The organism is Streptomyces sp. NPDC026515 (assembly GCF_055567595.1).
In genome coordinates this window covers 1-57671 of the sequence record NZ_JBVHQD010000029.1, presented here as the reverse complement: position 1 = coordinate 57671, position 57671 = coordinate 1, and the positions used below count along the sequence as shown (strand labels likewise).

Genomic DNA, 57671 nt, shown 5'->3' with positions numbered 1-57671 from the left:
TGATCAGGCCCTCGGAATAGCGGCGCAGCCGGGTGGCCAGCTGGTCGAGGCGGTAGAGGCCGCTGAGGACCTCGGGATCGGTCTCACGCTTCTCCATGGCGTCCAGCACACCGAGTTGGCGGTGGACCAGGCCCTGGCTGCGCCGGGCCAGGTTGAGGAAGACGTCCTTGATGCCCTGGTAGAGGCGGATGTCCTCATGGGCGAGTTCGACGGCTGTGAGCTGCAGCGCGTGGAAGGCGTCGCCCAGGCGGGCCATTTCGGGGTTGACGAACTCGGGGCGCGTCATGTCCGCGGCCACGTCCACGCTCTCACCGCGGCGCAGCCGGCCGACGACGTCGCGCAGGTGGTCCTCGGTCAGGTTGCGGGCGGATTCACGCAGCCGGCCGAGGTCCATCACCAGTGAACGTGCGATCTTGACGGACATGGCGACCGACGCGATCAGTGCGATGAGTCCGAGCAGGCCGGCGGTGAGCAGCTCGACGAGAGCATGACGGGCCGGAGGGTCGGTGAGAGTGAAGACGACGTCGATGTCGCCCAGGGCCAGCTTGTTGCTGGTCGTCCAGGACTGGTCGTACGCGGCGCGCCACTGCTTGATGGAGAAGGGCAGTTGTCGTGCGTCGGGGCCGGCCGCGATGACGCGTTGCTCCAGGGCCATGACCTGCAGAAGTGGGCCGCCGTTCCCGGCGAGCTTCTCGAACGGGGCGCGCTGGGCCGGCGGCAGGCCGGGCATGGCCAGGGCGTTGAGGTAGCGCTCGGTGCCGGCGTCCTGAACGAAGGCGCTGTACGCCTCCGGGTCCAGTCGGTGCCGGGGGCCGGCGGCAGCAGCCGAGATCAGTGCGTCTTCCTGTGACAGGGAGTCGCCCGAGAGGACCAGGGTGAACAGCGCCAGTCCGAGGTCCTGGGCGTCGGCGGCCGGCAGGATCGTCATGCTGCGGAAGGCGTCGGAGATCGCCGCGTTCATGGCGGTGTACGAGGCGAGCACCTTGCTGCTGGAGGCTTTCCCGGTGTCGACGCCGTGCCGCAGTCGGGCGAGGGAACCGAGTGTCCGCTCCGCGGTGTCGACGCTCTTTCGCACCCGTGCGGTCTCGTCGTCACGCACGCTGTCGTTGTGCGCCTCTGCCATGAACTCATTGATCGCCCTGTCGGTGGCGACGCGGCTCTGCCGGAGGCCGTCCACGTCCGCCGCTGCCGGTGCCTTCCCGATGGACGCGTTGTCCGCAGAGGTCTTTCCCGCGGCGAGCCGGATCAGCGACTCCCGCCGTTCGGTCTGGAGGGATATGACCACGTGGCCAAGAGGGTGGGCCAGGTGGGTGCCGATCGTGTTGACGTGCGCAAGCGTCAGGGCGTTGCCCAGCGAGAGGTATGCGGCGTAGGCCCACACTGCGGCCAGTGACATCAGGGGGAGCAGCAGCAGCGCTGTCAGCTTCCTGCGAATTGTCGATCCACGCGTTTTCATGAGGGGTCGCAAGCTCCATAGAAAAGGCGGTGCCCACCCTCCGGGCGGTGGCCACACGGCCGGCGTCCGTCAGGAATTTGGTTTTCGTTCATCTCTCCGCGAAGCCGGCTGTCTTCGTCGAGGAGGGCGGATGCGTAATCCATGCGGCGCGAGGCCGGGAGAGCGGCGCGGGGTGCCGTTCCGGCTCGGCAAAGGAAGACGTATACGCTACTTCTCGGTCGAGATCTACGTTTCGCATTACCGGATACTTGCGCGCAGAAACCTCGCCTCAAGACCCGCCGGAAGCGTACCTGAATCAGCCAGGAAGGGAATATCCCTGCGGCCGGAGCGCAGGGGGTCTTTGTTCAGCATTGCTGTTCACGGGAGGCTTCTTCCCCGTGGGGTCCATCGCTGAAGGCCCGGCTGTTCAGTCGGTTTGCCAGCCAATGACGGATTTGGCGTACTCGAACGCGCTGTTATGTCATGCACGCAACACTTCAGTTCTCGAACGCCTATTGTGCTTTCGGGAAAAAGCTCTGCCCTTTGGGTCACGCTTTTCCGTAGGGCTGAACGGCCGATGGGCGGCATCAGGACGACCCGCGCGTGCGACGGATGGGGGCGGCTTTGTGTGCCGGCTGACGTGTGCGCATCGCGCGCACCCTTCGGCTCCGGGTCATGGCCGTCCGGGGTGTGCTGCGCCAGGCCGAGGTTTTGGCTCGAAAAGGTGGCTACAGGGCACCGAACGAGCCCCTCAAGTCGTCCGCGCCGACGGCTGGTTGTCCGCGCTGGTCAACGGAAAAGTCACCCATAACCCCACCAACTATGCCTCGTCTCCCTGATATTGCTGTGGCTGAAAATTAGCGCTCCGCGAGGAAATTCCTCTGTTGCCGGACGGTAAATCGGCACATGAACGCCCCTCCACCTCGGGCGATGGTCGCCGTCAGGGTCACCGATTTTCGGACAATGATCTCCGCAGTGGTGACAGTGGGCGGACGCGCTGAAACGATCCGACCCGGCGGCGGATATCAGCCGCACGCCGTTTCCCGGAGCCCACGAAGGCCTCCGACATCCTCCGTCCCAGCGGCCGTTCCCGGCCGGGCACAAGGAGCTGCACGAGTGAACCGCCACCCGTCATCCGCGGGCGCCACGTCATCCCCGATCCCCCCTCCCGCCCGCGGCGGACACGCCGCACGGGGTCGCCGCCTCGCGGCCGCCGCCGTGACGGTGGCCGCACTGCTGACCCCGTTCCTCCCCGCCACCGGCGCCGCGGCCGCCGCGTCCGCCGACGGCGACACGGGGCCGGGCAGGATCGTCGCCAAGGCCAGGCCCGGCGCGCACCCCGACACCCTCTCCGCCGCGCAGCGCAAGCAGTTGCTCAAGGCGGCCACCGACCGGCGCACCACGACCGCCCGCGCCCTGCACCTGGGCGCGAAGGAGCAGTTGATACCCAAGGACGTCATCAAGGACGCCGACGGCACGGTGCACACCCGCTACGAGCGCACCTACGCGGGCCTTCCCGTCATCGGCGGCGACCTGGTCGTCCACGAACGGGCCGGTGGCCGCACCGTCACCAAGGCGTCGTCGGCGCCGGTCACCGTCCCGACGACGAAGGCGGACCTCAGCGCTGCGGAGGCGAAGAGGGCCGCCCTCTCCACGGCCGAGAGGGAACGCACCGCAGACCCGTCCGCGACCGAGGCGCCCCGGCTCGTCGTCTTCATGGACGCCACCGAGCCCACCCTCGCCTGGCAGTCCTATGTCACCGGCACCCAGGCCGACGGCACACCGAGCCGGCTCGACGTCGTCACCGACGCCACGACCGGCAAGCGGCTCCAGAGCACCGAACAGATCAACTCCGGCACGGGTAACAGTCGTTACAGCGGCAAGGTCGAGATAGGCACCGTCGACGACAACGGTGTCTACGAACTGACCGACCCCGACCGGGGCGGCCACAAGACCTACGACCTGACCGGCGGCGGCAACGGCACCCTCGTCACCGACGACGACGACATCTGGGGTGACGGAACCACCGCCGACCGCCAGACCGCCGCCGTCGACGCCGCCTACGGCCAGCGCGAGACCTGGGACTTCTACAAGGACCGCTTCGGCCGCAACGGCATCGCCGACAACGGCGTCGGAGCCTCCTCCCGCGTCCACTACGGCGACGGCTACGCCAACGCCTACTGGGACGACCTCTGCTTCTGCATGACCTACGGCGACGGCCTGCGCAACGCCAACCCGCTCACCGAACTCGACATCGCCGCACACGAGATGACCCACGGCGTCACCTACGCCACGGCCGGCCTCGCCTACACCGGTGAATCCGGCGGACTCAACGAGGCGACCAGCGACATCATGGGCACCGCCGTGGAGTTCTTCGCGAACAGCCCCGCCGACGTCCCCGACTACACCATCGGCGAACTCGCCGACGTCCGCGGCACCGGCAAGCCCCTGCGCTACATGGACCAGCCCTCCAAGGACGCCGACGCCGTCAAGGGCACGTCCGCGGACTACTGGAGCCCGGACCTCAAGAAGCAGGACGTCCACCACAGTTCCGGGCCGGCCAACCACTTCTTCTACCTGCTGTCCGAGGGCAGCGGGAAGAAGACCGTCAACGGCGTCGCCTACGACAGCCCCACCTACGACGGTCTGCCGGTCGCCGGCATCGGTCTGAACAACGCCACGGACATCTGGTACCGGGCCCTGACCACCTACATGACCAGCACCACCGACTACGCCGCCGCCCGCACCGCCACCCTCCAGGCGGCCGCCGACCTGTTCGGACAGGGCAGTGCCACCTACGAGGCCGTCGGCAACGCCTGGGCGGCCGTCGACGTCGGATCCCGCTTCGTCCACCACATCGCCGTCACGGCGCCCTCCACCCGGCCCGTCGCCGTCGGCCAGCCCACCACCCGCCAGATCCAGGCCGCCGGCTCCGCTCCCGGACGGCTCTCCTACGCGGCGCACGGCCTGCCCAAGGGCCTGTCCATCGACGCGCGTACCGGCCTGATCAGCGGCACGCCCAAGAAGGCCGGCACCTTCAAGGCGGCCGTCACGGTCCGGAACACCGCCCAGCGCAAGGCCAGGCTGACGGTGCGGTTCGACTGGCCCGTGCTCGCCTCCGGCGGGCGCTACTTCGTCAATCCCGCCCGCTTCGACATCCCCAACTGGCAGACGATCGAGTCCCCGCTGGTCGTGACCGGCCGCAAGGGCAACGCGCCCAAGGACCTCAAGGTGACCATCGACCTCGTCCACCAGTGGGTCGGCGGGCAGGTGGTCACGCTGGTCAGCCAGAACGGCACGGAGATCCCGGTGAAGCCCTGGTACTGGGACACCGGCGAGGGCCAGATCCACGCCACCTACACCGTCGACGCCTCCGCGGTGCCCGCCGACGGCACCTGGAAGCTGCGGGTCACGGACGCCACCCCCGGCATCTACACCGTCGAGCCCGGCCATCTCGACCGCTGGAGCCTGACCTTCTGATCCGCCGGGCACGGCCGGTGTCCCTGACATGGGCCGTGCCCGTCCGCGGCCGTCCGGCGGCTGAGGCGAAGTACCCCCGGGTCCATGTGTCCATCCCCGCGGCGCCGTTGTGCACGATGGGGAACGAAGGCTGCTTCCGAGTCCGCAGGCCGCCCCCGTACGCGGGAGGCGGCCGCGTTCTCTGCTGAAATGGAGGGCGCCAGGCAGCGGCCGCGGGAAAACGTCCTGGCCGGATGCGACGGCCGCGCCTGGCACTCACTCGCGGACGTGCCGGGACACGCCGCCGTCCGCCGTACGGACATCGCCGACTGCCGCCCGCCCGCCCGCGCCGCGTCGGCGACGCGACGACGAATCGGCCGCGCTTCCCGCCGGCCGGCGACACGGTCCGCCGCTCGATCGAGGCCGAACCGTCGAGGAGCCCGCATGCCGCCCGTATCCCAGCGGCTGTCCGCCTACCGAGAGCCGACCACGGTCCGCATGGTCGTGCAGTGCCCGGCCCACGCGACGACGCTCCGGGAAGGTCCGGCGCTGTACGACAGCGGCAGTGCGGGCTGGCTCGCGTTCTTGTGCGGCGCGCACGCGGACGAGTTGCCGGAGTCGGGCCGGAGTGGCGAACCACGCCGATCGGGGCTCGACGCCGCGGGGATAGATCCTGGGCTTCCGGCCGACCGAACAGGCGCTGCGATCGCACGCCGATCCTGGGGGCTGTCCCGTAATCCCCGGTGGATCAGCGCGCGGCGTCAGATGCGGTGCATCGCAAGGCGGAGGATCGTCCTCATACCGGCCGTACTCGGGTGATCCGACAACGCGGCGAGGTGCCGTAGCTGTCGTCGCGCGCCCGCTGGGGATTACGGGACAGCCCTTAGCTGACGTCTCTGACCGGAGTGTCCGCGGACAGGGGAGACGGCGTGTGGACCGATGTCCTGGCCGACGCGGAGCGCGTGCTGCGCATGCGCCTGCCCCGGGCGGGTGCCGAGGACGACCCGCTGCAGGGCATCGCGACGATGACCGGCTTGGCCCGCCGCTCCGCAGAACCGGGCGGCCTCGGCCAGATGGCGACGAGCCTCGGCTACTGCGAGATGCCGGCCATGAGCCTGAGGCCATGGCACCAGCACGGCCGCACCTTCCGTGGGCGGCCCGGCTCGGATGCGGGCAGCCGGCGGATTGTCGGCGTCTTCCCGCAGGACTGAACGTGCTGTGCCACCACAGGCTCGGTTGCGGTGGGGGAGCAGGAGCGGTGCCGCCCGGTCGTGGTCGCGCTGCCGCGTCTCGGCCACACTGCAAGCCTTTCCCGGTTGGCCGACGCGGCCTTCGGCAGCGGCTCGCCGGGACCGTGTCGGGATTCCTCAGCCTCGTCCAGGCGGACGTGCGCTGGGTGTGCCTGGAGCGCCGGTGATACGAGTTTCCCCGCGACCGTAGCGAAGTGGCCGTCACACGGCGGGTGGAGCAACGACGTTCGTGGAGCCGGACGACCGCCTCGGTCCGTGACCGTGTTTGCGTCCTCGGCGGGAACAATCTCGTGTGCGGTGAGCGCTCCTCCTTCACACGCGGCCCGACAGGTGTGGCCGGTATACGGCTGCCGCCGGGGATGACCTGGCTAGGCGACGAAGGAGTGTGGGACCGATGGCGACGGTGGAGGACGAGTCGCTCCGCGAAGGTGCACAGGGCTGGGCCGACGACGCTCACCTCGTCACCGGGTGCGGGCGCCGGATCGAGGTGCGGCATCTGCGGATCGGCCGCCCGGACCGGCCCGCTCACCGGATCGCGCTGGACGTCGGGGAGGCCCGTGGCGGCGTGCCCGGCACCTGGGCGTCGCTCAGCCCGGACGAGGCCCGCGCGCTGGGCCGTCTCCTGCTCCAGAGGGCGGGCGCCACAGCGTCCTCGGCGGAGGACTGAACCCATTGGAGCCTCGGCGGGGACGCTCGTGATCGAGCAGCCCCCGCCGCCCCGCACGGCCGGGTGAGGATCGTCAGTCGGGCTCGTGCAGCGACGCGAGCAACAGGGGGATCCGGCGAATGTCGTCGAGGGTGACCGCGAGACCTGCCAGAGCGCAGGCGGCACGCATGCCGATGAGACTGTCGACCTCTCCGGGTTCGAGGTCCTCCCAGTCGGCGACTCCGGCGGCCTCGAACGCCGCGGCGAGTTCGGCCGGCATGCCGGAGAGGTCCTCCTCCAGGGAGAGGTCGTCGGGATTGATGTTCGCGACCTCCTCGCCGTCGACGGCATACATGAGATAGGCGTCCCCGTTGATGGTGTACACCGTAGTGACAGCTGTCCGCCCGTCACGGGAGAGGGCCTCCGCGGTGCCGTCGAAGGTGTAGCCCGAGTCGTCGTAGACGAAGGTCCACTCGCCGATCCGTCCCGCCAGGAGCGCCGCGGGCGTCATCGGTTGGGCGCCCAGCGCGGCGAAGGGCAGGGAGAAGCGGTCGTCCGGGTTGCTGTCCGGCAGCGTGCAGGGCCTGATCGACTCCTCCGCGGCGCCCAGGGCCCCGAGTGCCTGCGCCGGTTCCAGGCCGCGCACCACGTGGAGGCTGTGGTTCGGATCGCGGGACGCCAGGTTACTGATCCAGGCCGGCAGTCCTTCGGAGTCGAGTGTGGCCGACGGGAAACCTGGGGTGGGCATGGTGGACCTCTTTCGCTGGTGGTGCCGGTGGGCGTCGTGGGCTCAGCGCGCGGTCAGCAGCTGCCGGACCACGTATCCGGCCGAGTCCACGCCTGAGGTGCCGCCTTCGACGAGAGCGGCGACGGCGATGTGCGAGTTGTACGCGGTGAGCCATCCGTTGGTGTGGTCGCCCTCCTCTGCCGTGCCGGTCTTGGCGCCGACGCCGGGCAGGTCGTGGAGACGGGGTGCGGCGGTGCCGCCGGTGGCCACGCTGCGCATCATCGCCTGCAGGTATCCCGCGGTACGTGCGGACATCCGCTTCGGCGCGCTGCTCTGGTGCTGGCCGGGGAGGATGATCGGCTGCTCGAAGCCGACGTTGCGCACGGTGGCGGCGACGGACGCCATGAACAGGGGAGTGGCGGTGACCTTGCCCTGGCCGATGAACTGGGCCGCCTGGTCGCCGCCCTGGACGTCGGCGGGGATGCTCGGGTCGGTGGTGGCGACGCCGCCGCCGATGGACCAGCTTCCCATGCCGAAGACGTCGGTGGCTTCCTTGTGGAGCGCGGAGGCGTCACCGTCGTGCACGAGGTAGTGGAAGCCGTCCTTGATGAAGGAGGTGTTGCAGGAGACGGTGAACGCCTGCGTGATGGTGGCGCCCGGAGCGGGCTCGACACCTTCGTCGTTGTGGAAGGTCTGGCTGTTGGCGACCAGCGAATCGGCGCAGGGCGCGGGGCTGTCGGCGGTGAGCCCGGCCTGGTCGAAGAGCGCGGCCGACGTGATGATCTTCATGGTGGAGCCGGGTGACTTGATGCCGTCGATGGCGATGTCGCCGTCGTCACCGGTGTGGGCGAGGGCGAGGATGTGCCCGGTCCTCCAGTCGAGGGTCACGGTGCCGGCGGGCTTGTGCTGCAGGTGCGCGTCCATGACCGCGCGCTCGGCGGCCTCCTGCAGATGTGCGTCGATGGTGGTCCTGATGGCCGGGGTCTTGCCCTTGTGGAACACCTCGGCCGTCGCGACACCCGTACCGTCGCTGTCGACCACGGCGACCCCGGTGCCGGGGGTGCCGCCCTTGGCGGGGGCGTACTTGCGGATGCCGGCGACGATGTCCCTGAGGGAAGGGTAGGCGGACAGATCGGTCTTGCCGTCGTTCGCGACGACGGTCGCGTCACTGGCTCCGGGGGGAAGCTGCCCTGCCGTGAGCGACTGGTCGATCTGAAGGCCTGGATAGAGCACGGAGTCGTTCCAGTGGACGGCGGCCGCGCCGTTGCTGCTCTGCCGTACCGCGACCGCGCTCGCGTACTTCCACATACCGCCGTTGACCTGGGCCCTGACGTCGAAGTCGACCTTGGTGGCGCCCTTGGTGACGGCCGAGGCGCCGCTGGAACGGATGTGAGTGAAGGAGAGCTTCGTCAGGTGCAGTCCGCTTGCGTAGTCCTTCAACGCCTGGACGGCCGAGGTGGGTTCGTCGGTGTCGCCGGCGGCGGCTTCGAGATGCTGCTGGGACCAGTTGCCGAGAAAGGTCTTCGCCAGTTCTTCGGCCTTGTCACCGGACGGGGGAGTCGTCGAGACCGCCGCCGGGTCGAATGCCGGCCCTGTGCTGTCCTCGCCGACCGTGGTCAGTTCGTGCAGGAGGTTGTAGGCGCCGACCCCGCCCGCGACGAGCAGCACCGTGACGGCGCCGGTCACGACGGTCTTCGCAGCTCTGGTCATGCGATCGAGCCTCTTTATGTTCCGCATGTGAACAAAGAGCCTTTCGGGCAGATGCGACGGCTGGTCAGGTCAGCGTTTGCGGTGAGCGGCGGGGCGAGTGCCACGGCGGGGCCGGCCCGCCCGGTCATGTGAGCCGGATGCCGCGACGGCGTTCGCCACGCTGGGGGACCGACAGGGGCCGCGGTACCCCTCGCGCCGGCGGCGGAGGGGTACCTGATCCCGATGCCGGGCATCGGGGATTCGATTCAGAACGACCAGAGATAGGGAGCGCTGCCGCTTCCGCCGGTGGCGAGGCCGGCGCCCTGGGCGATGTCGACGTCGGCGCCGGCGATGTAGCCTCCGTTGTTCACGTAGGCATCGACGTGGACCGTGTAGCTGGTGGCGCTGGTGCGCTGCCAATAGGCGGTCTTGCACTGCCCGGCAGGGACGCCCATGAAGCCGCCGTTGCTCCAGTAGACATTGGTCTGGTAGTTCCCCCAGGAGCAGACTTGCAGCTGCCAGGCGGGGACCGAGGACGCGGATGCCGAGCCTGCGAGGCCGACGGTGAGCGCGCCCGCGAGCGCTCCGACGGTCGCGGCCGCACGGGCTCGCGTCTTGAATATCGACTTCATTTTTTCTGGATCCTTACCGATGTGCGACGCCAGTGGTTGGCCGGCGCGCGCCGAGTCTCGGAGGTGTCCGAGTTCTCGGCGCGGAGGCCAGTTTTCTGTGCGGTGCGGGTGCGGGCCTGCCGAAGTGGGAGGTGTGAGTATGTCGGGCAGATCTTCTGCCCGAGGGTGATTCGGCGGTGTGGGGGGTCATGCGCGGCGTCGGACAGGCGTGAGGCCGCCGCGTCGCACGGGTGGCCCCGAGCGGGTTCCGCTGCCGTCCGCTCCAGGCGCTCGGTGGACTCAGTCCGGCATCCGTCGGCCCTCCGAGTCGGCGCGGTTTCCCTTCGCGCCGGGAAAAACCAATTCCTCCAGCCGGGGCCATCGAACTGAACTTGAATTCTGGCGAGCGTTATATCGCCGCATACTCCGATCGGTCCTCTTCGCGCCGATGCCGTGGAATATGTGCTTGGGAAGTGTCCCTCTCCGAAGGCGTGGCCGTGCCGTCGCCCGGTCTCCGGCGGGCGACGGTCCCGATATGCGTCATGAATGCACGGCCGTGCGGTACGCTCGAGGGAATCGGTGGAGCCTACCCCCCTCTTTTTCTTTCTCCGAGTCTCCGATATTTCTGGCCGACTCTTGATAAGAAGGTGCAGGCTGGTAGCATCCGGTCATGGTTCAGAGAATTGTGACACTGTACACGGATGACTTGACCGGTGTGGAATCGCGCGAGGTTCAGACCCACACGTTCTCGCTCGATGGGGTCAATTACGAGATCGACCTGGTCTCGGAGAACTACGACAAGCTCTTCGAGGCGCTGGAACCGTTCATCGCCAGTGGTCGCAAAGTAGGCCGAACCAAACGTACGGGTCGTTCGCTGAAGCAGGCGTCGGAGGGGCCGAGTTCCGAAGAGCTGCGGACCTGGGCGCGGGAGAACGACCTTCAGGTCAACGAGCGAGGCCGCGTTCCCGCCAGCATCCGTGAGGCATACGCCAAGGCCCACTGAGGAAGTGCGGCGCATCAAAGGACCGCGTGCACTTCCGACGGCGGACAGGCCCGCTTCCCCTCGGGGTGCCCGGGGCGCGGACCTGTAGACACCTGCTCCGTGTGGCGCCGTCGCGACGGGAGGTCACCCCTGCCGCCCGGGAGGGCCGACCCCACGCCACGACCACCGTGAACGCTTTCGTCCCGTGAGCGCATGCGGAGGCGGACCGCGCGCCGGCGCATCACAACCCGGCGAACTCCTCCGTCATCGCCAGCCGAGCGCCGGAGCGACATGGGTCAGGATGCTCTCGATCACATGGGCGTTGTAGTCGACCCCGAGCTGGTTGGGCACGGTGAGCAGCAGGGTGTCGGCGGCGGCCACGGCCTCGTCCTCGGCGAGCTGCTTGACCAGCACGTCGGGTTCGGCGGCGTAGGAGCGTCCGAAGATGCTGCGCGTGTGGGCGTCGATGTAGCCGATCTGGTCCTTGGAATCGCGTTCCGTGCCGAAGTACGCGCGGTCCCGGTCGTCGGTGAGCGCGAAGACGCTGCGGCTGACCGACACCCTCGGCTCACGGGTGTGTCCCCCGGCCCGCCACGCCTCGCGATAGGCCTCGATCTGCTTGCGCTGCTGGACGTGGAGCGGCTCGCCGCTCTCGTCGTCCTTGAGGGTGGAGCTCTGCAGGTTCATCCCGAGCCGGGCCGCCCAGACCGCGGTGGCGTTCGAGCCCGACCCCCACCAGATACGCTCCCGCAGCCCCTCGGAGTGCGGCTCGATGCGCAGCAGACCCGGAGGGTTGGCGAACATCGGGTGGGGGTCGGGCTGAGCGAAACCCTCGCCAGTGAGCACCTTGAGCAACCGCTCGGTGTGCGAGCGCGCCATGTCGGCGTCGGACCGGCCCTCCTCGGGCAGGTGGCCGAAGTGCCGCCAGCCGTCGACGACCTGCTCCGGGGATCCCCGGCTGAGGCCGAGCTGAAGCCGTCCGCCGGAGATCAGGTCCGCCGCGCCCGCGTCCTCGGCCATGTACAGGGGGTTCTCGTAGCGCATGTCGATCACGCCGGTGCCGATCTCGATCCGGCTGGTACGCGCGCCGATGGCCGCGAGCAGCGGGAACGGTGACGCGTACTGCCGGGCGAAGTGGTGGACCCTGAAGTAGGCGCCGTCCGCTCCCAGTTCTTCTGCGGCCACCGCGAGATCGATCCCCTGGAGCAGGGAGTCCGCCGCGGAGCGCGTCCGTGAGTGCGGCGACGATGCCCAGTGACCGAAGGACAGGAACCCGATCTTTTTCATGCGACTTTCAACAACCGAGGACCGGTTTCATTCCCGGCGGCACGACCTGGGTGTGCCTTCCGGCCCTCCCGCCGCCTTCACATGTGATCAGTCGCTCAGGCCGCGGCTGAGTTCCCACAGCTGGAGCACCGAGGAGGAGTTGATGGCGTAGGCGATGCCCGTGATGTTGTCCCGGGCCGCCACGTACTGCTTGCCCTGCCACAGAGGCAGTACGGGTACGTCCTCGGCGACGGTGTCCTCGATCTTCGTCATGGTGTTCGCCGCGTCGATTCGGTTCCCCTCGCGCCTGGTCTCGGGAATCAGCGACTGCTGGATGGTCTTGTTCGAGTAGGGCGAGTTGAGGAAGTTGTCCTTGTCGAGGAACGGCGCGACGAAGTTGTCCGCGTCAGGGAAGTCGGGGAACCATCCCATGCCGTAGACGCTGTACGTGCCCTTCCGCTCGGCGGGGCTGAAAGCCGCCCACGGTGTGCCTTGGATCGCGACGTCGAAGAGGCCGCTGGCATTGAGCTGCTTGCGCAGGATCTCGAACTCCTGCTTGGAGGTCGATCCGTAGTGGTCGGTGGTGTAGTGCATCGTCAGCTTCACCGGAGTGGCGACACCGGCGCCCGCGAGCAGTTGCCTCGCCTTGGCGGTACTGGGGTTGCCGTACTTGTTGAAGAACGAGTTGGAGTGCCCGGTGAGGCCGGCGGGAACCAGCGAGTACAGGGGTTCGGCCTGCGTGCCGTAGACCTCGGCGACCAGTGCGCCGCGGTCGATGATCTGAGCCATGGCCTGCCGTACGGCCTTGGTCTTGACGGCCGGCGCGTCGGTGTTGAAGCCCAGGTAGCGAATCTCCAGGCCCAGCATCTCGACGAGCTCGACGTTCGGGTCGGTACCCGCGCCGAGCTCGTTGATCTGTGCCGGTGACATGGAGCGGATCATGACATCGATATCGCCCTTGTCGATGGCGGCACCCATGGACTTGCTGTCGTCGTAGACGCGCATCACGACCTGGTCGTTGTTCACCTTCAAACTGCCCTTGTAGTGGGGGTTCTTGGTGAACGTGGCGGTCGTGAGGGTGTCGCCCTTCACGTCGGCCTTGAAGGTGTACGGGCCCGAGCCGTCGATGGAGAAGCCGTTGCGCAGCTTGTTCCCTGCGTAGTCCTTGGGGTTGACGATGCCCGCGACCGGTGTCGTCAGCTTGTAGGGGAAAGTGGCGTCGGCCGTCTTGAGGTGGAAGACGATCTCGCGGTCGCCCTGGGTCTCGATGGTGTCGATCGTGTTCAGCAGGGCGGCGACACCGGTGTCGGCGTTGATGTGCAGGGACCGCTCGATGGAACTCTTCACGACGGCGGCGGTTATTCGGTCGCCGTCCGCGAACTGCAGGCCCTTGCGGAGCGTGCAGGCGTAGCGCTCGTCACCCTGGTCGGTGAAACCGCAGCTCTCGGCCGCCTCGGGCACCGGGGAACCCTCGCCCTTCGGCTGGATCAGCAGTGTCTGAACCGCCTGACGCAGCATGTTCCATGAGTTGGTGTCATACGTGTAGGCCGGGTCGAAGGGGGCCGGGGCCTCCTTCGTCGCGGTGAACCTGTCGGTGGTGCCGACGACGATCGTCGCACCTCCGCTGCCGCTGTCGGATCCGCCGCACGCGGTGACAGCCGGCGCGAGCAGCCCGACCACTGCTGACAACACCAAGGTCTTGCGGTTCATGCACTGTTCTCCAAAGGGCGTTCCGTTCCGCCTCGTCCGCGCGTTCGGATCAGGCGGTGGAGGGCCGGGCTGCGGCTGCTGGCTTGCGCGTCACTCGTGTGCTGATGCAAGAAATCCCGCCCGAGGGGCGAGATCAGGTGTTCAGCTCACGGTGCGAGTTCACGTGCGTACCGACACCCGGCGACAAGTGATTTATCTTTCAACATTATGAATGGTCGTATCGCCTGTCAATGCGCGTAGAGATGCCGTGGACCCACTCGGATGTTACTGATCGGCAGGCCGTGCCCCCGCGGGACCGTAGGGGTTCTGTCCGATCGGGTACATCGCCTGCCTCTGCGGACAGAACCCGCCGCTGATCACCGGGACCGGCATTGCCGTGTCGGTTCTCACGACGAAGCGGCCCCCGGGGCGGGTGCCCCGGGGGCCGCGCCGCCCCGTCTCAGGGGTGGACGCCGAAGGGGCCGAGGATGCCGGAGTCGATGCGGAGGGATTCGAGGAGGGTCCAGGCGTTGTCCTTGGTGAAGACGTCGGCGGCGGCGAGGATGCCGGCGTACTTCGCGGCGACGGGGGTGGCGGCGGTGTCGGCGACCGCGTCCAGGAAGGTCTTGAAGATGGCCCAGGAGTTGCCCTGTGCTCCGTACTTGGCGAAGTAGGGCGCCGGGTCGACGGAGGCGATCGCGGACCGGGTGCTGGTGTCGAGGTCCTTCATGTACTGGATCTGCAGGGTGCCGTCGGCGCGCGTGCCCAGGCGTCCGAGGTGGCCGCCGACGAAGGTCTGCCAGGGGTGGTCCATGGCGATGTGCTGCGCCTTGATCCAGTCGGGGATGTCCTGGGAGACGGCGAGGCTCTTGAAGGGGACCCAGCCGGGGTACAGGACGTCGACCAGCATCAACGTGTCGTATTCGGGGGCGTGGATGAAGATGTTGTCGGGCGCGTGGTTCGGCCCGTGGTAGGCGAGGTCGAGGCTCTCTCCGCCGACCCTGAGCCGGTGCTTGTCGCGGAAGGTGACCGTCGGCAGCGGGCGGTTGGGATCGCCCGCGCGGGCGAGGAGCCGGGCTGTCTCGGCATGGGCGACGCGGACGGTGTCGCGTCCGAAGATGCCGGCGGCGCCGATGTGGTCGGCGTGGGAGTGGGAGTAGACGAGGTGGGTGACCTTGCTGGGGCGGCCGTTCGCGCGGGTGACGTCGTCGATGGCGCGCTGGAGGTTGTGGCCGATGGTGGGTGGGGCGTCGACGAGGACGACGCCGCGGGTGGTGGTCAGGAACATGGCCTGGTAGTAGGAGTCGGTGACCCAGTAGAGGTGTCCGCCGATCCGGCCGACGTGATAGCCGTCGGCGTTGGGGGCGGGCCCGGCGGAGGCGGCGGGGACCGGGTCGAAGTCCGGCAGGTCCCCGTCGGCGGCGCTGGCGGGCTGGGCCAGGGCGCCGAGGAGGCCGGCGGCGGCGGGGACGGCCAGGGCACCGGCCGCGCCCTTGAGGAATCGGCGGCGGCCGGTCGGGGAGGTGAGTTCGTGGGACATGAGGATCCGTGTGCCTTTCGATGATTGGGACGAGACGACGGAAGTGGTCAGTTGTGGCAGGGGCCGAAGGGGTCGGCCTGCCGGGAGTCGCGGGTGGCCCGGCCGGTCCGCTGCCGCCACAGGAGGTGTTCGGCGGACTCGGCCGCGGCCTCCCTGACACCCTCGGCCTGGCGCAGCCCGGAGAGGCCGGGACCGTGCGCTGCCTGATAGCCGCCGAAGTGCGCGACCGGACTCCACTCCGGCCGGACGGGCGGTACCGGCGGGGCCAGGCCCTCGAAGAATCCGGCCGCGTGGACGACCCGGCCGCCCACCACCGTGAGCAGTGCCTCGATCTCGGGGATCCGCTCATGGGGGATCTCGAAGTAGTCGTCGGTCAGTACGGCGAAGTCGGCGTAGTAACCAGGTCGGAGGACGCCCTTGACGTCCTGCTCGCCGGTGAGCCGGGCACCACCGACGGTGTACGCGGCCAGGGCCTCGGCCCGGTTCATGCGGTTGCTCCCCGACCGCAGTGGCACGCCGGCGACATTGCACCCGGACACCAGCCAGTACAGGGCGACCCACGGGTTGTACGTGGACACCCGGGTGGCGTCGGATCCAGCGGCGATGTGCAGACCGCGGCTGCGCATCGCGCCCAGCGGAGGCGCCGCCTCCGCGGCCAGGGAGCCGTAGCGGTCACGGAAGGTGGTGCCCTGGTACGCCAGGCGGTGCTGCACGCCGATCGCCCCGCCGAGCGCCGCGATCCGGTCCAGGCTGTTCTCCGAGACCAGCTCGACGTGGTCGAACAGCCAGCGGTTCCCGGCGGGGAAGAGCCCGTCGGACGCCAGCTTCTCGAAGACGGCGAGGTCACGGCGGACGGTCTCGTCGTAGGTGGCGTGCAGCCGAAAGCCCCAGCCGTTCTCCATCAGGAGGCGGACCGCCTTCTCGAACTCGACCTCGTAAGGGCCCAGTTCAGGGCGGGGCTGGGCGAAGTTCTCGAAGTCGCCCGCGGCCCATGTCAGGTTCTCCCCGGCGCCGTTGAGCCGGAGCCACTCGTCGCCGTCGTCAGGGCGCACCATGGCGATCCAGCGGCGCAGGTCGTCGATCTCCTGACCGACGGTCTGCGGGAACAGGTGGTAGGCGATCCTCACGGTCAGCTCGCCCGCCGCGTGGAGTTCGGTGACCGCGCGGTAGCCGGACGGGAAGTCCTGGAATCCGCCGGCCGCGTCGATCATCGACGTCAGCCCGAACCGGTTCAGTTCCAGGAGGAACTGCCGGGTGGAGCTCTCCTGGTCTCCGGGGTCCAGGACCGGAGCCTTGGCCAGGGTCGAGTAGAGCAGCAGTGCGCCCGGCGCGGCGAGGAGTACCCCGGTGGGTTCGCCGTCGTGGCCGCGTACGATCTGGCCGCCCATGGGGTCGGGAGAGTCACGGGTGATCCCCGCGGCCCGCAGCGCGGCACGGTTGAGGATCGCGGCCTGGTAGAGGTGGGTGACGACGACCGGGGTGTCCGGTGCGACGGCGTTCAGTTCCGCCGGCGTCGGCATGCGGTGCTCCGCAAGCGACTCGACGCTCCAGCCGCCCGCCACCCGCAGCCACTGACCGGGCGGGGTCCGTGCCGCCTGTTCCCGCACCATCGCCAGACCCTGCCGCAGGGTGCGCACGCCGTCCCACCGGAGTTCGAGGACGAAGTGCAGGCCGCCGCGGATGACGTGGTTGTGCGAGTCGTTCAGGCCCGGGACGACCCGCCGTCCCAGCGCGTCGATCACCCGGGTCCGCGGCCCGACCAGCGGAGCGACCTCCCGGTCCCCGGCGACTGCGGTCAGCGAACCGTTACGGACGGCGAGCGCGGTGGCGGACGGGTGGTCCGGATCGCCGGTGAAGATCTTCGCGTTGCGCAGGACGAGATCCGCGGGCTGTTCCGGAGAGCCGGCTCGGATGCCGGCGACTGGCATGGACGTCATGGTTTCCCCACCTCTGGACAGCCCTCGGCGGGCCGCGCACGCGATCACGTGGGCCGTGATCGCCGACGACGTCAGGACAGCACCGGACGAGTGGCGTTCGAATCGGGGCTTCACCCCAGGCGGTACGTCCGTCGGCGGCCGTCAGGCACTGGGGTGGCCCGAGAGACCTTGAGGAGGTGACGTCGCGCGAAGGCGCGGCGGTGGTGCTACGCGGGGCAGCGAGGCGCTGTGTCCGGCGAGGCGCGTCACCTCCAGCCGGGCGCCGCGGGGTGGTCCGTGCGGGAGGGGGCTGGTTTCAAGCCACCGGCTCACGGTCGGTGGCGGTGGAGTGCGTACCCGCCTCACGGCTCGCCGCGGCCTGCTCCTGGCATCGGAATCGTGGCTTCGAACGCAAAGTCACTCACGATCCCGCCGTACCCGGCATCGCTCGTATGTCGTGACGTGTCGCGGGAGACGACGACGGATCGTCGAGTCCCGGGCGGTGGCGGCGAGTCCCGGACCGCTCCGCCGACTCGGAAGGCTTGCCCAGAAGGGCGCTCTTCACCATTGCTAAGGGCAGGACTCGGAGAGCGTTTCATTTGAAACCGGCAGCAAAGCCGCATTGACGGCGTCCGGACGAAGGCCGACGGGGTTGGGTGTGCAGTCGGACGCTGACCCGAATCGGCCTGTCGGCGGCGTGAGCGGATGTCCGAGCAGGCTCGGATCGGGAAGCGGTGGGTGGTTGTGGGCGAGTCGGTGTTCGAGTGCGGCTGCCAGGAGGGCGCGGCCGGGGTGGAGAAGTGCAGGCGGCTGATCCCGGAGGCTCGCGAGGCGCGGGCAGCGGTCTGCCGCGAAGCGGGTGAAGCCGGCGGTGTGTCCGCTTCGACGGCGAGCCTGCCTGGCGTCGTGGGGTCAGCGCGCCGCGGCACAGGCCAGGGCGAGCAGGACGCCGTCCGTGGCAGCGCCGCCGGCCGGCCGGCGCGTCGGCGCACACCCGTGTCGGCACCGGTCGCGCTGCCTGCCCGACGCCCCGCGGGGGAGGCGCGTGGACCTGCGTTCTCCGGAGCCCGTACATCTGTGTCCGCCGAGAGGCCCCGGAGCGCACGGATCGACGAACGCCTGCTCGTGGCGATCCGTGACGCACCCCCGGACGCGACCGCCTCCGCCATCGCCCGGGCCATGGGGCTGTCTCCCAGCCGGCTCTCCAAACTGCTGGTGACGCGCGGAGCGCGGCTGGGTCTGCGGAACGGAACTCCGCGGCAGATCCTTCAGCACATCCGAGCGAACCTGGACGCCGTAGCCCTCGGATTCACCGGCAGGGACGCCGCGGCACTCGATCCCGGCGAAGGTTCCGTCCCGCTGCTCAACGAACGGGATGAACAGCTGATCGGCAGCATCCTCACCCACCCGCGGGCCGACCTCACCGCTCTCGCCCGGTTCTACGGGCATCCCGCGGTCTCCCTGAGGCACTGGGTGAACAGTCTGGGCGTCAAGCTCGGTGCGGCCGGGGCCGCGGCCGAGGTCGTCGTCCATGTCCGCGAGAACAGCGACAGCATCCTCAGGCGTGCCCGCCTCGACGCCGACATGCTGCCCGAGCTGCCCCTCGGCGCCACGGCCGAACTCACCGAGCGTGACAAGCAGCTCATCGGCAGCATCCTCGGCAACCCGGGGATGACTCTCCACGCCCTTGCCCGGCATCACGGGCACCCGGGGAGCACGATGGTGCACCGGGCAGAGGGTCTGGCACGCCGGCTGGGTCTGAAGGCCAGGGCGGCCGTACTCGTCGAGCATGTCCACCGGAACGGCGACGCCCTTCTCGAACGGGCCGGACTCGACCCCGAGAACCTGCCTCGACTGCCGTGACGTCGACCCCGCCGCCGGCGCGGCGGGAGGGGGAGCGGGCCACCTGAAGACGTGCACGCGGCGTCACGCGCACCGAGCACGGTGCACGCGACCGGAGGCGGCCCGGTGGCCGCTACGTCTTCGGTCCCGTAAGACCGGATGAGGATGAAATGTCATGGTAATTCTGAATTAAACTCGTAGGCCGAGGAGGTGCCGACATGCCTGCAGTGACTGTCGAGAACCTGCTGGACCTGCCCCGCGTGACCGTGCCGGCCGAAGCCACGGAGCGCGCGGTGCGCGCGGTGACGACCGCACCCAGCGGCTTCGAGGGTGAGGGATTCCCGGTGCGGCGGGCGTTCCTGGGAATCGACCACCAGCACCTGGACCCGTTCATCCTGATGGATCAGATGGGCGAGGTGGAGTACGCGCCGGGGGAGGCGAAAGGCACCCCGTGGCATCCGCACCGTGGTTTCGAGACGGTGACCTACATCATCGACGGGATCTTCGACCACCGGGACACCCACGGGGGCGGCGGCAGGATCACCAACGGTGACACCCAGTGGATGACGGCCGGGTCGGGCCTGCAGCACATCGAGGCCCCGCCGGAGTCCCTCGTCATGTCCGGGGGCCTCTTCCACGGCATCCAGCTGTGGGTGAACCTGCCGGCCGAGGACAAGATGATGGTCCCGCGCTACCAGGACATCCGGGGCGGCACGGTCCAGCTGCTCAGCACCCCCGACGGCGGTGCCCTGCTGCGGGTCATCGCGGGCGAGCTCGACGGCCACCACGGCCCGGGCGTCACGCACACACCGATCACCATGGTCCACGCCACGTTGCGTCCCGGCGCCGAGATGAGGCTTCCGTGGCGCCAGGACTTCAACGGCCTCCTCTACGTCCTCGCCGGACGCGGGACCGTGGGACCGGACCGCCGCCCCGCGCACACCGGTCAGACGGCGGTTTTCGGGAGCGGGTCCTCGCTGACCGTCCGCGCCGACGACAAGCAGGACTCCCGGACGCCCGATCTGGAGGTCCTCCTGCTCGGCGGTCGACCGATCCGTGAACCCATGGCCCACTACGGGCCCTTCGTGATGAACACCCATGACGAGCTGGAGCAGGCGTTCGAGGACTTCCGGAAGGGGCGCCTGGGCACTGTTCCCGTGGTGCACGGGATGTCTGAGAGCGGTCCTGCGGAGTCTTGAACACGGATGCTGCGAGGAGCGTCGGGCAACCTGTGGTCTCGCCATCGAGTCGATACGAGTCCCGCGGCCGTCCTGAGGCCTCCGCGTGCACGTCCCTGACCGGCCGACGGCCCGCGCGGGAGGTTGCCGGGCGGTCACCTCACGTCCAGGAATTCGAAGGCCCGCCCGATGAAGGGTGCGACCTTCTCGCTGTTGAGGCGGCCCACCATGTAGCTGGTGTATTCCGTCTCGCCGAACCCGGGCGGCCGGGTGGCCGATGCGCCCGATTCCTCGCCGAACGAGCCCACGGGACTGTCCGCCCAGTCGATGTTCGTGTGGACCGGATGCGGTCCACCGAGTATCTCCGGGGGCTGCGACTCGTAACCGGACTGGACACAGGGCCGCATGTTCAGGTAGTTGGCCTCGCCGTACACCAGTGCCTCGTTGCCGTGGCGGCTGACGAACAGCGCGCTTGCCAGGATCATCAGGACTCTGGCCGCCCCCATGCGCAGTGCCGGCCCGGTGTACCTGGCGTCGATCATCGTGTAGGTGGCCTCGAACCCCCACGGCCACTCGGCGATCATGAAGAAGCACAGAGGAGTGCCCTCGGCGTTCTTGAGCGAGAAGAGGTAGTGGCCGAGGGGTGAGTAGCCCTGTCCGCGAAGCATGCGCCTCGCCGACTCTTCGTCGTAGTAGAAGAGATGGGTGATCAGGCGGGTGAAGACGTCGGCGTCGACCGCGTTCCTTCCCCACTCGTTCCGCGGGTCGTTGCAGACGATGCGGAGACCCGCGTCGGCCGCCTTGTTCAGCAGTGCGTCGGTCTCGTCGTGGAACCGTTCGTTCAGCGACCTGCTGTACGCGTAGACCTTGCGGATCCGTTCCAGCGTCTGGTGCTGATGGGCGGGGGACGGGATGCGGTCGGGTGTGCAGCGGGCCACCCACAGGAACGAACCCGTGCCGAACTCGGTGGACGTGGGGAACGACGTCACTTCGAGGGGGGTGTCGAATCCCAGCGCCTCGCCGATCTCAGCCGCCGGCATCGGGTCCTTGACCAGCCCGCGGACGATCCACTTGGTCCCCGTGGTTCCCGACGCGGCCGCGTCGAGGAGACGGCACTTGTCGAGGAAGTCGTCGCAGCTCGCCGCCTCGTTGAAGTGAAGGCGACTTCGGTCCGTGGCATCTCGAGGGCTGAGAGTGAAGGAATTCAGGTCAGATGACGACATCGACGGTCTCCATGGCTGGGATCTGGGTCAACGGGGGGCCATGTGATGCGTGCGGGTTCCGGTGCGGTGCGGACTATCTACTTAACTGTTATGTATGGAGAATCTAGACGGCGCTCTTCCCGACGCGGTGCGTGGTTGCCCACCCTTCGCCGATCGCTGCGCTTTCGGGCACGGCCCGAGAGGGCCGAACCTGTCGCCGACATCCGTGACCCGGCCCATCGGCGAGCGGCCGAGACGTGCTGCCTCCGGCCCGGACCAGGACCGGAGGCAGCGCACCGGATCTGGCGAAGGGGAGAGGATCCCTCTCTCCCCTCGGCGTCCGATGCGAGGGTGTTCAGGCGTTCTACTCGGGGGGCGTCGGGGTGTCGTGGGTCTGGTGCATCGCCTGGACGTCCAGTTCGAGTTGCACCGTCGGGCCGACCACCGCGATGCCCCGGGCCAGCATGGACCGCCAGTTCAGGGTGTAGTCCTCGCGGTGCAGCTCGCCCTTGGCCAGGGCGGCGCAGCGCAGCTCCTGGCCGTAGCCGCCGTTGACGGTGCCGAGGTAGGTGGTCTCCAGGGACATCGAGCGGCTCACGCCGTGCATCGTCAGCGAGCCCTGGAGGACCCACTTGCTTCCGCCGCGGTAGGAGAAACGCGTGCTGGTGAAGTCGATGAACGGGAATTCGTCGACGTACAGGAAGTCCGCGGACCGCAGATGGTCGTCCCGCGTGTGGTTGCCGGTGTTGATGCTCGACGCGTCGATGCGGACCTGCACGCTGGACCGCGTCATGTCAGGGGCGACCCGGATGCCGCCCTCGAATCGCTCGAACCGGCCGTGCACGTGGCCCATGCCGACATGCTTGGCGATGAAGCGGATGGCCGTGTGCGGGGGATCGAAGAGCCACGTGCCCGGCGTCGGCAGTTGCAGGCCCTCGGCCGGGTGCAGCCAGACGCGTTCGTCGGCCACCGTCCCTGCCTCGACCTCCAGCGTCTCGCCATGAGGCTGCAGTCCGTCCACCGAGACCACGAGGCTGTACCGGCCGGGTGGCAGTGCCGCGAGGAAGAAGCCGTAGGGATCGGTCGTGCCGCGGGCCACCACGCGATGTGTGTCGAGGGCGGTGACGGCGACGTCCGCGGCCGCGATGGGCGAGCCCACCGGATCGACGACCTCGCGCAGGACGCCGCCCGCGCCGGGCGGGAGCGGCATGGAGAATCCCGCCGACGCGCCGCCGGCGTTCCTCGGCCGCCACCGTTTGAGCAGTGCAGGAGCCATGGGGGTGCCTTTCGTGGGGGGTGGGGGGGGAGGCCGTCAACTCTCGTGCGTCCGGAGCGGATTCGGGGATGGAATGAGAGTGTGTGAGGCATTCGGGTCCGGCCTACGGATGATCAGATGGTGCGGACGCGTGTCGCGGGCAGCCGGGGCCCTGCCGCAGCACGCCAGGACAGGGTGGCCGCGGCAGGCTCGACATGCGATGCGGGTGCCGCAGCAGCAGGTGGCGACTTCGGTGTCGTGCGCGGCCGGGTCAGGCTCTCACGCCTTTGCGCCCGATGTGTTCCGAGATCGCTCGCGCGGGGCCCGGGATGCGGGGCATGTGGGGCGTGTGCCCCGTGAAACGTGGTTTCCGCTGCCCGTTGGGACACCTTTTCTGCCCGTTGGGTGCCTCCCCCCTTCGCACCGCTCTCATGTGGTGTCAGAGGTGTCCGCGGTGCGGTACGGGTCGAGTGCTGAGGCTCGCTCGTGGTACGGGATGCGCGACGGACGGGAGTCCTTCGTCCACATGTCTCCCGGAAGAGGGTGTCCGGGAGGGCAAGGCCAGGGGAGGCGGCGGGCGGCTTGCGCCCGGTGTCGACGAGGGCGCGCACGGCGGCTGCCCATTCGTCGGTGGCGACGACCGCGAAGCCGAACCACGGGGGGACGAGTGCGGCACCGTCGCCGTACGGCCGGCCGTGGACCTCATCAACCACGGCCGGCCGACGGGGGGACCGGGACGGAGCCGTCATCACCGTCCCGGTCCGGTCCGGGGGCCGGTCAGCTTCGCGCGGTCGCGAAGAAGTCGAGATAGCGGTGTCCGAGTTCCTCGGGTGCCTCCAGTGGGATGTTGTGCCCGGCACGCTCGATCACCACGGACGTGACCTTCGACGCCACCCGAGCCATCTGCTCCCCGGGCTCCGCGGCGAGATAGGCGCGGCCGCCGACGGCCAGCACCGGGCATTCCAGCGGCACGTCGAACTCGGGCCGGTTCTGGGCGGCGTCGATGCCGGTCGCCCGGTACAGCTCGAACACCGCGTGGTTGCCGCCCGGTTCCTGAAGGCCCCGGGTGTACTCGTCCTCGTCGGCGGCTGTGTACGCGCTCGGGTCCCACATGATCCGCCGCATGAAGTACGTCCAGAAGGCGCGCTCCCGGCCGGCCATCAGCAACTCGGGGTAGTGCGGCAGGCCGAAGAAGGAGCGGTGCCAGCCGTTGCGGGGGTCCTCGGCGTCGAGCGGTCCGAGGCCCGGGACCGGCAGACCGGGCAACCTCGTCTCCTGGAAGACGAGTTGGACGACGTGGGGCCGGTGGAAGGCCGCCACGGCATAGGCGACCGCGGCACCCCAGTCCTCACCGACCACCCGGTACCGGTCGTGTCCCAGCGACGCCATGAGCGCGGCGATGTCGGCGGCCAGGGTCTTCGTGTCGTAGCCGGAGGCCGGTCGCCCGGAGCCGCCGAAGCCCCGCAGGTCCACCGCGACGACCGTGTGGTGCGGGGTGAGCAGGGGGATGACATGGCGCCAGAAGAACATGGTCTTCGGTACGCCGTGGATCAGGACGACCGGGTCGCCGCTGCCGCCCGTCGCACAGTGAATGTCGACTCCGTTGACCCGGGGGCGGCCGTGGGTGAGCGGTTTGCCGGCGTGATCCGTCATCCCGTGCGCTCCGGATCTCGTCATCGTCGCCTCCTGGCACTCATGTCGCCGCACCGGCACCGGTGGTGTCGGCCGGTCACATTCCACACCGGCCGGTCTCCCGCTCGCACCGGGGAGCCACCCCGGTCCGAGCCGGAGCCTTCACGACCGTCATCATGCCGTCACCGCCCCGGCGGCGGCCGATCAGCAAGATCAGCTCCGCTCAGCTTCTCCTCGATCTGCTTGCGCGAGGTGATGCCGAGCTTGCGGAAGACCTTGCTCAGATGGAACTCGATCGTCGAGGTGGTGACGAACAGCCGAGTGGCGATCTCCGTGTTCGTCAGGCCCGACGCGGCCAGGGTCGCCACATGCCGTTCCTGCGCGGTCAGGTGGAACTCGGTGCCGACCGTTCGTCTGCGTGCCGTCTCCCCGGTGGCCTGCAGTTCCACCCGTGCCCGTTCGGCGAAGGGCGCGGCTCCCCACGACTCGAAGGACTCGTACGCGGTCCGCAGCTGGACCCGGGCGTCGGCACGCCGCTTGCGGCGGCGCAGCCACTCGCCGAACAGCAGCCGCGACCACGCCAGTTCCACGGCCACCGGGACCTTCTCCAGGTGCGCGACCGACTCCTTGTACAGCTGCTCGGCCTCGTCGTCGTCGCTCATCAGGGCACGGCAGCGGGCGAGCAGCCCCAGTGCCCAGGGCGTACCGGCCAGTGGCGCGCGCTCCTCCAGGCGCTTCATGGCCACGGTGGCCGCCCTCCGGTCACCGGCGCGCAGCCCGGCCTCGACCATTCCGGCGAGGTTCATGTCACCGAGGGCCACCGGGTCGTCGTCGAACATGTCGAGCTGGGCGTCGAGCGCCTCCTGGTACCGTCCCCGGCCGATCTCGAAGATGCTCAGCGCCTGGCCGGCCCACCGGTGTGTCACTCCGGTCCCGTTTTCCTGGGCCAAGGCGCGCATCGTGGCCGCCGCCGCCCGCAGTTCGGCCTCCTGACCGGTCCAGGCGTAGAGCAGGATCTTGTGGAAGTCTCCCGACCTGAAGTATCCGGTCGCGCTCAGGTAGTCGTCCGACTCGTCGTAGCAGCTCTCGGCCGCGGCGAAGCGGCCGTCCCAGATCTCCGCCTTGGCGAGTGCGAGCAGTGCCAGACTCAGTCCGTAGAGCGCGCCGCGGCCCCGGTCCGCCGCCACCAGTTTCTCCAGGAGCTCCCGCTTGGCCTCGATGTCCCACAGTTCGTCGCCCGCGATGCTGATCATGACGCCGAAGGCGTCATGATCCCGGAGTTCGTCGGCGGCGCGCAGCCGGGCGAGTGCCGCAGCGAGGGCCGGGGCTCCCTCGGCGTAGCCGTAGGCGATGGAGCGAGCCAGTGCCGCCACGAGCGGGTCGGGGCTCCAGGCCGGCAGGTCGCTGTCCCGCCAGGCGTCGGCGGCCGTCCTGGCGACCTCGTGGGGTGTCGTCCCGGTGATCATCCGGCCACCGATGACCGTGGCCTGGACCGCTTCGCGCAGCAGGTCCCAGCACGCCATCGGATCGGTGGTGCGAAGGTCGGCCGCCGCCTCCAGCAGCATCGCGGGCACCTCGCGCGGGCGGGAGCGGATCATCTCGACGGACGCCCGCAGCCGTGTCGCGTGGACCCGGGCCTCCGGTCCCGCGAGGTCGGGGGTGGCGAGTTCGATCAGCGTCCGGACCTCCGCGAGATTGCCGGAGGTGAGGTGGGCCGTCGCCGCGTGGAGGTAGCGCTCGGCCCGCTTGCCCGGATGCGCGGTCATCTCCGCCGCCCGGGTGAGGACGAGAGCCTGTTCGGAGTATCCGCCACGGGCCTGCGCCAGCTCGGAGGCGGCTTCGAGCTCCGCCGCCACGGCGTCGTCCGGGCCGTCGGCCGCTTCGGCCAGGTGCCAGGCCCGGCGTTCGGGTGCGCTCGTGGCGGCCAGCGCCGCCTGGACCCGCCGCCGCTCCTCGGTGGACGCGGCCGAGTGGACCGCCGACCTGATCAGCGGGTGGCGGAAGGCGACGGTGGCTCCGCGGGTGAGTATCCCGGCCTCGACCGCGGGCATCGCCGACCGTGCCGACAGCCCCAGGGCGCCTGCCGCGCGCCACAACGCGGCCTGGTCGTCCGTGGGCGTCGTGGCCATGAGCAGCAGCAGGACCTGGGTGTCCGCCGGCAGCAGCGCCGCCGTCTGCCGGAAGTGCACCTCCAGCTGCCGGTTCACCGGCAGCGGCTCGGGCAGCGCGGTGACTCCGGCCAGCTGTTCCGTGCCGAGGCTCACGGCCAGTTCGAGAAGGGCGAGCGGGTTGCCTCCCGTGCCCAGGACGAGCCGCTCGGCGACCGACGGGTCCAGGTGCCCGCTCACCCCGGCGCTCAGCAGCGCCCTGGCCTCGACGTCCGCGAGTCCGTCCACCTGGAGCACGGGCAGCGCGCCGAAGACGTCGGGGCCGCCGTCGTCCCGGCCGGCGAACAGGAGTGCCACGCAGTCCGCGTACAGTCGCCGGCCGACGAACGCCAAGGTCTCCGCCGACTCGCGGTCCAGCCACTGCACGTCGTCGACCAGGCACAGCATCGGCGCCGCGGCAGCCGCTTGCGAGAGAAGCGTCAACGCGGCCAGTCCGACCAGATGGCGGTCGGACGGGGCGGCGTCGGCCAGCCCGAACGCGGCGTTCAGGGCGTCGCGTTGCCGTGGCGGCAGCGCCGTCAGCCGGCCGAGGTGGGGCCGCAGGAGCCGGTGCAGGGCCCCGTAGCCCAGCCGTGTCTCGGTCTCCACACCGACCAGCCGGACGACCGTCAGGTCCTGGGCGTTCTCGGCGGCGTACTCCAGGAGCCGGGACTTGCCGACCCCCGCGTCGCCGCTGAGCACCAGGACCCCGCCGAAGCCGTCACGGACCGACGCGAGCAGCCTGCCGATCGCCTCCCGCTCGCGGAGGCGTCCGATCAACGGCGACCCGGACGCACGGCACATGCCGGACCACACCATGAGAGATCCTTTCGTCGTGCCGTACGGGCTCTGGAGGAGCGGTGCCGGCGGCAGCGCGTCGTGCCGGGTGCCGTGCGCCTGCAGGTCTCTCCCGGATCGGGGCCCGTTGGTCGGGCTGCGACACGAAACACCCTAGGAAACGGGTCGACGAGCGCCTTGGCTCACCGCGCACCGGTGCTGTGCGCATCGTGCACTCGCGGACGACGGGCGGCCAGAAAGGCGGGCCTCGCGAAGATCACGGGCACCGATACTGCATGCGGACGCCGCGGGTCCGCGGACGTCCAGGTGCTGGGCGCCGCCCGTGGGCGCTCGCGTCGTGAACTTTGAGGAAGTGCATGAGCGTTGTCTTCTCGGTGCGTTCGAAGCCCGGCAGTGCGCGTCTGGAGCACTGGCAGGAAGAGGTGTTCCGCACCTTCGTCCCGCTGCGGATCACCCTCCCCGAGGACGAGCCCTTCAGCGGGACGATCAGCACCGACCTGATCGGTCCGCTCCAGGCGACCACCGTCGACTGCGACCGTGGCCGGGTCGACCGCACACCGCCGCTGATCGCCAGGGACAGTTCCGACTTCGTGTACGTCGGCCTGCAGCGCGGCGGCCGCGCGCACGTGGACCAGGACGGCCGGAGCGCGCAATTACGGCCGGACGACATGGCGTTGTACGACACGACCCGGCCCTACACGTTACGGTTCCCGCACCGCTTCCGGATGCAGGTGCTGCTGGTGCCCCGCTCGCTGCTCCCGCAGTCCGAGGCGGACCTTCAGCGTGTCACGGCGACCGCGCTGCGCCACGACGACGGGCTGAGCCGGGTCGTCCTGCCGTTCCTGCGGGGCCTGGTCGACAACGCTCCCGACCTGCCCGCCGCGGCAGCCGAGACGCTCGCGGCCCATGCCGTGGACCTCGTCGGAGCGCTTGTGGCCGAACGGCTCGGCCGCGACAGCCAGGACACACCCGGGGGCTCCCTCGCCCTCCTGCTGCGCATCAAGGGGTTCATCGACCGTCATCTCGCGGATCCCGATCTGTCGCTGGCGGTCATCGCCCGCGAACACCGCATATCGGTCCGCTACCTGCACAAGCTCTTCGAGAACGAGTCGACCACCGCCGCCCGCTGGATCCAGCGACGCCGGCTGGACGGCTGCCGCGCCGAGCTGTCCCGCCGCTCGCCGGCCACCTCTACCGTCGCGGCGGTGGCACGCCGCTGGGGTTTCACGGACGCCGCCCATTTCAGCCGGGCGTTCCGGGCGGCGTACGGCGTCTCACCGAGCGAGTGGAGAGCCGGTGCGGCAGGTTGAGGGGATGCCACGGGGTGCGGGGCCGCGGCCTCGGGTGGCTGCCGCCGCCGCGGCGGACTCGGCCGCCGTACGGGCGGGCATCCGGTCGCGGAGCCGGCGCAGGGCGTAATGCTGCCGGGACTTGACGGTGCCCGCGGGAATTCCAAGGATCCGGGCGGTCTCCAGCACGCTCCTGTCGTGCAGGTAGGTGTGGACGAGAACGTCCTGGTGCTCGGGCGACAGCTGGCGCAGCAGGGCCATGGTGTCGACCGAGGCCGACACCGCGTCGGCGTGATCGCTCTGGAACACCTCTCGGTGCTCCGCGCCCGGCTGTTCGTGGCGGACGTAGGCACTGCGGATGCGGTCGATCGCCAGGTGTCGGGCCACGGTGATCAGCCAGCCGCGCAACGACCCGTCGTTGTCGAGGAGCTGCGCGGAGCGGTGCCAGGCGCGTATGAGGGTTTCCTGCACGACGTCCTCCGCCAGGTGACGGTCGCTCAGTATGCGTTCGACGTAGGCGAGAAGGGGTTTGGCGTGCTCGGCCACCAGGAGGGAAAGGAGATGCTCGTCGCGTGGGGTCCGATGCCCGCGCGGACCTGTCGCGCGACCGCCCGGAGCGGTCGCGTCGGCCCCGGCCGCGGCTTTGGTGATTCCGCTGGACATGGCGTGGTCCTCCGCCGAAGGGGGATGGAGCCTGAGGGCCGTCCCGTAGTCCCCGGAGGGCGCGCGACGACAACTACGGCACCTCGCCGGGTTGTCGGATCGCCCGAATACGCCTGGTATGAGGACGACCCTCCGCCTTGCGATGCACCGCGTCTGGCGCCGCGCGCTGATCCACCGGGGATTACGGGACAGCCCTTAGGGAGAGCGCGCCGGTCGAGGCGGGCCTCGCAGGGCGGGTGGCCTCCTGATCCGGCCGAGGCCGCCGGTGGGCCGTCCCGGTGCGGGCCGCCACGGGGGGAGCCGCGGGGACCCGCACCGGGATGCGGCCGGTTCCCGGGACGAGGCCGGGAGCGGTGCGACTACTTGCTGAGGAAGGCGAGCAGCGCGGCGTTGACCTCGTCGGCGTGCGTCCACAGCAGGCCGTGCGGGGCGCCCTCGATCTCGACGTACTCGGCCGAGGGCAGCAGGGCGTGGAAGGGCCGGCCGGTGGAGTCGATCGGCAGGATGCGGTCGCCCGTTCCGTGCAGGATCAGCGTCGGTACGTCGATCTTGGCGACGTCGGCGCGGAAGTCGGTGATCCAGGTGGGTACGCAGGCCACCGACGCGTGTGCCGAAGCGCCTGCCGCCACGTTCCAACTGGCGCGGACGGCCTCCTCGCTGATCCGCTTGCCGAGCGTCTCGTCGAGGTTGTAGAAGGCCTCGTAGAAGCTGGTGAAGTAGGCGTAACGGTCCTTGGTGACCGCTTCCAGGATGCCGTCGAAGACCCCCTTGTCGACGCCGCCCGGGTTGTCGTCGGTCTTGAGCAGGAAGGGTTCGAGGGAGGCCAGGAAGGCGGCCTTCGCGACACGCTGCGAACCGTACGTGCTCAGGTAGCGGCCGACCTCGCCGGTGCCCATGGAGAACCCGACCAGTACCGTGTCGGTGAGGTCCAACTCGGTCATCAGCGCGTCGAGGTCGGCGGCGAAGGTGTCGTAGTCGTAGCCGGTCGTCGGCTGGGACGACCGGCCGAAGCCGCGCCGGTCGTAGGCGATGACCCGGTGGCCCGCGTCCAGCAGGGCCGGGAGCTGCTTCTCCCAGGAGTGGCCGTCCAAGGGGTAGCCGTGGATCAGCACGACGGGCCGCCCGCTCCCGTGGTCCTCGTAGTAGAGCTCGATGTCGGTGGAGTTCTCCTGGCCGACGGTGATGAACGGCATGCCGGTTTCCCTTCGCGAGTTCGGTGGTACGGCGCGGTGACGGCGCCGGGACGGTGGGGTTGGGGTGTACGGACGCCGGCGGTGCGGGAACCACCGGGCGGTGGGAGCCGGCCGTCGGGGTGACGGCGAGGTGAGGGCGCCACGGAGGAGGGCCGGAGAGAGGCCGGATCAGCCCCAGCGCTCAGCCGTGTCGCGCCGGCGCAGCCGGTCGGCCGTCACCGCGCACACGGCGAGGACGGCCGCGGCGGCCCACAGCGGAGCCGCGACCTGGCCGTGGCGCAGCAGCAGGCCGCCGGCCAGCGCGCCCGCCGTCATCGACGCGATCGACGCGACGCGGCGCAGCCGCACACTGTTCGGGGTCCGGTCCGCGAACAGTCCCGTGACCGTCAGGGTGAGGACCGTCGTGGTCAGGTCGGGGACCGCCAGGCGGCGGACGACGGAGTTCTGCGCGCCCATCGGGAGGGCCAGCAGCGCGATCATGGCCAGTTGGGTGCCGCGCCGATCCGGATCGGCGAAGCCGGCCAGAGCGGCCGTGGCGGCGACGAGCACGCACTGGATTCCGCAGGTGCAGGCCAGCAGCAGGCCTCGATGGGCGCTGAGGGTGCCGCCGAGGCGTCCTCCGACGAACGCTCCGGTGCCGAAGCTGCCCAGCGCCAGCAGCGTCGCGCTCCAGGAGATGCCGCCGGTCCCCGCGACCGCGAAACCGAAGAAGACGACGTTGCCGGTCATGTTCGCGACGAAGACGTGGCCCAGCGCGAGATAGCTGACGGCGTCGACCAGACCGGTCCCCACGGTCAGTGCGAGCAGCAGGCCCGGCAGCGGGCCGTGGTCGCGGGGGCCGGTCATCGCCGTCGCTGCCGTTGGTCGGCCGGACCGCCGCGAGGGCGCACGCGGACCGGGTCGGGCGGGAAGGGCATGGTCGTTCCTTTCGCGGATCTGCTGCTGTGTCCGGTGAGCCGGACGCGTTGTGCCCTGCGGACCGGACGGGCGCGGGACCGGCGGACCGGACGTGCAGGGGAGCGGCCGGCGTGCGCCGAGGGCGCCGCCGGGGTGTCAGGAGGTGGCGTGCGCGGCGGCCTCGATGATGTGGGCGGTGGCGCCCGGGTGGGAGACCAGGACCGCGTGGGAGGCACCCCGGACCACCTCGGTGCGGGAGCCCGCGCGACGGGCCATCGCCTGCTCGGCGGCGGGCGGGATGGCGCGGTCGGAGCCTGCGACCAGGAACCAGGAGGGGATGGTCTTCCAGGCCGGGGTCGTGCTGGGTTCGGCGAAGGCGGCCAGTGACACCGGCCGCTGCCCGACAGCCATGAGGCGTGCCTTGTCGGTGGGTACGTCGGCGGCGAAGACCTGCCGGAAGTCGGCCGGGTTCACGTAGGCGTCCTGTCCACCGGGGTAGGGGCGGACGGTGAGCGCGGGTGAGAGCTGACTGCCCGGGTACTGCCCGAGGATCGACAGGCCGGTCTCGCCCTGGTCGGGGGCGAAGGCGGCGACGTAGACGAGGGCCTTGACGTTGGGGTGGCCGGTGGCGGCGTCGGTGATGACGGCGCCGCCGTAGGAGTGGCCGACGAGGACGACGGGTCCGGGAATGGTGTCGAGGATGCTGGAGAGGTAGGCGGAGTCGGCGGCGAGGCCGCGCAACGGGTTGGCGACGCCGACGACCGGGTATCCCTCGCGTTCGAGTCGCGAGGTGACCGCGTTCCAGCTGGAGGAGTCGGCGAAGGCGCCGTGGACGAGGACCACGGTCGGCTTCGGTGTGTCCGGCTTGGCCGATGCCGTCACCGCCTTCGCCGCGGACACCGGGCCGGCGGGCGTGGCGGCTGACAGCGCCGGGACCGTGAGCAGCGTCCCGACCGCGACGGCCGTGAGCATCAGCCTTCTGCGGCGCGGCCCGCTCTCGCTCGATCCGACGGGTGCGATGCCTGTCATGTCCTTCTCCTCGACTTGTGCTGACGTGTGTTCTTGCTTGCCTGTCCGAGGCCCGGCGGTGGCGGTGCGGTGCGTCAGGACGACGGGACGCCGGTGACGCGCAGGTGGAAGGGGCCAGAGGAGGCCATGACCGTTGCCTGGTCGAATTCCGGGGGCAGGCCGCCGGTCTCGGCGACCGGGGTGCCGTTGGCCCGGAAGAACTCCTCGACGCAGGCCGGGCTGAACAGAACCCCGATCCGCGCCCCTTCGGGCGAGCGCACGAGGTAGCTGTGCGGGACGTCGCGCGGCCCGTAGGCGACCTGTCCGGCCGCCAGGTCGTGGCGCTGGTCGCCGACGAAGAAGGCCACCTCGCCCTCCAGGACGAACCACACCGCGTCCTCGTCCTCATGGACGTGATGCGGAGGCCCTTGTCCCACCGCATGGACGAACTCCATGAGGCTGAACCTGAAGTCGGTCATACCGCCCGGAACGAGGATCCTCGCGCGGCCGCCGAGGAACCAGAAGGGTTCGAGGTCCGGTTCTTGGCGGAAGGCCGGGAAGGAGGGGCTCGTCATTCCTGTCCCCGACGTCATCGTGGGCCGCCCGGCGAGCGCGGCATCAGGTCGGTCATGTCATCTCTCCAAGGCACGCGGAGGGGGAGGGAGCAGCGGCGGTGCCGGTGACCGCGGCGCCGGGCCGGTCGGTCAGAGGGACTGGACCAGGCCGCCGTCGATGACGAAGTCGGCGCCGGTGATGTTCGCCGCCCGGGAACCGGCCAGGTAGACCACGAGATCGGCGACCTCGGAGGGCCGGGTGAAGCGGCCGGTCAGCGACTGCTCCGCCGCACCCCGGGCCACCTCCCGGGGATCGACACCCCGGGCCCGCCCGACCGTGTCGGCGACGCCGCCGGCCCCCCGCCACAGGTCCGTCTCCACCGAGCCGGGGGCGACGGTGTTCACCCGCACCCCGTGCGGCCCCACCTCCTTGGACAGGGCCTTGCAGAAGTTGGTCAGCGCCGCCTTCGCCGCGCTGTAGTCGATGAGCAGCGGGTCGGGCAGCCGTGCCTTGACCGAGGAGACGGCCACGATCCGGCCCGCACCGCTCGCGATCAGGTGGGGCAGGGCGGCCCGGGTGGCGCGGACGGCGGACAGGAGGTTGAGCGTCAGCGTCCACTCCCAGTCCTCGTCCGTCACCCCGAGGAAGCCGTCCACCCGTGGCTGCAGGGCCCCGACGTTGTTCACCAGGACGTCGACACCGCCATGGGCCGCGACGGCCTCGGCGATCAGAGCCGTCGGACCCTCGCGCGTGGCCAGGTCGGCCTCCACGACAGTGAGTTCGGCCCCCCGCCGCACCAGCTCGTCGAGGGCGTCGGTGCGCTTGCGTGACCCCGCCACGACGCGTGAGCCCGCCGCCAGGAAGGCCTCCACGACCGCCAGCCCGATGCCGCGCCCGGCACCGGTGACCACGACGGTCTGCCCGGCCAGGCCCGCGCCGTCACCGGACGCTTCGGCCCCCTGGAGGCTCGGGGAGTTCATCGTCCGCTCTCCAGCCCCTGCTTCCGCAGCCAGCGGAGGACGGTGTCCGCGACCTCGCGCCAGCCGCCGTCGATCGTCAGGGAGTGGCCGCGGTCGGGGAAGTCGAGGATGTCGGTGACGGCGTCGGAGTGCCGGTACTGCTTGAGGGTGGCGCGGGTGACGGTCTCGGGCACGGTGTGGTCCTTGCCGCCGGAGATCAGCAGCAGCGGACCGCGACCGCTGTTGCCGGTGTCGACCTTCGCCGGCGAGTGCGGGTTGAAGTTGGCGGAGGCGGCCTCGTACAGCGGCTTGCCCGGCGCGGGGATGGTCCAGCGCTCGTACAGCTCCGCCGACTCCTCCTCCGGGACGGCGTTGCCGAACGCGAACCGGAACTGCTCCGCGGTCAGCGACACCGAACGGTTCTTGTTGGCGGGGTTCTTGAAGACGGGGAACGTCGCCCGCAGCGCGGACAGCGGCAGCGGCAGTACGCCCTTGATCTGGGCGGCGTCGATCGCGACGGCCGCTGCGGCGCGGTCCTGGCCGAGCAGCTTCTGCGCGATCATCCCGCCGAAGGAGTGACCGATCACGACGGGCGGCGCCGGCAGCCCGGCGATCAGCGCCGCGTAGTGCTCGACGACGTCGTCGATGCCGTGCCCGGCGATGCTCTCCGGGTTCTGGCGCGCCTCCTCGACCGTGTCCGGGTCACCGGGCCACCCGGGCGCGGACGGCTCGTAGCCCTCCTCGCGGAACAGGTCGATCCACGGCTGCCAGGAGGAGCTGTGCAGCCAGAGCCCGTGGACGAAGACCACGGGAAGGTTGACGGACATGACGGAGCCTCTCCTGTTCGGGTCACCTGACCGGACCGGTGACCACGAAACCGGCGGGGGCATCGGTCTCGCACCGGGGTGGTACCCCAGTGGGTCATGAGTGGAGGGCGAAGGGACAAGGACGCCGGGAGTGGGGACGAAGGGCGTGTTCCTCACAGAGAGGACGTCGACGAGCGGGAGCTGGGCTAAAGTGCCGCTTCGGCGCCTTCGATGAGGGATTTGACCTCCGCGTATTCAGAGTTGTTGAACAGTTTTCGGAGAGCAAGGTCCAACTTTGGGTAGTCGGCCAGAAATCCCGGCCATGTACGCTCGTCCGCCATTGCCTGATCTATCATCGAAATGAGTGTGGTTCTATCGATCGTCCGGTGCGTCTGCGACGCTTCGGTCAGCGACCAGAGCTTTCGGAAGACGCTGTGTCTTTCGGTTATTGCCTGGGATCCGGCGAAGTCGTCCTGAGTCGCCAGGAAGAATTCGTGGTAGTTGTCGCTCGAAAGCAATTGTTCCCCTGGGCGCGGGAAACGGTGGAGTGCAGGATCCTGGGCTCTGGATGGATCCACGACAACGACTCGCACCTTCCGAGGGATTCCGCCGGAGGTCCATCTCTCTGGATTTCTGGAATGGCCGTAGCTGATGTCATTCAGCACCTCTTGCGCACTGCCCGTGTATACCTTGTGCTGTTTCTCTGTGACGCCGAGGGCTGACAGCCACTGGCTCTGCAGGAGTGGACCTCGACCCAATTGGGGGTCGAGCACATATTGTTCGATGTATCCGCCCGGTATTTCCGCGTATACGAGTGGCGCTATGCGTTCGTCCACTTCGACGATGCTGGGGAATTCGGTCGTCGCCTTTTCGTCGTCGACCGACAGGAAATGCAGTGGATGGTCTCCTCGTGCGACGGCGATCCTGCTGGCTGCCACGCCCGCGCGCTCCAATTCCGCTGACCACAGATGGATGCGAATATCGTCGTACTCTGCCGGGAAGCCGGAGATTCGGAATTCTTCGCCCGACTGGTGGCCAAAATGAAGATCTCGGAGTTTTTCGTACAGTGGTCGCAATTGCGCCATGGGAATTGCATTGGCAGATGGGCAGTCGAAGAGGCTGTCGATGCGCTGGTAATGTTCTGTAAACGCGGAACGGGTCATATTCCAGAGATCTCGTCCGAAGCGTTGCTCGCCCGCGAGTAGAACGGCTCGGATCACATGCCTGGAGCGATGCATGTGTTCGAGAAGGCCGAAGACTCCGTCAACGGGAGTCGCAGGGTCTTGAAGGCGGTCCTGAGCCCAGCTGTGCAGTCGTTCGGCCAGTTCCTGTACAAGAGGGTGTGCGACCAGGTCGGCCTGGTTCCTCACCCCCGTGTGGAAATCGCGCATTTCTGTCTTGTTCTGCTGGAACAGAATCTCGCGGAGCAGGTCGTCTTTGAGGTAGTGAGTGATCTTTTGCGAGGCGACGGCCCTGTCCAGCGCTTGCCCCATCGTAAGATTTGAGGCTTCCTGGAAACTCTCCAGGAATCTGAGGGAGCTTCCCTGAGTGGCGGTGGCTGCGTGGCGCACCAGGAGAGTGAAGAGCCGGTGTGGCCGGGCTTGATTTTCGAGCTCGTGGAAGAAGGCGGAGGCGTACCGTTCATCGGTTTGCGGCGCGGGGATTCTGTATGTTCCATCGGGGTGGTAATCGCCATCACTCCGCGAGTGGATCTGGATCTGCTGCACACCCGCCTCGGATTGTGATTCGGGCAGTTCGAACGGGGATGACAGAAACTTCGCCTCTGGTCGGACGAGTCGTGACACCATGTGCCAAAGGGCCTGCGGATCATCCTCGTTCTGCATGTCTCTCAGGAAATCACCGCCGATGCGGTGTGCCTCTGCCATGACGTGGAGTACCAAACCCTCCTTCGCTTCCTTTCCCGAGAAGACCACCTGCGCGACGTCGTATGTGCGGATAGGTGTTCCGCTCTCGGGATACGTGACGGTCCAGCGATTACGAGATCGGGAAATATAACGCGAGGTGCGCACTGTCTTCCCATTCCACTTCAATTCCTTCATGGCCGTCCTGTGCAACGGATCATATCCGTCGAAGAGGGACATCCAGCCGTGATGGCGCTGCATATTTTCGAACGTCAATTCGGCGACCACCTGACCGAACCGTGAATCTGGATGCTGCCCCGGAGGGATCTTCAACTGCGCTCTGGCGTACACCCAGTCATCGTTGGCCAGTTGGTAAACGTCCCCTTCGGTGCTATAGCCGACCAGATGATCCTTCTTTTTGCGGCTCAATTCGGCCAGCGAAGATATGCGGCCGTCGTTCCAGATCGCCTCGAGTGCGTCTGTCGCATGCAGCAGGGTGACGTCCAACGCGAAAAGCCTCCTGTGCAGCGCGGCATTGAGAGGATCTTGCAGTAGCTCCTTCGTCTCTTCACGCAGGGAGGCAATATTCTGTTGCGATCGCCCCTCGATGTAACCAATGCGCCCCTTGCGGCTCTGACCTGCGAGTGTGGGATCGCTCAGGTGCCAGTAGCGGCCATGAGTGAGGCGTTCATAAGCGGCCTCGCGCCGAAAGGCACGAACAACGGAGGTGAGCTGACGCAACTGGGTGACGCTGACAGGCTGCTTGAGCGCCTCTGACGCCGGCCGGCCGGCGACGGTCCATTGCTCGACGAAGTTGGCCCAGTTGCGTGAGGCGGCGACCACCGGTACGTAGTTGTGGCGCAGCCTCTCGATGCCACCGAGATCAGCGGCGTTCGAGATGTGGCCGTCCAGCGAGGCTGCCACTGTGTCTGCCATGGCGCGCAGATCGGATATCTGGTCAGTCACGTCGATCGGGTTGGGTGGGTTCTCCATGAGCGTGTTCAGGTCCTGGTGCAACTGCTGCCCCAGAACGTCGACCTCGGCGCCGGTCCAGCGCACGAGCTCTGCGTCCGGTTCTGGCGTGGCACGGGCTGCCGTATCGAGGTCCACCGCGTACTCGCGGACCTTTTGGGCCAGATCGAAGGCACTGCTCCGGGACAACATGATGACCAGGTGTTCCAGCTGGGACTGCGACAAGTGGTCGGTACGGACATGAGTGTCGGAATACTTCCTGCTAAACAGCGGGAGAGTGAGCCACTCGTGCCAGGCCGGGCCGGTCAGATACGAAGGGGCGTCCACGGATGTCCACCCCTCCGGTGTGTGCGCTGTGAACTGCAGGTATAGAGGACGGACCTGCGACCGCGCGGTCGCGGTCGAGGCGGAAGCCGTGGTGGTCTGGCCGGTTCGGTCGGCGCCGCCGGACAGTCCCGGTGTCCTTGAGTCGAACAGGTCGTGCGGGAACAGGCCGGAACTGAGGCCGAGCCGGTTGAGCCCGTCGGCGTTCTCGTGATCACGCCAGTCGCGGAGCGCTGAGCGCAATGACGTCGTGAAACGAGAGTCCGCTTCGGCCTGGTGCTCACCGGGCGGCATCTGGGATGCCGTCCGTGGCTGCTTGCCGTTCAGGCCGGGTGTGTTGAACCTCCGGTTCTCTTGGAGGGCGGCGGCCACAGCCACTCTGGCCACCGTGCGAGGATCATGGCCTTCGCTGTCGAGAGACATGCGCAGGCGTCCGTCCAGGAAGGGGCCAAGCAGGCCGTCGGCGTAGCCCATCAGGCCCCCCACCTCGCTCTCCGGGAGCCACAGGACTTCGGCGAGCCGACTCAGGACGACGTCTCCGTCCGTCAGGCGAATCGCCCACAACGCGTCCTCGACCGCCGTCTCCAGGTCCGCCTGTCTCGGCAGCCGCTCGCCGTCCGTTGCGGCCTGCTGACGACCTGTCAGCCCCTTCTCCGGTGCGACGCCCGCGAGGCGCTCCGCGAGGCGGCGTGCCTTGTTGCGGGCAACGATTTCGTCGATGCTCACGTCCTGCGCCGTGACGGCGTGACGGAACGCCTTACGGGCCTGCTGGAGGTTGTCGGGTGTCCGTACCTTGTAGATCTCGGGGTTGCGGAGGGTTCCGGGGATGTGCTGCACCGTGACGATCCTTGGTCCGTCTCCGTCTCCGTCTCCGTCTCCGTCTCCGGAACTTGAACGGGTCGGACGGCCGACGAGTGGCTGCCTGTCGGGGATGTTCCCCCGGACGGCGGCCGCTGCGGGTTCCCCTGTGGTGTTCTCGAACGGGCGGAGACGTCCGGTGGTGTCCTGCACCAGGCCCGGGATGCCGAGAAGGTTGTCGATCCCGGGAAACGCGTCGCCCGGAGTGAACGTGCTTCCGAAGACGTCCAGCACGCGATCGGGGCCCGGGTGCGTGCCCACATGGGAACTGCCCACCACGGCGACATATCGATGGTTCGGCCTGGCTGCCTGGTCCGCGCGTATGAGCCCGGCCGCGTAGGTGTTCAGCATGGCCGCGCGGTGGAAGTCCGCTCCGTTCCGATCGTGCGCGAGGGCCGTTCGGCGCGGCGTCCTGGCGGGCCGGCCGTCCACACCGACGACACGTACGTCGTGCCGGCGGGCGGCTTCGAGCACTGCGCGCAGTCCGTTGTTCTCGTTGTTCCTGTCATGCAGACGGACGTAGATGTCGAGTCGGCCAGGCAAGCGCGCGGTGTGGTCGCCCAGGTACGCGTCCAGGTCGGCTTGATAGCTGTCTCCACGGACGCTGTCCAGATAGATCGTGTCCAGATGGAGTCGTTCCATGTTCCCGGCGAGGAAGGCCCATGTCGGCGTCGCCGCGTGGTTCCCGCCGATCGCCACGCCGTTGTAGGACTCCAGCAGTTGCCCGACGGCCTGCACGCCGTCGTCGCCGGAGCCGAGGGTCGCCCGGACATGCGCCGCACGTGTGGCTTCCCGCAGCTCCGGCCGGGAGTCGGCGTACTCCGTCAACGCGCGACGTGCCGCCCGGCCGAGCGTCTGGTCCCGCACGTCCTGGAGGTCCCAATAGCCGCGTGTCTCCGGATCGCGCCGCCCCAGTTGCTCCAGTACCTCGGCGCTCCCCAGGGGGGTGCCGATCACCTGCCGTCCCACTCGCGCGAGGCTCCGGAAGAGCAACTGGTCGGTCTCGGCGAGTGTCTGGGGGTCGAGCGCGGTCTGCACGCGTTCCCTCTGCGCGGCCGTGCGCGTCGCCTGGGGAAGTTCCCGCCATTGCGCATCCGTCAGCCGATGGACGGCCCGGGTGTCCTGGTAGCTCCAGCGGGGGCCACGGAGCCTGACGGCGGGGAGCTGGGCCGGGTGGGCGTAAAACGTCTCGTTTCGCTCGATCTCGCCCAGGGCCCGGGCCGCTGCCGCCGGCAAGATGCTCGCGTCCCGTTCGTGGGTTGGAGCCGCGGCCGGCTCCGGGTGGTCGCCGTGCGGTGCGGCCGGACCTGTGTGGTCCCCGTGCGGTGCGGCAGGGGTGGCGTCGGTGTGGCTGAGGGCGGCGGCGGGCGGGCGAGAGGGCCGGTCGTCGCCACTTGGCTGAGGGTCGTCCGTTCTCGGGGTGCGGGCAGATGGCGAGCCCAGTTCCGCGGCGGCCGCCTCGGGCTGGCCGCGCCGCAACTGCGCCTCGGCAGCCAGCCGCACGGCAAGATCCCTGTCCATCACCGGGACGTCCCCCGAAGCCGTCTGCGTCGACTGCTCGCTGTGCTCCAGGCGACTCAGCGCCTCGGTCAGCTCTCTGGCGGAGAAGGGTGTGAGGAGATCCTCCGCCAGCGCCCGAGCTTCCTCCACCCGCGCTCTCAGGCCGGAGCGGTCCAGCTCACGAAGCGCGGGCTGCTTGCCCGAACTCTTCGAGCCGGGCGGAAGGGGCTGCGGATCCTGTTCGGTGGCGGGCCGAAACGCCTCCGCAATGTCGGCGTCACCGGCCCGACGATCTTGGCCTCTACGCTCGGAGTCGTGCACAGCCTTGGTCGGTCGTGGGGGTGTGGCGGAGTCGTCCGTGGCGGTCCGCAGCAGAGGGTGGGGTGTGGACCCCGAAGGCCCTGCAGGGGAGGGGCGTTCGGCATCGGACAGGGCGCCCGCAGGAGCTTCGGCGGCGCTCCAGTACAGGACGTGGCCCCGGACGATGGCGGGAGTGCCGTGGAGACCGTCGTCGTCCCGGTGGCGCAACGTGAACATGACGGGCTGGCGTCGCAGGTCCGCACCTGTGATCTTCGCCTTGCCGGGTTCGGAGATGTTCAGGTTCGCCGGGAGCGCGGCGGTGGGTGTGTCTCGGCTCGGTGCGCCGGGAGTCAGGGTGACCGGGTTCGAGGGGTCGAAGGACAGCTCTTCGGAGTTGAAATGCCGGGTGTTGATCGGAACGGAGACCAGAGGTTTGCCGAACATGAGGGACAGGTTCGGTGTGAGATCCCATCTGCGGGAGCGGAGTGTGTGGGTGCTGGACACGCCCGTGACGGCCGTGGTGATCTCGTCCTGTGCGGCCGCGCGGTGGCCTATCGTCTCCGCCGCATTGGTGGCATGCAGGGACACGTCGACCGACGTGCCGGGAATCCGGTAACGCGCTTCGGGGCCCGCGTTCTGGAGCTGGTGGAACAGCGTGGACAGCGATTGCGCGGAGAACGCTTGGCGGAGTGCGAGCTGCTGGCGCAGGTCGAGAACCTTCTCGCTGTTCAGCGCGTCGAATCTCCCGGTCAGCCGGGCGTCGGCCGAGAAGCTACGGATGAATCGTTCCACGGGGGCGGTGATCGCATCGGGTCTGGGCACACGGGCCGGCCACCAGGTGCCTCGGGCGACGCCGTTGAGCGCGGCGGGCGAGTGCTGTTCCCCGAGACCGCGGAGTCCGGGGCTCCCCCGTCGGCTGTTCGCCTGAATCTCCACGGCCTGGGCGAGTAGCTCGTTGGTGTTGTCGAAGCCGACCAGGTGGTGAGCGTGGCGGAGCGATGTCTGCCATTCGGGTGTCGTCTTGCCGGGGGATTGGCCCCTTTCGGCGTCCGGCAGGCGCCGATCGGGGTCGCGGGGATCGGATGGCGGTATCTCCGGGTACAGCCGGGGGGTTCCGGTCTCGACGAGTGACTCCGGTACCCAGGCGGACGCTTCGACGGAGACGCCGCCCTGGCTCGGCGGCTCCGGCAGATTCCTGAAGCGGCCGTAGTCGGTGCGTTGCGTGACGACGACGTCGAGGTTGATCGTATTGGTGAAGAGATAGCTCGCGTCACCGAAGCCCGTGGTCTTGTTGCCCACGCTCGTGCCGACGCCGGCCTTGACGCCGACCTCCCGGCTGCGTTCGGCGGTGAAGGTTCCACCGGCCCAGAAGGAGTTGAACATTTCACTGTGCGGATTGACCGCGGCGCGGGCGCCGACCTCGATCGACCCCTGGAGTACGCGCTTGGTCTCGTCCGTGACCTTTTCCTCGCGTCTCGACTCGCTGGTCAACGGGCGGTCCGAGCGATGACCCTCGCTCCGCCAGGAAGAACCGTCGGCGCTCCTGCGAACGAGTACCTCGGTGATGACATGTCCGAGTTGGGTGGTCAGCACGGACCGCTCCACGATGCCGGGTCCGGCGATGTCGTCGAAGCGGGCCGAGATGCTCTCGGCCGAGAAGGCGTTGGCGAACGGCAGCGCCCTGACCGGAACCGGGTCGGTGGGATCGCCCCCCAACTGGCGGTGGATGTCACGCAGGATGGGGTCCGTGTCGAGAATGCTCACCACGGTGCCGCCTGTGATGCCCCGGTCGAGCAGAGTGGCCTGGAGCTGCTCGGGCGCGCCGTCCGGACGGGCGTCGGCGATGCTGCGGACCACGTCCTGGTCGCTCAGCAGGACGAGCACTTTGTACGTTTGCGGGATCGGCGGGCCGATGTGCGGCGTCCCGTCCGCGTCGGTGACGCGTCCGACGACATCGACGTCCACCGTCGCCTCGTACACGTGCCCTGTTCCCGTGTGAGTCACCGTGCGGGTGGTGGACGTCTCGTGGGTGAGCATGTCGTTCGACTCGCCGTGATGGCCCAGTTTCCCCTTGGCGTTAGCCTTCTCCTGATGGTTCGTGATCACCGCCCCCGCGGGGGTCGACGGGTTGTGGGAGCCCTCCAGGCTCAGGTGGCCGTTGACCCAGTGGGACCTTTGGTCACCGGCGGTGGTGGAGGTGGTCGACCGGACTTTCAGCTGCTGGGTGACGTCGTTGTAGGTCTGCCGGAACGTCCAGTCGCGAAATGGCCCGGTGCGGACGGCCACCCCGACCGTTTTGCGGTTGCGCCCTGTGCCGATGTGCTGGTCCAGGGTGTTCATCCAGCCGGAGTGCGAGGCGGAGATCAGGCCGCGGAGCTGGGTCTCGCCGGTCAGCGCGCGGGCGGCCTCGCCCAGGTCGGGGGTCTCGCGAGCGAGCGCCCGGTCCCCGTTGCTGGGACCGAACGCGGTGTAGGCGTGTTCCAGGGCGCCTTGGACCTGCTCCCGGAATTCGTCGGCGTCGGCGACATGGGTGATCGCGTGCATCGAAGGCAGCCGGTCGAACCGCGGGGGCGGTGGGGCCGGCAGGATGTCGGGGCGCCGCACCTCGACTCGTAGCCGAGCGTTGTTCTCCGGTCGGACCGGTGCTCCCTCATGCGTGGACGGCCCGCCCTCCGGGGGCCTGCTGCCCTTCTCGTGCAGGGTGATCGAGAAGTGGTGCGTCACCGGATAGCCGAACGTGTCCGCGGTTCCGCGCTGTACGAACCCGCGGGCCACCTGCGTTTCCGTGTCGGCGAGGTCCACGCCGACCGGCGCGAACGCCGCGGCACCGCCGATTGCCGGAGTGAGCCGCGCGGTGTCCGGCGGATTGAGGGCACGGCGAAGCGAACCGTTGGCGGTGACCTCGTGCTTTCGCTCATAGAGCAGCTTGTGCTGGTTGGTGACGTTGAGAGTGATGGTGCTCTCGGCCGTGGACCGCGCGGCGCCCTCGTGGCGCCCCTGCTCGAGCTCCGTCCACACCCTCACCGTGGCTGTACGGCCGTTCGGAGTGTCGAGGCCGAAGCTGTAGGTCCGGTCGAGGAGCCGGCGGGCGTTGCCGAGGAGGTGCGACGCCGAGAGATGGTCCCGGAACGTCCGCTCGTTCTCGAGGACCAGCGGAGTGCTCCGAACGCGGTTCGGATGATCGGTGAGCAGCGGCAGGGTGCCTCGGGCCACACGGCGCAGTTCCGCGGCGACGCGCTCCTCCAGTTCTCGCGCGCCGGGGAAGTCGACGACGGTCGCACGGTGCGAGGCCAGCAGCACACCCGGGTTCCGGGGGGCGGCGGGCGGGTCGGACACGTCGGTGTCCGCCGGCCGGGCGCTGCCCTCCGGCGCATCGGTGGCGTGGTTGTCCAGGCTGTCCCGGTCCGTGTGGCGAGAGCTGGGTGAGAGGGCCACGGGCGCGCGCTCTCGGAGGCCGAGGACACGGCCGCGCAAGGTGGAGAGCGGGGTCCTTTCGTCGCGGGTCCTGTGATTGTCGTTGACAACCGTGCGGGTGATTCCGTGCAGGCCGTCGGCGTCCAGGGAGTCGTTCTGGCGCAGCACCTCGATCTCGAAGCTCACATCAGTGCTGAGCAGGTCGCTCGTACCGGTGTGCGCGACGCTGGACTCCAGGGTGAAACCCTGATTGCTCCACTGTTCGTAGAGCCGGGTGGGGCTGTAGGAGTAGCCGAGGCTGAAGGTCGGCCAGCTCGACTCCATGTCCGGCGCGGCCGCTTGCCAGGCGTTGTACGACACGGCGCCCGAAGCGCCGACTTTCCAACTGTGGAACTTCAGCCGGCCGGTGCCGTTCTCGCTGTTCGTCCTGGTGCCGTGAGTCTGCTTCTCGGCGAGGACGCCCTGATGGCTGGGGGAGTCCTGTCTCACGGTGAGGCGCAGCCAGACGTGTCCCCCGTTGGAGAGATTGAGTTTGGGAGAGACCAGCCCTCCGTCCATGGCCTGGTCGTAGTGGGCGAGGACGTTCTTGGGACTCAGGAAGTCACGGATGGCCTGGTGGGCGGTGCCGGAGAGCGAGCGCTCCCGGGGCAGTTCGCCGAACACCTCGTCGAGGACCTCGTCGAGCCGGGTGATTTCGATGGGGCGGATCCTGGCAGGGCTGTCGGTCGGGGCCGTCGGAGTGTCGTCGACGCGGGCGATCTCCGCAGTGACTTCGGCTGTGACGGGGTGGGCGTGTTCCGGCCGCGTGGGGAGAGGGTGTCCGCTCGGACCCAGGACGACTGCGTCGTACTCGAAGGTCGAGACGTACCGCCGGGTCGGGCCGGTGAACACGGTCGTCGTGGTCCCCTCGGAGGCGGCCTTCAACGACGTACTGGTGAGGTGGGCGTATCCGCCCATGCGTGCGGACACCGTGATCAGGCCTATCGGACTGTCGCTCGAGCTCGGATTGATCACTGTGGCCTCGTGGTCCATGAAGCGACTGGCCACGGTGCTCACCGTGAGGGTCTGCTTGTCAGGAGCCGCGACCTTGGCTGTAGCGGCTCGTTCGAACCCGCTCCCGTCGGTCGCGACCGGCGCCGTGTCCGACGGGCGCCACCCCTGTGGACGGGCCGTGAGCCTCACCTCGTACTTGGTGGAGCCGGCCTGCAAGGGGAAGGTCCAGCCTCCGTTGACCATCTGGTCGTGTTGTGCGCGGAACGTCGCGGGGTCCAGTGCCGCGTCCAACGCCATGGTCACCTGCCGATGTCCCCGCACATTCGCGGGCAGGGCGGCCAGCACGCGTGGACGCAGGACCTCGGGACCCGGCGCATCGATGATCTTGGCACCGAACAGCGAGTGCCGGGGGTCCGCCAGCGGACGCTGCTGCCCGCCGACCGGAGGCTCGGTCGGCACCACGGGAGCCGGTGAGAGCGGACCGGTGGGCTCGGTGTCGTGCTGCAGAGGGTGGGGGGCGATGGAGCCGTCGTCGTAGGTGCGGGGACCGGTCTGCGGTTCCGGGTGCGGGACGATGGAGCCGTCGTCGGAGTCGGAGGTGCGAGGGCCGGCCTCTGGTTCCGGACGCGGGGCGTATTCTCCGTGGCCCGATTCGCTGTCGAGGACAGGCGGTTCGTGCCCCGCGACGGGCGAGTCCGTTCCGACACGCGGCGGAGCGGGGTGGGGTTCCGGGGCGGTGGCCTCGGTCGAATCCTGTGTGGTCCTCCGCTCCGGGAACGACATCGGCGGTGGTTCATAGCTCCGGGGCTGCTGCTCGATGGCGGACAGGATGGGCTGACGGTCCGACAGAGAGTGCTCCGTCGACCGGTCCTGCGAGGAGAGGTCTCGCCGTTCAAGGGGAGCCGCTTCACTCTCGCGCAATGCCGGGTCGTCGGCCGGAGGCTGCGGCCGCGATGCACCGGAACGCTCCTGGGAGGGTCCGGCCTGCGGGGACAGATGTGTATCCGGAAGCACCCCCTTGGACCGTTCCTCCCACTCGGCGCGTCGCTCGGCGTAGTCGATGGTCGGGACGTCCGTGGGCGGGGAGCTCGTCGGGTTCGCAGATGTGGCCTGGCGGTCCGCCCATGCATGCAGCAGCCGATTGACGGTGCCGGGGGCCGGCATTGCCACGTCCTCAGGGATTGGGATGCGCGGCGGCGTCTCCTGTCCGGACGGAGTCCGCGTGTCAGGTGCGGGGTCCGGTTCGGGAGACGGTGTCCGCGTGCGAGCGGGAGACGGGGGCGCCGGCACGTCGGTGTCCTCGGACGCCGGTGTCTGCGGTCGGGGAGAGCCCGGTGCGTCTTCGGGAGCGGCGGGGGAGGGTGCCTCCGGAGGACTGATGCTGTCTGTGCGGGATCCGCCGGACTTCGCCGCGGGGGCGGCAGCGGACGAAGGCCCGGCCTCCGCCTGAGAGGAAGGACCGCCCTGATCAGGGGTGGTTTCGTCGGGTCCGTCTGGGGGGCGGCTGGCTCCGCCGCGCAGGTGGGTGGGTTGGCCTTCGAGGAGGAGTTCGGCGGTTCTGCGGGCGACGGTGATGGTGTTGCGCTGGTTGTCGAGGGTTGGTTCCGCGAGGCGGGCGACTTCGGTGATGGCGTTGCCGAGTTCGCGGGTGTAGGTGAATCCGTCGCGTCTGATGATGTCGGCGGTTTTTTCGATGGCGTCGGCGATGGGGCTGCCGTAGGTGGTGCGTGCTGTGGCGGCTGCGGTGTGGAGGGTGGTGCTGAGTTTGGTGGGGTCGGTGTGGGGTGTGCTGAGTCGTCCGAGGAGTTCGTTGTAGGTGGTGAGGGCGATGAAGGTGTCGCGGGTGGGGTCGGTGGACGGGTGCCGGGTGGGTGGGGTGGGGGGTGTGTCGGTCGGGTGGAAATGTGTTGTGAGGCCGGGCAGACCGTCGCCGTCGCTGGTGAGGTGGCTGTCGGTGGGGTGGTGGGCGGGGGCCGGGGTTTCTGCGCCGTCGGTGGGTGTGCTGTTTGTGGTCGTGGTGGTGCGGGTGGGTTGTGGGCCGCTGGTGGTGCGGACCTGGGGGTGTGGGGTGGTGCGGTTGGTGTCGGTGTGTGGTGTGGTTTCGGGGCCTGTTGTGGTGGCCGGTGCGCCGGTGGGTGGTGCGGTGGGGGTGTGGTGCAGGACGCTGTCGAAGTCGGTTTGGGTGACGGTGACGGGGTGGGTTTCCAGGGAGGTGCCGGGCCAGCCTTCGTGGGCGGTGATCTGGTGGGTGGTGGCCGGGATGGTGGCGCGGACGGTGTCGTCGTAGTCGGTTTGTGTGGTGGTGACGGGCCGGGTGCGCAGTGAGGCGCCGGGCCAGTCGTGTGCGGGTGTGGTGGTGCGGCCGGCTGTGGTGGTGCGGGTGGCTGGTGTGGTGGTGGTGTGGTTGCGGGTGGTGTTGAGTTCGTTGCTGGTGCTGGCCTGTGCGCCTGCGGTGGTCGCGCGGACGATGCTGTTCTTCAGCCCGGACAGGCCGAGAGTGTTCTTCTGTGCCATCTGCGGGGACAGGCCTGCCTGCGTGCCCGACCGTCCTGCGGCTGTGGTGCCGGTGTGTGAGCTTCCGGCACCCCTCCCGCTGGTGCCGGCCCGGCCGCTGCTCCCAGCCGTACTCCGGCCGCTGCCGCGGCCGGTGGAGGCAGTGCCCGCCCCGGACGTGCCGGACGCCCCGGACGTCCCCGAACTCCCCGAGGTCGCGCCCGCGGTGTCGTCGAAGTCGTCGAAGTCGTCGAGTGCGGCGAGCAGGCCGACGGTGTCGTCGCCGGGCGTGCGCAGGCGGGCGATGCGGACATGGATGCTGTTGGCGAGGTTGCCCTGCCGTCCCAGGCGGAACTTGCTGCCGCCCTCCAGCGCGCCGATGAACCCGGAGGTCAGCGAGGAGCCGAACGCGGAGGTGTCCCCGCCCCAGATCCCGTAGGAGATACCCTCGGTCACCCCGCCGGTGACCGCGCCCAAAATCAGTTTGCCCCACAGCGAATGCGCGAACGCCGGCTTCAGGATCCCCGCCAGACCGAAGGTCAGGCCGCCCACCGCACCGCCGAGCGCACCCGACGCGAACGCCTGCCAGGTCGCGTCCGCGTCCCACGAGTGACGGTGCCCGGCCATGAACTGGCCCACCTGCACCAGCACATCACCGGCCACGTTCAACCCGGCACCGATGCCCACCGACATCACCAGCCGCTTCAACAACTCCTTGATGATCACCCGGGCGCCCGTGATCGCCGCGGGGATCTCCTCCGGCGCCCAGAACAGGAAATGCAGGATCTGCAAGCCCAGCAGGATCACCTGAAAGATGATCATCGCTTTCGTGTACTCGACCTTCAGGCCCGTCGAGTCCGCCAGCTCCGCCAGCTGCGACGCCGCGTCCGCCAGCCCCGGAACCAGCGACTCCAACCGCCCCACGAAACCACGGAACTCCTCGGCGATGTCACCCCCCACACTCGCCAGCACCGCACCGCCCGCGGCACCCAGCCCCTGCCCCAGCCCCGCCAGCTCCAACGCCCCCGCCGCATACGCCGCACCCAACCGCGCCAGCGCCGACTCCGACCCCTTCGGCCACTCCTGACCCACCGCCAGATTCGCCACCCACGCAAACCCATCCGGAATCCGCAGATCACCCACAAAGCACCCCGTGCATCAAACCCGACCGACGGCAGCCCCTGACCCACTCATCGAATCCGGCTCTGTTCGTCTTCGTCGCGGTCAGCGCTGAATCTGGCATGACGCAGACCATCGAGCAGCCGCACCGCTCAAGGTCCTCCCCCTCACCAGGAAATCCAGCCGAAAACAGCAGACACTTCGGCTCCGACCCTAAACACCAGACGCGAATGAGCCTGCCGCGCGCCGCCAACGCTGCCCCTGTGGGCACAGATCGGCGACCTAACAGGCCGCACGAGGGCGTGGAGGAGGGCCGGCAAGAGGGCGACTGCCGCGGCGAGGTAGGGGCCGTGCGTGCCTGCACCAGGACGTGGGCCGTGGTGCCGTCTGCGGGAACCCGGTCTGCGGGCGGGGTCTGCTCGCATGCGCCGAGCCCGGTGACCTGACCGTCGACGATCTTGCCATTTCGTGCGGGAGCACCTGCGCCGCGCGGACGGGACACTCGCGTCATCCACTCCACCACGGACGACCCCGCCGTTCCCGCGCCCGCGAGCACGCACCGCCGACCAGCGGCCCGCGCCGGCGGCGCCCCAGAACGAGGCAGGTGTGAATCGGGAGCGGGACCTGGGATTCGACGGCCACTCGAACTCTCAGCGGACCGAGCCGAGTTGCTGCGGACCGGCCGGCCTTGACGGATCAAGGAGCCGTCGTGGTGGCGACGCCGGCGGACGGGTGGAGCCGCGAGTCCCTGCTGCACGTAGTCCGTCGACAACCGGCTGATCGACTGGCAAGCGTGGTCGCAGTTGACCGTTTCGGGTCGGCGGTGAATTCTCCACATCGCGCAGGAGGGGATTCCGGGCTACGCCGGAGCACCTGCGCGGCTGCCGGTCACCGGTAGGGACGTCATGCTCCTACTCACGAAGCGGGCGTCGGCGACCCCAGAGCTCTCGGCCGCGCGGATCGTGGCCAACGGCCACCTCAGGACTGCACCACCAGAGCAGCGTTCGCATCGGGGGCCTACCCCAGCGGGACACGTTCCGGCGGGGTCCGTCACGGACTGGGGTGGACCTCGGCGCGAGTGGCGCCAGAACATGTGGTGTCCGGGAAGAGAAGCTTCTCGGACCCTTCGGGCCGCTCCGCTGAACCCGCGTTCTGAGTTCCGTTGAGAATTCCGGGGGCTGTGCCAGCCAAAAGGGCGGGGAGGGAAAATGTTCGACATACTGATCATCATTTGGCCGGACTGGTGACCTCGGCGAGCCTGTCCTGATCGTTGGGGCCGGGGTCCGCTGGTACAGGCGCGGTTCCCATCGCCATGTCCAACGGGCCTCGGCGCCAAGTTCCTTGAAGGTGCCTGGTGCCCTCATTTTGGAGCTCGCGGCACGGTCAGGGTCCTCGATTTCATGCGGCCTGGACCGTGGCGGCCAACCGGCAGGCGGCAGCTCCTTCCGGCGGCAGGCGGCAGCTCCTTCCGGGACGGGAGAAGCTGCCGCTGCGGTATCAGTGAGCTGTCGGGTGTCCGCAGTGCCGAGGTGTCCGGAAGCCGCCGCCGACGTCACCGTGCGGCGATGAAGCGTCAGATGCCGGGCACGGGCGGTGCGAAGACGTCCTCCCATCTCGCCGAGCAGCGCCGCCAGGGCTGCCGGGGCCGAGTGGGTGAAGAGGTCGCGCAGACTCACGTGTTGCTTGAAACTTGCCTTGAGGTGTCCCAGGAGTCGGAGATACGTGAGGGAGTCGCCGCCGACGGAGAAGAAGTCCGTGTGAAGGGTGATGGCAGGCGAGCCCAGGACGTCTCGATAGATCTCAAGGATATCCGCGGGCGGAGCGGTGTAGCCGGGCAGGTCGAGTCAAAGGCCTGCTGGTCCCCATCAGGCCGAGAGGTCATGTGGCCGTGATCAGCGAGGCCAGCCACGTGGGACGCCACACGGTGGCCGCCGCGATCGCGGCGGCGTGGGAGCAGGCAGCTCTGCGTCGGCACGGCCCGGTCTCGCCCGAGGTGGAGCACTGGATCGAGGTACGCGCTGCCCTCGCCCTGGAGGAAGGTGACCCGGCCCGCGCGTGCCCGCTGTGGATGCAGGGCGCCACGGTCAGGCTGACCTCGGGCCAGCCGGATGCCCATCCTGACGTCGCCGCGGCTGTTGACCGCGCTCACTACGGCTGGCACCACGTCGCCGACCCCGTGCGAGCACGCGAGCTGGGCACCCAACTGGCAGCGCTGCGGGACCGGGTCTCCTGATCGAGCGGTGCCCGCTAAGACATGCAACGGCACCTGGCGAAGCTGCCGACCGGCCCGGCTCCCCTCACAGCCCGCTGAGCGACTGCCGCCGCCGGCCAGGTCCTGCGGGCAGGACGTGGCGGATAGTTCTGCCGCTTGTGGGCACACCGGCTGAGTTCCAACAGCAACTGACCAGGTCATACCCGCTGTCACTCGTCGCATGAAACCGGGTCTCCACTTCCGAGGATCAGCCTCGGTGTCCCTTCACCCCTTCAGCCGCACCGGCAACTTCTGCACGCTGTTCCCCACGAACGATGCGTGGCGCGGCAGTTCTGACTCTGCGACCGCGAGGTCCAGGGCCGGGAAGCGGGTGAAGAGCTGTTCCAGGGCCGTGGCGCTCTCTAGACGGGCCAGGGGTGCGCCCATGCAGTAATGCGGACCGTGTCCCAGGGAGAGGTGGCGGGTCTTGCCGGTGCGGGTGATGTCGAAGCGTGCCGCGTCCGGGCCGTGGGCCCGCGTGTCGCGGCCGGCCGCCGAGTACCCGGCAAGGACCGGGGTGCCTTGGGGGATCACGGTGCCGTCCAGGGCCAGATCGCGGGTCGGGTAGCGGAACGGGAAGTAGCTGACCGGGCTGTCCCAGCGCAGGGTCTCCTCCACCACGTCCGTCCAGCTCGCGCCGCCGGAGAGAACCAGATCGAGCTGGTCTCGATGGGCACACAGCGCGCGTACGGCGTTGGTGATGAGATTCAGCGTCGTCTCGTGCCCCGCGATGATGGTCAGCATCAGCGTGCCGATCAGCTCGTGCGGGCTGAACCGGTCGCCGTTTTTTTCACGGGCAGCGATCATCGCGCTGGTGAGGTCGTTCCCCGGACAGGCCGTTCGAGCAGCCGCGACCGTGCTCAGCACCTCCACCATCTCCCGGTTGGCCGCCATGGCCTCTGCCGGGTCGATGTCCGTGGCCACGATCTGGTTGGAGAGGTGGTGCAACCGGTCGTGGTGGGCCTCGTCCACGCCCAGCAGTTCACAGATGACACCCATCGGCAGCGGCAGCGCGAAGTGGGTACGCAGATCGACGACGCCGCCCTCGGTCGCGGACGCTTCCAGGTCGTTCAGCAGACGGGATGTCAGCTCAACAAGGCGGGGCCGGAGTTCCTCGACCCGGCGAGCCGTGAACGCCTTGCTCATCAGCGAACGCAGCCGCCGGTGGTCGGCCCCGTCCGCGGTCGTCATCCCCTGCACCGTTGCGAACGTCTTCAGCGGCCAGCCATCGGCTATCTTCCCGGCCTGGAGCGCGGTGAAGTGCCCTGCGTTCTTGGCGACGTCAGGGTGCGCGAGGAACTCCTTCAGAGCGTCGTGGCCCAGCACCGCCATCCCCTGCACCTCGCCCGGCAGGACCACCGGGGTGACCGCCCCTCGGGCTAGCAGTCGGGCGTTGGCCGCATGGGGGCAGCCTCCCCCCGGGTCCAGGCGGTACGCCCGGTCGGCCGCGGGGTTCACCGGTGTTGCTTTCAACAGGGCTCCAGGTCCTCGGAGGGGCGGAGGGACAAGCCGCGGCAGCGCGGAATCCGAACGGGGCGGGGCGGCCGGGCCTGCGGCTGTTGACCGCGTTCGGGTGTGCTCAGGCGGCGGTGGGGGCCGCGGCTGTACGAGGGGACGCCGGCCCTTGCGGCAACTGCGGCGAGGTGAAGCGCACGGGCAGCGTGCCCAGTCCCTTGCTCCAGGGCGACTTGATCCACTCCAATTCGCCTGCTGGGACCGCTAGTTCCAGGTCAGGCAGCCGGTGGCGGATCGTGTCGACCGCGGTCCGCGTGATGAGCCGGGCCGGGTCCTGGGCGGGACAGGTGTGCGGGCCCGCGCCGAACGCCACATGGGAGCGGTTGCCGACCACCGGGGTGCCGTCGGCCGGTAGGACCTCCGGATCCGCGTTGGCCGCGGCCAGACCCAGGATCAGCATGTCTCCCGCCCGGATGTCCTGGCCGCCGAACCTCATGTCGCGGGTGGCGTAGCGGGCCGGGAAGTTCTGGGTGGGAGGGTAGCGCCACAGGACCAGGTCGAGCGCGTCGTCCACGCTGAGGTGGCCGCCGCTCAGCGAGGAGCGCAGCAAAGGGTCGCAGAGCAGGATGCGCAGCGCCGTGGCGATCCAGTTCACCGTGGTCTGGTTGCCTGCGACGAACATCACCACCAGGTTGTGCAGCACCTCCTCGTCGGTGAGCCGCGCCGGGTGATGCAGCAGTGCCGAGACGATGTCGTCGCCCTTCACCCGCCGCTTCTCCTCGATCAGCCCCTGCAGGATCGCGCCCGTCCTGCGGCTGGCGTCCCCCGCGCCGCTCTTGGCGGACACGAGGCCCGCCACTGCCTTGACCAGTTCCCGGCCGGTCGGGTCGTCCACCCCGAGCAGCCCGGTGAGCACCCGCATCGGCAGGGTGCGCGCGTACGCCGCGACGAGATCGGCCTCGCCGTGCGCCGCGAATCCGGCGATCAGCGCCTCGGCGGTGGCCCGGACGCTGCGGCGCAGCTCGTGCCCGTTGATCCCGGCCAGCGCGTCGGAGACGGCGTTGCGCATCCTGCGGTGCTGCTGCCCGTCCAGGAAGAGAAGCGCGGGGCGCCAGCCGACTATCGGAAGGATGGACGAGTCGGCCGGCACCCGGCCTTCGCGTAGTTGGCTCCACCGGCGCGGGTCATGTGAGAAGTTCTGTTCCTCGCGGGTGAGTTGGAGCAGTTCGCGATGGCCCAGGACCAGCCAGGCGTCGATGCCGGGAGCGATGGACACCGGCGCCACTGGGCCGTGTGTGCCGCGCAGTTCCTCGTACAGCGCAGGCATCGTGTTGCCGTCGAGGCCGGGCCCGTACAGGGCGGCTGCCGCGTCGGGGGCATCGGTCACCGGGCAGCGTGCGGCCGGTCCGGCTGTGGGCTGCGGCGTGCTCATGAGGACTCCGTGGCAACGTGGATGAGGTGGCGGACTAGGGCTATCAGCGCTCGGATGGACGAGGCCCGATCCCGTGCGTCGCAGGTCACCAGCGGGGTGTCGGGCAGCAGATCGAGGGCAGTACGGATGCCGTCGGCGTCGTGTCGAGGCCCGCCTGGGAAGACGTTGACGGCGACAGCGAAGGGCAGGGCCAGGTCCTCCAGATTGCCCAGCGCGTCGAAGGAAGCCGTCAGGTCCCGGGCGTCCACCAGCGCGAGCGCGCCGAGCGCCCCCTTGGCCAGGTCCTGCCAGGCTGGCAGGAACCGCTGCTGGCCCGGCGTACCGAACAGGTACAGGACCAGGTCGCCGTCGATGGTCAGCCGGCCGAAGTCCAGGGCGACCGTGGTGGTCTTCTTGGCGCCGTCCACATCCGGGTCGACCCGGGCGCCGGCCTGGGTCATCGACGCTTCCGTGGAGAGCGGTTCGATCTCCGACACCGTACCGATCAGCGTCGTTTTGCCCACTCCCAGCGGGCCGACGATCAGGATCTTCGCCGCGCCCGACACGTTCGAGTCGAGGTACTTCCCGCCGGGCGGCGGAGCGGCCTCGGCCAGGGTGTCAGAGGGAGCTTTCGAGACCACTGAGCACCTTTCTGAGTATGGTCACATCGGCGCGCTGGGCTGGCGGGATGGGTGGGCGGGTCACGATCAGCCCCCACCGGAAGAGATCGGACAGCAGCACCTGCGCGACCGAAGGCGGCTGGCCGAGATGAGCGGCCACCTCCGCGACGGAGACGAGTCCCTCGCAGTGCGCCAGGATGGCGCGGTGCTCCGGCTGAAGGGCGGCGGGGAACACAGCCTCCGCCGCCATCACCAAGGATTCCCAGGCCAGCGGCTCGCCCTCGCACTCCGCGCGGCCGTGCGTGATGACATACGGCCGGATCGCCGAGGCTCTCGGTACCTCGGGGGGCTCCGTCATGACTTCGCGGCGGCCGCGTCCCGGGGCAGGCTGCTCAGGTGCGCGCCGATCTTCGCCACCAGCAACTGCATCTGCTGGGCCACCAGGCCCACGTCAGCGTCCAGATCGGTGGCGACCCCCAGGTCCGCGCCCACTCCGGCATGGGTGAACAGCACAAACCCCTGGTCCGTCTCCAGCATCAGTTGACGGGCTCCCGCACCCGGCCCGAACAGCAGTGCGCTGGTGGACCGACCCGTCATGGTCATCGCCGCGCAGGCCGCCGAGAGCGACTCCGCATCGGCGACGCTCAGGCAGGCCACCGGACCCGAGAGGTTCTCGGCGGAGGCGTGCCCGAGACGCAACCCGTCCTCCGACACCACCACGGCGTGCCGGACGCCGGGAATCTCGGTGAGCGGGCGGAGCATCCACCCCAGATCGGGGAGTCGAGTGATGGTTCCGGTCACGGTCGGCCTCCGGAGTGCTCGTGCGGGATGCTGGGCAGGGACGGTCCGCTGTACTGGGGCGTCGCCTGTTCGGTGCCGCCGTCCGCGTCGACGGCGGCACGGCCGCGCAGCGTCCCGGACACCACACTGGTGATCGAGGCGCGTGCCGCCTCCGGCGTCCAGGGTTCGGCGGCGGGCGCGGGAACGGGCGGCGTGCCGGGCGCCGAGTTCCGTGCGGCGGCCGCGGACCGGGCGGCACCACGCCGGCTGCGCCGCTGGGGCAGACCGGCCGTCGTCGGGGCGGGCGCGCCGGCTGCCTCGGGCGCGTCGTCGGTGTGCCCGGCCGGTTCGGGCGCGTCGTTGCTGTGCCCCGCCGGACGGCGCTGTGCGGCGGGTCTCGGCAGCGGTTCGGTCAACAGCCGGAACGGCACGAACATCACCGCCCGCGTGCCCCCGTACGCCGAAGCTCCACCCAGCTCCACGTTGAAGCCCAGCTCCCGGCTCCAACGCCCGACACACGCCAGGCCGAGCCGGGGCACCGCACCCAGGGAGGTCAGGTCCAGGTCGTCGCGGAGCTGCCCCAGGGCCTGCTGCAAGACGTCCGACGGCATCCCGAGACCGGCGTCGTCGATTTCGACGACCGCACCGGCACCCACCTCCCGCACGTTGACCACGACGGGGGAGCTGGACGGTGAGAACACCGTGGCGTTCTCCAGCAGTTCGGCGACGGAGTGCATCAGCCCCTCCACCGCCGGGGGCACCACGTAAAGGGTCTGTCCGCCGTGCAACTCGATCCGCCCGAACTCCACGATCCGGGACTGGGCGCCCCGTACGCAATCGTAGAGCGAGACGGGTCGGGTCTCCCGACGGGCGGGCCAGATTCCGCACATCACCAGAAGCGTCTGCGCCTTGCGGGTCATCTGGGAGGCCGCGTGGTCGGCCTTCATCACCTCCGCCATCAGGCGGGGGTCCTCAATGGAGCGCTCCACATCATCCAGGACCTGCTGCTGCATGGTCGCCATCACGTGCATGGTGCGCGCCACGGATTCGAAGGCAGCCTGCACCGAGTCGCGCAGAGCACGCTCGCGGTGCACGGCCGCGTCCGAGCCGAGCTCCATGACGACCGAGTCCAGCGCCCGGGCGAACTCCTCGCCGGTCTCATCCGGCGACGCCACTGGCCCCGGCACATCCTCCGCTCTCCGTCCGGTGCGCAGTTGCTCGGCGATGGCCGGGAGGCGTACCGCGGCCAGATGTGCCACCTCGGCGCCCCGGGCGGTGGCGACCGCGGTCTCTCGGGCACGGTGTGCGCGTTCGGCGGACAGTCGCCGGGTGAGGATCAGTAAGCGGGCGATGAGCAGGACGACGGCTGCGGCACAGGCTTCCGCGAGAGTCCGGTGCCATGCGGCGTCCGCTGTGCCGACGGCCCACGCCACGCCGGCGGTGGTCAGCAGTGCGACGGCCCATCTGGCGACGGAGGCGCTCGCACCAGGGTCGCGTGTTGGCTTCCTTACCGGTCGACTCACCTCAGTGGTCCCGACCTGACGGCCCTGCACACACTGGTGTCAGCCACGAGAAGCGAAACCTTTCACCGCACATCGAACCCCCGCTTGGGGGTTGGGAGGATGCAGAGCGTAGACGAACCGGTTGCAATTATTTAGGCATCGATCTTTTTCGGCCAGGGCGTGGATCCGGAAATGGCGTTGTTCGCATGCCAGATATGCAGTGGTCGCGATGACGACGGCGCACCTGTGGAGCCCGGCGATACGACGTTATGACACGATGAGAGGGTCTAGCGGGCAGTTCGGATACCCATTGAGGCAGAGGTGCTCATGAGGGGACTATTTGGCCATGATCCAAAGCGGGCGAATGGTCTCCACGGCAGCGACCGATGTGTCAGTGGCTCTCACATCGCTACCCGTTGAGGCTCGTGAGGCTCGTGAGGCGCAAGATGAAGCGGCGATGCGGCAGATGCAGCTGTACCGCTGGGGGACACTGATTCCTAATGCGGTCTGTCAAGCCGCTTGGGCAGTGGGTGGTACGGACTCATAGGGCCGTCTGTCTCGTAGGAGGGCCCAGAGGACGTTGACTCGGCGGCGGGCCAGGGCCAGGACGGCCTGGACGTGACGCTTGCCTTCGGCGCGCTTGCGTTCGTAAAACCGGCGGGAGTCCTCGCAGTGACGGATGCTGAACAACGCGGAGAAGACGCGTTGGAGCCGGCGGTTGTAGCGGCGCGGCCGGCGAAGGTTACCGCTGATCTTGCCGGAGTCGCGGGGCACCGGGGCGACGCCGCGGAAGCCCGCAAGGCGGTCTGCGGTGCCGAAGAGGCTCACGTCGCCGCCGGTCGCGGCCAGGAACTCGGCACCGAGGATGACACCCAGGCCGGGCAGGCTGGTGATCACTTCGAAGTCCCGATGTTCGCGAAACCGGGCGTCGATCGCCTTGTCCACGTCGGCGATCTGCTGGTTGAGGGCCATCACCTCCGTCGCCAGGGTGTGCACGAGCTGGGCGGTCAGTTTCTCTCCGGGCAGGCTGGTGTACTGGCAGCCAGCAGTTTCGACGGCTGTCTCGGCGAGCCGGTCAGCGCGAAGGGCCCTGCGATTGCGCAGCCAGGTTTCCAGCCGCTTGACGCCAATCCGGCGAATGGCGGCTGGGGTCTGGTAGCCGGTCAGCAGCACGAGCGGACCG

General features: G+C 69.3%; 36 protein-coding genes (1 of these 36 running past the window's edge). 8 read left to right on the top strand and 28 right to left on the bottom strand.

Annotated elements, in window-relative coordinates; all coding sequences use genetic code 11:
• Positions 1–1456 carry the 5' portion of a sensor histidine kinase gene (locus tag ACZ4O3_RS39665; RefSeq protein ID WP_467727092.1) on the bottom strand. Its footprint begins 1163 nt before the window's first position, so only the first 1456 of its 2619 coding nucleotides appear in the window; it begins with the start codon at positions 1454–1456; its stop codon lies off the left edge, out of view.
• Positions 1457–2653: 1197 nt separating this feature from the next.
• Here ACZ4O3_RS39665 and ACZ4O3_RS39660 point away from each other — a divergent pair.
• The 3 genes from ACZ4O3_RS39660 to ACZ4O3_RS39650 all read left to right on the top strand — a co-directional run bounded on the left by ACZ4O3_RS39660 (position 2654) and on the right by ACZ4O3_RS39650 (position 6811).
• Complete coding sequence (locus tag ACZ4O3_RS39660) at positions 2654–4915, top strand: M4 family metallopeptidase (RefSeq protein ID WP_467727090.1); 2262 nt, start codon at positions 2654–2656, stop codon at positions 4913–4915.
• A gap of 908 nt (positions 4916–5823) precedes the next feature.
• Entirely contained in the window at positions 5824–6105 is a 282-nt protein-coding gene (locus tag ACZ4O3_RS39655; protein ID WP_467727088.1) for a hypothetical protein, read from the top strand.
• A 433-nt stretch (positions 6106–6538) separates the two neighbouring features.
• Positions 6539–6811 carry a hypothetical protein gene (locus tag ACZ4O3_RS39650; protein WP_467727086.1) on the top strand — a complete coding sequence of 91 codons (273 nt, stop codon included), beginning with the start codon at positions 6539–6541 and terminating at the stop codon, positions 6809–6811.
• Between the two features lie 73 nt (positions 6812–6884).
• Here the strand turns inward: ACZ4O3_RS39650 and ACZ4O3_RS39645 are convergent, their stop codons facing one another.
• From ACZ4O3_RS39645 to ACZ4O3_RS39635, 3 genes are all read right to left on the bottom strand, one after another.
• Positions 6885–7538, bottom strand: a complete 654-nt coding sequence (locus tag ACZ4O3_RS39645) for a DUF6461 domain-containing protein (protein WP_467727084.1) — start codon at positions 7536–7538, stop codon at positions 6885–6887.
• A 42-nt stretch (positions 7539–7580) separates the two neighbouring features.
• Positions 7581–9227 carry a penicillin-binding transpeptidase domain-containing protein gene (locus ACZ4O3_RS39640; RefSeq protein WP_467727083.1) on the bottom strand — a complete coding sequence of 549 codons (1647 nt, stop codon included), beginning with the start codon at positions 9225–9227 and terminating at the stop codon, positions 7581–7583.
• A gap of 245 nt (positions 9228–9472) precedes the next feature.
• Positions 9473–9838 carry a hypothetical protein gene (locus tag ACZ4O3_RS39635; RefSeq protein ID WP_467727082.1) on the bottom strand — a complete coding sequence of 122 codons (366 nt, stop codon included), beginning with the start codon at positions 9836–9838 and terminating at the stop codon, positions 9473–9475.
• 649 nt (positions 9839–10487) lie between these two features.
• Between ACZ4O3_RS39635 and ACZ4O3_RS39630 the strand changes: the two genes are divergently transcribed.
• On the top strand, positions 10488–10820 hold the full coding sequence (locus tag ACZ4O3_RS39630) for a histone-like nucleoid-structuring protein Lsr2 (protein WP_467727080.1): 333 nt from the start codon (positions 10488–10490) through the stop codon (positions 10818–10820).
• Between the two features lie 243 nt (positions 10821–11063).
• Here the strand turns inward: ACZ4O3_RS39630 and ACZ4O3_RS39625 are convergent, their stop codons facing one another.
• The 4 genes from ACZ4O3_RS39625 to ACZ4O3_RS39610 form a co-directional block, all read right to left on the bottom strand.
• The gene (locus ACZ4O3_RS39625) at positions 11064–12086 is read right to left on the bottom strand and encodes an LLM class flavin-dependent oxidoreductase (RefSeq protein WP_467727079.1); all 1023 of its coding nucleotides are present in this window, start codon (positions 12084–12086) and stop codon (positions 11064–11066) included.
• 87 nt (positions 12087–12173) lie between these two features.
• A complete protein-coding gene (locus tag ACZ4O3_RS39620; RefSeq protein WP_467727077.1) occupies positions 12174–13775 on the bottom strand; it encodes an ABC transporter substrate-binding protein in 1602 nt (533 codons plus the stop codon).
• Between the two features lie 439 nt (positions 13776–14214).
• On the bottom strand, positions 14215–15294 hold the full coding sequence (locus tag ACZ4O3_RS39615; protein WP_467727075.1) for an MBL fold metallo-hydrolase: 1080 nt from the start codon (positions 15292–15294) through the stop codon (positions 14215–14217).
• A 47-nt stretch (positions 15295–15341) separates the two neighbouring features.
• Complete coding sequence (locus ACZ4O3_RS39610) at positions 15342–17231, bottom strand: amidohydrolase (protein WP_467727073.1); 1890 nt, start codon at positions 17229–17231, stop codon at positions 15342–15344.
• A 1056-nt stretch (positions 17232–18287) separates the two neighbouring features.
• Here ACZ4O3_RS39610 and ACZ4O3_RS39605 point away from each other — a divergent pair.
• Positions 18288–19073 (top strand): hypothetical protein, encoded by a 786-nt coding sequence (locus ACZ4O3_RS39605; RefSeq protein ID WP_467727071.1) that lies wholly within the window; start codon positions 18288–18290, stop codon positions 19071–19073.
• Between the two features lie 197 nt (positions 19074–19270).
• Positions 19271–20251, top strand: a complete 981-nt coding sequence (locus ACZ4O3_RS39600; protein WP_467727070.1) for a pirin family protein — start codon at positions 19271–19273, stop codon at positions 20249–20251.
• Positions 20252–20385: 134 nt separating this feature from the next.
• On the opposite strand, the gene ACZ4O3_RS39595 is transcribed toward ACZ4O3_RS39600, so the two are convergent.
• From ACZ4O3_RS39595 to ACZ4O3_RS39580, 4 genes are all read right to left on the bottom strand, one after another.
• Positions 20386–21453, bottom strand: a complete 1068-nt coding sequence (locus ACZ4O3_RS39595) for a hypothetical protein (RefSeq protein WP_467727068.1) — start codon at positions 21451–21453, stop codon at positions 20386–20388.
• Between the two features lie 343 nt (positions 21454–21796).
• Positions 21797–22708 carry a YceI family protein gene (locus tag ACZ4O3_RS39590; protein ID WP_467727066.1) on the bottom strand — a complete coding sequence of 304 codons (912 nt, stop codon included), beginning with the start codon at positions 22706–22708 and terminating at the stop codon, positions 21797–21799.
• 756 nt (positions 22709–23464) lie between these two features.
• The gene (locus ACZ4O3_RS39585) at positions 23465–24364 is read right to left on the bottom strand and encodes an alpha/beta fold hydrolase (RefSeq protein ID WP_467727064.1); all 900 of its coding nucleotides are present in this window, start codon (positions 24362–24364) and stop codon (positions 23465–23467) included.
• A 137-nt stretch (positions 24365–24501) separates the two neighbouring features.
• Entirely contained in the window at positions 24502–27285 is a 2784-nt protein-coding gene (locus ACZ4O3_RS39580; protein WP_467727062.1) for a helix-turn-helix transcriptional regulator, read from the bottom strand.
• Positions 27286–27620: 335 nt separating this feature from the next.
• On the opposite strand from ACZ4O3_RS39580, the gene ACZ4O3_RS39575 reads away from it, so the two are divergent.
• The gene (locus tag ACZ4O3_RS39575; RefSeq protein WP_467727060.1) at positions 27621–28574 is read left to right on the top strand and encodes an AraC-like ligand-binding domain-containing protein; all 954 of its coding nucleotides are present in this window, start codon (positions 27621–27623) and stop codon (positions 28572–28574) included.
• On the opposite strand, the gene ACZ4O3_RS39570 is transcribed toward ACZ4O3_RS39575, so the two are convergent.
• The 9 genes from ACZ4O3_RS39570 to ACZ4O3_RS39530 form a co-directional block, all read right to left on the bottom strand.
• Entirely contained in the window at positions 28539–29216 is a 678-nt protein-coding gene (locus tag ACZ4O3_RS39570; protein WP_467727058.1) for a sigma-70 family RNA polymerase sigma factor, read from the bottom strand. The genes ACZ4O3_RS39575 and ACZ4O3_RS39570 overlap by 36 nt on opposite strands.
• Before the next feature lie 359 nt (positions 29217–29575).
• Positions 29576–30409 carry an alpha/beta fold hydrolase gene (locus ACZ4O3_RS39565; RefSeq protein WP_467727057.1) on the bottom strand — a complete coding sequence of 278 codons (834 nt, stop codon included), beginning with the start codon at positions 30407–30409 and terminating at the stop codon, positions 29576–29578.
• A 168-nt stretch (positions 30410–30577) separates the two neighbouring features.
• Positions 30578–31255, bottom strand: a complete 678-nt coding sequence (locus ACZ4O3_RS39560) for a YoaK family protein (RefSeq protein WP_467727056.1) — start codon at positions 31253–31255, stop codon at positions 30578–30580.
• Between the two features lie 207 nt (positions 31256–31462).
• A complete protein-coding gene (locus tag ACZ4O3_RS39555) occupies positions 31463–32335 on the bottom strand; it encodes an alpha/beta fold hydrolase (RefSeq protein WP_467727054.1) in 873 nt (290 codons plus the stop codon).
• A gap of 74 nt (positions 32336–32409) precedes the next feature.
• A complete protein-coding gene (locus ACZ4O3_RS39550; RefSeq protein ID WP_467727053.1) occupies positions 32410–32889 on the bottom strand; it encodes a cupin domain-containing protein in 480 nt (159 codons plus the stop codon).
• 129 nt (positions 32890–33018) lie between these two features.
• Complete coding sequence (locus ACZ4O3_RS39545) at positions 33019–33849, bottom strand: SDR family NAD(P)-dependent oxidoreductase (RefSeq protein ID WP_467727051.1); 831 nt, start codon at positions 33847–33849, stop codon at positions 33019–33021.
• Entirely contained in the window at positions 33846–34655 is an 810-nt protein-coding gene (locus ACZ4O3_RS39540; RefSeq protein ID WP_467727050.1) for an alpha/beta hydrolase, read from the bottom strand. Before ACZ4O3_RS39540 ends, ACZ4O3_RS39545 begins: the two co-directional genes overlap by 4 nt.
• Positions 34656–34840: 185 nt before the next feature.
• Positions 34841–48457 carry a WXG100-like domain-containing protein gene (locus tag ACZ4O3_RS39535; RefSeq protein ID WP_467727048.1) on the bottom strand — a complete coding sequence of 4539 codons (13617 nt, stop codon included), beginning with the start codon at positions 48455–48457 and terminating at the stop codon, positions 34841–34843.
• Between the two features lie 923 nt (positions 48458–49380).
• Complete coding sequence (locus ACZ4O3_RS39530) at positions 49381–50268, bottom strand: acyl carrier protein (RefSeq protein ID WP_467727142.1); 888 nt, start codon at positions 50266–50268, stop codon at positions 49381–49383.
• 89 nt (positions 50269–50357) lie between these two features.
• Here ACZ4O3_RS39530 and ACZ4O3_RS39525 point away from each other — a divergent pair, with 89 nt between their 5' ends.
• Entirely contained in the window at positions 50358–50702 is a 345-nt protein-coding gene (locus tag ACZ4O3_RS39525; protein WP_467727046.1) for a hypothetical protein, read from the top strand.
• A 243-nt stretch (positions 50703–50945) separates the two neighbouring features.
• On the opposite strand, the gene ACZ4O3_RS39520 is transcribed toward ACZ4O3_RS39525, so the two are convergent.
• The 7 genes from ACZ4O3_RS39520 to ACZ4O3_RS39490 all read right to left on the bottom strand — a co-directional run.
• Positions 50946–52148, bottom strand: coding sequence for a cytochrome P450 family protein (locus ACZ4O3_RS39520; RefSeq protein ID WP_467727140.1), 1203 nt, complete (start codon positions 52146–52148; stop codon positions 50946–50948).
• 151 nt (positions 52149–52299) lie between these two features.
• Complete coding sequence (locus ACZ4O3_RS39515; protein WP_467727044.1) at positions 52300–53607, bottom strand: cytochrome P450; 1308 nt, start codon at positions 53605–53607, stop codon at positions 52300–52302.
• Positions 53604–54152: a GTP-binding protein gene (locus ACZ4O3_RS39510; protein ID WP_467727138.1), complete on the bottom strand. Its 549-nt coding sequence runs from the start codon at positions 54150–54152 to the stop codon at positions 53604–53606. Before ACZ4O3_RS39510 ends, ACZ4O3_RS39515 begins: the two co-directional genes overlap by 4 nt.
• Before the next feature lie 52 nt (positions 54153–54204).
• The gene (locus ACZ4O3_RS39505) at positions 54205–54564 is read right to left on the bottom strand and encodes a DUF742 domain-containing protein (RefSeq protein ID WP_467727042.1); all 360 of its coding nucleotides are present in this window, start codon (positions 54562–54564) and stop codon (positions 54205–54207) included.
• Positions 54561–55007: a roadblock/LC7 domain-containing protein gene (locus ACZ4O3_RS39500; RefSeq protein ID WP_467727040.1), complete on the bottom strand. Its 447-nt coding sequence runs from the start codon at positions 55005–55007 to the stop codon at positions 54561–54563. The genes ACZ4O3_RS39505 and ACZ4O3_RS39500 overlap by 4 nt, the downstream gene beginning before the upstream one ends.
• Positions 55004–56509 (bottom strand): ATP-binding protein, encoded by a 1506-nt coding sequence (locus ACZ4O3_RS39495; protein ID WP_467727038.1) that lies wholly within the window; start codon positions 56507–56509, stop codon positions 55004–55006. Before ACZ4O3_RS39495 ends, ACZ4O3_RS39500 begins: the two co-directional genes overlap by 4 nt.
• 489 nt (positions 56510–56998) lie before the next feature.
• Positions 56999–57671, bottom strand: a 673-nt coding sequence (locus ACZ4O3_RS39490) for a transposase (protein ID WP_467727036.1), incomplete at its 5' end; no start/stop codon positions are given.

Bases quoted from the DNA above. Each gene is read 5' to 3' on its own strand.
- ACZ4O3_RS39640 (WP_467727083.1), bottom strand. From the start codon at position 9,227: ATGACCAGAGCTGCGAAGACCGTCGTGACCGGCGCCGTCACGGTGCTG.
- ACZ4O3_RS39505 (WP_467727042.1), bottom strand. From the start codon at position 54,564: ATGACGGAGCCCCCCGAGGTACCGAGAGCCTCGGCGATCCGGCCGTAT.
- ACZ4O3_RS39585 (WP_467727064.1), bottom strand. From the start codon at position 24,364: ATGACGAGATCCGGAGCGCACGGGATGACGGATCACGCCGGCAAACCG.
- ACZ4O3_RS39635 (WP_467727082.1), bottom strand. From the start codon at position 9,838: ATGAAGTCGATATTCAAGACGCGAGCCCGTGCGGCCGCGACCGTCGGA.
- ACZ4O3_RS39625 (WP_467727079.1), bottom strand. From the start codon at position 12,086: ATGAAAAAGATCGGGTTCCTGTCCTTCGGTCACTGGGCATCGTCGCCG.
- ACZ4O3_RS39580 (WP_467727062.1), bottom strand. From the start codon at position 27,285: ATGGTGTGGTCCGGCATGTGCCGTGCGTCCGGGTCGCCGTTGATCGGA.
- ACZ4O3_RS39630 (WP_467727080.1), top strand. From the start codon at position 10,488: ATGGTTCAGAGAATTGTGACACTGTACACGGATGACTTGACCGGTGTG.
- ACZ4O3_RS39600 (WP_467727070.1), top strand. From the start codon at position 19,271: ATGCCTGCAGTGACTGTCGAGAACCTGCTGGACCTGCCCCGCGTGACC.
- ACZ4O3_RS39610 (WP_467727073.1), bottom strand. From the start codon at position 17,231: ATGACGTCCATGCCAGTCGCCGGCATCCGAGCCGGCTCTCCGGAACAG.
- ACZ4O3_RS39650 (WP_467727086.1), top strand. From the start codon at position 6,539: ATGGCGACGGTGGAGGACGAGTCGCTCCGCGAAGGTGCACAGGGCTGG.
- ACZ4O3_RS39590 (WP_467727066.1), bottom strand. From the start codon at position 22,708: ATGGCTCCTGCACTGCTCAAACGGTGGCGGCCGAGGAACGCCGGCGGC.
- ACZ4O3_RS39560 (WP_467727056.1), bottom strand. From the start codon at position 31,255: ATGACCGGCCCCCGCGACCACGGCCCGCTGCCGGGCCTGCTGCTCGCA.
- ACZ4O3_RS39570 (WP_467727058.1), bottom strand. From the start codon at position 29,216: ATGTCCAGCGGAATCACCAAAGCCGCGGCCGGGGCCGACGCGACCGCT.
- ACZ4O3_RS39595 (WP_467727068.1), bottom strand. From the start codon at position 21,453: ATGTCGTCATCTGACCTGAATTCCTTCACTCTCAGCCCTCGAGATGCC.
- ACZ4O3_RS39575 (WP_467727060.1), top strand. From the start codon at position 27,621: ATGAGCGTTGTCTTCTCGGTGCGTTCGAAGCCCGGCAGTGCGCGTCTG.
- ACZ4O3_RS39515 (WP_467727044.1), bottom strand. From the start codon at position 53,607: ATGAGCACGCCGCAGCCCACAGCCGGACCGGCCGCACGCTGCCCGGTG.
- ACZ4O3_RS39565 (WP_467727057.1), bottom strand. From the start codon at position 30,409: ATGCCGTTCATCACCGTCGGCCAGGAGAACTCCACCGACATCGAGCTC.
- ACZ4O3_RS39615 (WP_467727075.1), bottom strand. From the start codon at position 15,294: ATGTCCCACGAACTCACCTCCCCGACCGGCCGCCGCCGATTCCTCAAG.
- ACZ4O3_RS39540 (WP_467727050.1), bottom strand. From the start codon at position 34,655: ATGTCCGTCAACCTTCCCGTGGTCTTCGTCCACGGGCTCTGGCTGCAC.
- ACZ4O3_RS39550 (WP_467727053.1), bottom strand. From the start codon at position 32,889: ATGACGAGCCCCTCCTTCCCGGCCTTCCGCCAAGAACCGGACCTCGAA.
- ACZ4O3_RS39555 (WP_467727054.1), bottom strand. From the start codon at position 32,335: ATGACAGGCATCGCACCCGTCGGATCGAGCGAGAGCGGGCCGCGCCGC.
- ACZ4O3_RS39545 (WP_467727051.1), bottom strand. From the start codon at position 33,849: ATGAACTCCCCGAGCCTCCAGGGGGCCGAAGCGTCCGGTGACGGCGCG.
- ACZ4O3_RS39645 (WP_467727084.1), bottom strand. From the start codon at position 7,538: ATGCCCACCCCAGGTTTCCCGTCGGCCACACTCGACTCCGAAGGACTG.
- ACZ4O3_RS39620 (WP_467727077.1), bottom strand. From the start codon at position 13,775: ATGAACCGCAAGACCTTGGTGTTGTCAGCAGTGGTCGGGCTGCTCGCG.